This is a genomic window from Hominisplanchenecus murintestinalis (assembly GCF_943193015.1).
In the GTDB taxonomy this organism is placed as follows: domain Bacteria; phylum Bacillota; class Clostridia; order Lachnospirales; family Lachnospiraceae; genus Hominisplanchenecus_A; species Hominisplanchenecus_A murintestinalis.
This window is the reverse complement of record NZ_CALPCM010000014.1, coordinates 1-57,671: the sequence shown is the minus strand read 5'-3', so window position 1 is coordinate 57,671 and position 57,671 is coordinate 1. Positions and strand designations below refer to the sequence as shown.

Sequence of the window (57,671 nt, the reverse complement as noted above, 5' to 3'; positions counted from 1 at the left end):
TCTCTGGTTCTTTTACCTGCCGTCCCAATTTATGATTTCACGGCAAACGGCGGGGAATCCCCCGCCGCTCTGATTGTTCTTGCCCTTTATTTATTTCTTAATAACCGCTTTTTTCGGTACTCCGGCTTTCTTCAAAAGCTTCTTGTATTTCTTAAGTTTCTTCGCCGGAACCGTAATCTTAGCCTTCGCCTGAATCTTGGTAAACGCTTTCTTGCCAATAGAAGTAATGCCGGAAGCCTTCTTCATATTGATAGTCTTTAATCTCGTGCACTGTGCAAACGCTTCCTTACCAATCTTCTTCACATTATTTCCGATTGTCACTTTTGTCAGCTTCTTGCAGCCTTTAAAAGCTTTATCGTTAATCTGAACTACCTTGTAAGTTACTCCGCTCTTCGCCTCTTTTGCCGTATTGATTGTGACAGATTTCACTTTCTTTGTCTGTACGCCCACTGCAGCAACTGTCTTAGCAGAAGCATTCAGGACTTTATACTTCACATTTTTGTATGTAAAGTCTTTGACCGGTGTTGGTATCGGATTTGGCCCTGGGCCCGGGTTAGGGTTAGGGTTAGGATTCGGATTCGGAACCGAAGGTTTTTTGTTATCCAAAAATACATTCAATTCTTGCTGCTTCTTTGCAGCTATCTCCGCATAGTTTGCTTTCTCTTGTTTCTTTTTAGCTTCAGCTGCCTTCTGAACCTTATATTCTGCCTGCTCATTTTTCACAACATCATCCTGCTGCTGTGCTTTTGTCTCCAGTTCAGCCTTTTCCTCTGCCGTTCCGGCAGTCCGCGTGCTCATTCGCAGCTTTTCTGCCTGGAGTCTTGCTACTTCTGCTGCCTTTTCTGCCGCAATTGCTTTCTTTGCAGCTAAATCTGCCGCTTTTTCCGCCTGTTGCACGTACAAATTCTGAAGTTCAACTTCTGCCCGAAGCTTAGCCTCTGCATCCGATGCTGTTTCCACCTTAGTCTTTGCCGCTGCGATCTGAGCATCAATACCTTTCAACGCTGATTCTGCCGCTGCGATCTCTCTATCTGCTGCTTTAAAGCTCTCCTCAGCAGCGCTCAGCTTCGGTCCTAACTGTATAGAAATTTCATAGAGAACAGGTTTTATACCCTCCCATTCTATTTTTACAGCATAAACAGCTTCCAAATCTGTCGTATCAAAAGAAGAAAGGCTCTTATCCATCGTTCCCAATGGCTTCCATTCATTCTCTCCGATACGCACAGAGACTTTCGCATGGCTAATCTTATTTCCGCTTTGCAGCACATTAATCTGCCCCACCTCAACGGTATCTGATAAATGATAAATCAAATATCCGCTCTGATTATCCTCGCCCGCCGGACTAAAAGTTGTGGTCAGGTTTCCATCATTCAAACTGTAAATTTCAAACCCTTCCTCCTGTGTGGCGTCTGTCTCAAAGGTAGGATCAATAGCTGTCGGCATATACTCACCGTCATTAATCTCAATCTCATTCAGTTCTACCCAGCGTCCTGCATTTGCTGCCGTACAGTACAGACGCAGATATCTCGCTCTTACGGGTGTGGGCTCCTGTGTTGCCTGATAAGCATAGTTCACGCCTACAGCCCCGGTTCCGGCTGTCCAGCCATTCTGAGTTGGAGTTCTGTCAAAGGAAGAGTCTCTGTCGTCTGCTACGCCATCCCCTATCACAAGAATATCTTCCCACTCAGCCGCATCGCCATTTGTAAGCGATGCCTGAATCTTTGCATCGCGGGGATAATCTTTAGCTCCCGAACTAACCCATACCTTAAGGGATTTTATCGTAATTTCCTGTCCTAAATCATAAAGCACATAAGAGCCTGCACTTGGTGCCGCAGTATATTTTGCTGCCGTAGAGAGGTCTCCATCCAGCCAGTTTCCTGTTGTTTTCAAGCTTCTGGCATCCTGATTCGAATCCGTATTCCCTATATTCGAATCCAAAAAGCTAATCGGGAAAATCTCGTCTGATGTTACCACAAATGTATCCAAACTGAAAGTAACTGCCTGACTGCCTTTATTCATCAATCGAATATAACGAGCTGCACCTTCTTTATCTGCCTCTTTCCATTCCTGCCTGTTTATGGATTTCTCCAATATCAGGGATTCTGTTCCCGCTCCTGCGACATTGATTTCTTTCACGGCACGGATTCTGCTGAGTTTCAGTCCGATATACTCTCCCGGCTGCAAAGTGGCATTCTCCCTGGGGAATACTTTCGAAGATTCATATCCGTATTCCACTCTCCACTTTTCATCCTTTGTATTTGTATAATCCATGATATCGCCTTCTGGCTCTTCTTCCTCTTCTACATAATCATAGGCAGAAAAATCACAGAATTTTACCCATTTGTTCAAAGTCACATTATTTACTAATCTTAAATATCTCGCAGACGCCCCCCTAAGGCTTACCTGATAAGTATCCATACCTGACGTTACGCCCGTATATGCTGGTAAACTCGTCCAGTCTGTTCCATTTACAGAATGCTCCAGATGATACTCTGTCCATTTATCACCATCTCCGGCGCCGACTAGTACCCGTACGCGTCCTACCGGTTTCGCTTCTCCCAAGTCAAGTTGGATATAGTCTCCCGCAAGGGTGGTATCTTTTGTTCCGGTAGACGGGTTATACCATACGTAGCTGCTCTCATCATCATCCGTTATATTCGCTGCGGAAGAACCTCCTGTTACGGTCCATCCGGAAGTACATGAAAAAGCCGCCGTATATTTTTCTGCAGTTATTTGCTGCTGTTCCTTCACATTATATCCCACGTCCTTGATTCCAAGCCAACGGTTTTTACCGCCCAAATCTGTACATTTCCAGCGGAACCCTCTTATCGTCACAGCCTCCGGAAGCTCCATCTTCACTTCAGTTCCACTCTCTGGCTGCAACTCCTCTGTAAATTCTTTCCAGACTTTTCCATCTTCTGTATATTCCATTTTTCCGGCATAGAAATAATCCTCCAGATGCCCATCCACAGTAAGAGCAAGCTGAATATTCTTAACTTCCACCGGCATATTGAAAGCTATTCCGATATAATCCCCTACCTTCTGGTTTGTTTTTATCAAATAGGTAGTTGCCATACTGCCGTCCATAGCATTTGCCGGGCTTCCCTCCACTGAAGATGCCGTAGTGCTCCCTCCTACCTGAAAAATCAATTCCTTTTCAAACGGGATATTCTCAGGATCGACAATTTTCTTCATCTCATCAGAAAGATAACGCAGCGCTGTTTCTGTAAAAGGCTTGATATACTTTCTTCCGCCTAAAGCATATTCGTAATGATTAACATACCAAATGCTGTATGTCTGGGAACGTTCATTCAGAGTCATGGCCTGTGAATACTTATCATATGCAGTAGCATGATCCCCGGCAGAAATCGCCTCCAGGGCATCCAGCAGATTGATATCAGCCTGAAGAGTATCAGAAAAACTGTTCATAAATGGCTCCATCTGTCCTGCTATGCGCCTGTTCGTGCCTCTCTCTAAATACAGCTTTACGGCATCATCAATTTTTTTGAATTCTGCCCGCATCTCCGTGATATCCTCTGAAGTAAGTGTTCCTCCCTTCATCTTTTCCGTAAACTCTAAAATCTGATCCTTAATCTCTACCGACTCTTCAAACTGAACCTGTGACTGCGTCGGTTTCTGGTTAATCATATGCTTAGCCACTTCACGCAACGCGTTAGACTCTTCAGATTCCACCGGCGTCATATGATCAATATACTTAAAACTGTCATCCCATGCCTGATCGCCTTCCTCCGGCTCATCCCAAATTTTCCAACAGTAGTCCGATGCAGTAAAAATCCCCACTTTAGACGGTTCGGAATGCTGCATTGGATTCAGGATAACCCCACGGAATTTGTCCGGGTTTACCTGTGTGTGTAAGATTGTATTATGTCCGCCCATAATCAGGCTATTATGCGTATTATCATTACAAGGCCAGTTCACCCACAGATATGGATAACTTCCTCCTTTGCTCGTCTCTGCCATCCGGGCATAAAAATTATCAGAGAATGGCTCGTTTACCTCTCCCCATACTTTTCCTCCGGTCATTACAATTCGAACTTCATCCGGGCTATTTTCATAGATACTTTTTATTTTTTGAACATCCCCATCATTTGAGTTCGTCATAGAATTCTCATAAGCCATCCAGCCCGGGCAGAAAAGAAGATCCGTTTTTAAATCCGGATATGTATCTTTCATCTCCTTCAGCCAATTCTCTACATCTGTCAGAAGCCGTGACAACGTCGTTGCCGTCCATCTTCCATTTGCACTGGCGTCGTCCTCCAGAATCGCAACCTGCCTTACGCCTGCCTCAATAACCTGCGCAAGTTTGTTTTTAAGCACCTGCAAGTCTGCTGCATAATTCGCTTCTGTGAGCGGACTGTTCTGGAACGGATGCAATGCATATACAAAAAAGCATTTGCTTTCATTCCCCGCTTTTGCCAGCGCCTCAATATCTGTAATGTCACTGCCGTTAGGGTCTTCTTCCGTAGGATACAGCTCCCGCCACTGTGCATTATGATATGGATCATCTTTCGGCGCAAACACATACTGGTTCATCTTTATCTCACCGCCGAATTTCATCAAATCCATACGATCCTCATGTGACCAGGGATTTCCATAGTATCCTTCAATAAATCCTCGGAATTCAATCTCCGCATAATCTTTCAGCGTCAACTCTCTGACACTTTTACCATCCAGCTGCTCAAAAATTCTCTTCAGCGTAGTAACGCCATAATATGCCGCGTCTGTATTTTTTCCAAGAATAACGATATCCTTTCCCTGAATCCACAGGGTATATGCATCATACTTTTCATAAATCGACGCGTCTACATTATGAGAAGCACCATAAGCAGCCGCAGGATCTCCCGCCTGACCGTATACACCTACAATCAGATTCACATTTGCTGCTGCAGATGACGTACTCGCTTCAAGATCCAGTACCTCTAATGTATTTAAAACTCTTGTTTTTGTATATGCGTCAACCGTGTCGCCATATGTCACATTTATCTGATCTGTCAGAGCCACTGTGCCATCTCCATACACAACATTCTGAGGCGTAGGGTAAACTTCATATTCACCCTCTCCCTCCTGCACTCCGGCTGATACAGGCAGACAGAACGCCAGCATAAGCATAAACACACTTAAAACGTGGATTCCCCATCCCTTCTTTTTGTTACACTTCTTCATCTTTTTCCTCCTTTTTGAGAATTCTTGTCACTTCACATATACTACACTGTTTCATAAACAATGCCAGTTATATAAACTATAACAATTTTCCCTCCTTGCGTCAATGCTTTTTATGAAATATGCATATATGCCAAAGCTGCCATAAGATATAAGACCAACCGACAGTATATCTATCGGTGGAAGCGCCGTTATGACGGCTCTGTCGAGTCTTTGCGTGACCGTTCCCGCAGGCCTCATCACCATCCGAACCAGCATACGCCCCAGGAAATCAAACTCATTACCGATATGCGCAGGCGTAATCCTGATGCCGGACTGGTTGTTTTCTGGGTAAAACTCATGCAGGCGGCTATTCCCGTTCTATTCCGGGGTTATACCGCTTCCTTCGTAAGCAGGGGATCATGGCTGTGAAACCCGCCAATCCCAAGTATGCCGCAAAACCTTATGAGCAGATGCAGCATCCCGGCCAGCGCATACAGATTGATGTGAAATTTGTTCCCTCCGTATGCCTTGTAAACGGAGCAAAAGGACAGCGTTTCTATCAGTATACTGCAATTTGGGGCGAATACCGCCGGCAAATTTTTTCTCACGCAAAAATGCAACAATGTCTTGGGTTCTTCTTCTGTTTGAATCATTTGTAACATCACAAATAGAATAATCGGTTTCTTCATCAACGCCAACAATAATAAAGCCGTCTAATTTCAGAATCAAATGAAAACATATCCATTTTTATTTGCCTCAATTTTATCACACCATAGCAGGCTTGCGTGCTTCGATATACAAATCAATATCCTCAATGATATAGTTTGTACCTGTCGTATGCAGGGCTTCATAGCAAGAGTAAACATACTCCCATACACGGTAACGGCTGAAAAGCTCCGCAAGCTGCTTGCCCGTCAGGTGCTTTGCCAACTTGTATTGCTCAGCACAATAAATCATAAATTTTCCTTGACTGCTCATAATCAAGCCTCCTCCGGCAGTTCAAAACTGCCTGTCTTTTTTTCTTCGTCAAACATATTGAACAGGGTAAGAGGACTGAAATGCCACAGCTTCGTATCTTCCTGTTCCAATAGGGCGTAAACCTTTGAATTGTAAAACTCGTTTGAAGCAATCATTTCGTCATACGCATAGTTTTCAGTAATCAGGTGAACGATCTGCTCTACAAGCACGCCCATAACAGCACCAAATTTTTCTTCTCCCATTACAATTCCTCCTGCGGGACTATCCCGATAAATTTTAGATAGGAAAGTGCCTTTTCGCTTGATAAAACCAACTGATTATACAGCTTTTTGATTTTTAATGCCTCCAAAGTCTGTTCCTTTGTAAGTACGCCTGCGGAATAGAGCGTAAATGTGGTATAAACATCATCATTCGCAACGGGGCCGAAAATGAAATCATAGGCTTTTCCCGTATAATTGCCGGAACGATTTTCTGATACAAAGTCCAGCCAAGCCTCATTTGCACTGTCAAACCGCAGGACGGAACATTCACGAAAAGCGCGGGCTTCGTCAATTTCATAAACGCTGACGGCTTTGTCACCTTCTTTACGGCGCTTTGTCACCTTATCCGCAAAGCCTATTGCCTGCGTTTTATTTGTTGTCGTGTAAAATCCAAACCCAAAATCAAGAAACCTATTCTGCTCAATCAATTTCGGTTCGGAAACAAGCACATTGCTACCGTGATATAAAATCATACCGCACCCTCCAATACTTTATCCGCAATCGCTTTTTCCTCCTGCAAGGATTTCACCATTGTCTCAATGTGCCGCCGCTTTTCTACAAGAGCGCGCACATTTTCTATTTCTTTTTTACTGACATATTGCGAAACGACCTTTTTGCCGTCCCTGTATTTCAGATAGTAATAGGTCTTTTCGCCAACTGTCTTTTCCGAGATCGTACCCCTCGGCAAAGAGGACAATTCATTTTGATATTTCAGCAGCATATATTCAATTCTCTGCTTTTCCTGCGTAACCGTATGCAAAATCAAATTCAATTCCATCACCTGCCTATCTCTATTATACACAACAAGGCGAATAATATCAATAGGTTGTTGTTCAAATTCTAAGAAAAGTCAATTTCGGTATGTAAAAAGCGGTACAGGAAATTCCCATACCGCTTATGCTGAAATATTCAATTTACAATGCCATGACCTTTTTCAGATACGAAATACAGTCGGTATGTCCCCTGAAATAAATATGCTCCCGTTCCATACTTTCGAGCCGGAATTGCAATCGGAAAAACTTTGTCAAAACCTCGTCTTTAATTTGTCTCAAAAGATGATCTTCTGGAATCATAGAATCAATATCCAGAATTGCTATCTGAATTTGTCCGTTCTGTTTTCCCATCATAAAAATGACCTCCCTCAATTGATATCATAATCATACCATACTGAAAGCCATTTGGGGGTATTTTGTCAACAGGTCCCTTCTATTGCAGCCTCCCTTTAAACATGTAAATATCCTAATTGTCCGACATCCAGATAAGAGTTTTTACTATGACCATTACAGACCATTACAGACCATTACAAAAAGTTACTTTGACGCTGGTTCTTCTACTGTAACATAAATAAAATAATCCCTAAACTCCCCATAAAATGTAACCACTGCTTTTCCGGGCTTTTTTGCAACAATACTAATTAAGCTGGGATCCGTATAAGTAATGTCGCAGACACTTGTATCACTAATTGAATAAGATTTAAAATAATCCGTCATAGAAGGATGATAATAAAACCTCCTCTGCACAGTTTCATTGGTTTAGTTACTTTTTGCACATGCTTAATTCTTCTCCTCTCTCAATCAGACAATTGTGATAGTAATATTTTATTATATCTTTTTTATATTTTCAATACTATTTTTATTTATTAATTTATTCTTGCGGTAATTTTACCAGAGCAGTCTGATTTTTTTCAATATCAGCCCTGGATAGACATTCCTGCCTCTGTTACGCCTATACTGAAACTTTCATCATGCTCTGGTAAACAAAGCACATACCTACGCTTTTCTGGAAATCAATTCTATCTACCTCACCGCACCGATTAACTCCGTCACAGCCTCCACCTTATATTTCCTCATATATTCTTCTATACCCGCTGCAATCTCCAGCGTCGCCGCAGGCCGAAAGAAGTTCGCCGTTCCGACGGAAACTGCCGTGGCTCCCGCCAGGATAAATTCCAGGGCGTCCTCTGTCGTCGCAATACCTCCCATGCCAATCACCGGCAGTTTCACGGCATTTGCCACCTGATAGACCATGCGCACCGCCACAGGCTTTACTGCCGGGCCGGACAATCCTCCGGTCTTATTCGCCAGGGCAAAGGCACGGCGGTGGATATCTATCTTCATCCCTGTCAAAGTATTTATCAGGGAAACCGCATCCGCACCTCCCGCCTCGACGGCCTTCGCCATTTCCGCAATATCCGTCACATTTGGACTCAGTTTCATAATGACAGGCTGTTTCGCCACCCGCTTCACTGCTTTTGTGATAGCCTCCGCAGATGCCGGATTCTGCCCGAAAGCGATTCCGCCCTCCTTGACATTCGGACAGGAAATGTTGATTTCCAGCAAATCCACGTCCTCACTTCCGAGACGCTCCACTACCTCACAGTAGTCCTCTGTACTCCTGCCGCATACATTCACGATAATCTTTGTGTCATACTGCCTGAGAAACGGAATGTCCCGCTCCACAAACACATCGACACCCGGATTCTGAAGCCCGATGGCATTCAGCATACCGCCATATACTTCAGCCACCCGTGGCGTAGAATTCCCCGGCCACGGCACATTTGCCACACCCTTTGTTACCACTGCCCCCAGCTTGGACAAATCTACAAATTCACTATACTCTGCGCCGGAGCCAAATGTCCCGGACGCAGTCATCACAGGGTTTTTCAGCTCCACTCCGGCAATATTTACTCTCGTATCAATCATAACTCCACCTCCGACGCCAAAAATACCGGGCCTTCTTTACATACTCGTTTGTTATGTACATGAGAATGCCCGTCCACCTCTTTCGACTGACAGACACAGGCCAGGCACGCGCCAATTCCACACGCCATGCGCTCCTCCATGGAAATCCAGCACTCAATCCCTTTTTCCTGTGCGTAAGCTTTCAATGCGCGCAGCATCGGTGTAGGACCGCAGGCATAAATAATATCTGCCTGAATGTCATTTTCCCTGACAGCATCCAGAACATTTCCCTTCGTCCCGGCGCTTCCATCCTCTGTAGCGGTAAATACGCTGCCGTTCTTCCCCAGTTCTTCTGTAAGAAACAGCTCATCCCGGTATCCCACTACGATGCTTTTCCCACCTGGCAGCTGCTTTGACAGCTCTACCATCGGAGGAATCCCGATGCCGCCTGCAATAAGCATGGCATGATGTTTCTCTTCCATCCGTGAAAGTGGGAAACCGTTTCCCAACGGCCCCATGATTTCCAGGCTGCCGCCCGTTTCCAGCTTCGAAAATTCTTCTGTACCTTTTCCCGCCACCCGGTACACAATGCGCAGCTGCTTCATCTCCCTGTCAATCTCACAGATACTGATTGGCCTGGGCAGCAGACGGCTTCCATCCCGGCAGTACACGGAAATAAACTGTCCCGGCACTGCATGTCCGGCAATTTCCTCTGTCTGCAGCCACATGCTGTAAATCCCTTTTCCGATTTTTGTCTGTCCTACAATTTTTGCGGTTTCTTTCCATTTACCTGGCATACTTTTCTCTCCTGCTATGTATTTATTCCCGCGGGCAATGAACCCGGCAGCCGCACCTGTGCGGATATTTAGCGAATGCCGCGAGGGTCTAATACCTCACTGCTTACAGCGGGGCTGTTGACTATAACCGCCCGGCAAAACCGGACGGTTACTATAATTATCTGCTCTCCAGCGCCTGAGCAATATCAGCCGCCATATCTTCCACAGCTGCCCGGGAAGCCTCCCCAAAATGCTCCGCCCCGAATTTTGCATATTTTTCCTGTTTATAAGCGGCAATGATTCCTCTGGATGAATTTACGATTGCGCCCAGCCCGTCCTCATTGAAAAAATGTACCAAATCTTTGCCTTTGCCGCCCTGTGCGCCGTATCCCGGTACCAGAATAAAGGATTTTGGCATGATTTTACGGAGAACCTTTCCCATCTCCGGATAAGTAGCGCCTACCACTGCTCCTACATAGCTGTAAGTATCGCCCATGCACTCCTCACCCCATTTTGCCACATGCTCTCCAACCAGCTCATACAGCGGCTTTCCGTCAATAAGCTGATCCTGGAATTCGCCGCTGGAAGGGTTTGATGTCTTTACCAGAATGAAAATTCCCTTCTTCTCCTGCCTGCACACATCAAGAAACGGCTTGATTCCGTCCGTTCCCAGATATGGATTCACCGTAGCGAAATCTTCATCAAAAGCGGCATAAGTCCTGCTTCCTACCTGAACCTTCCCCAGATGCCCCACCGCATAAGCGGCAGATGTAGAACCGATATCTCCCCGCTTCACATCCCCGATAACTACCAGACCTTTTTCTTTACAGTAATCCACTGTTTTCTTATAGGCTTTTAAACCCTCTATGCCAAACTGCTCATACATAGCAATCTGCGGCTTTACTGCCGGAATCAAATCATACGTACAATCTACGATTTCTTTATTATACTGCCATACCGCCTCGGCCGCACCCTCCAGAGTCTCCCCGAATTCAGCGTACGCTTTTTTTTGGATATGCTCTGGAATATAGCTCAGCATTGGGTCAAGCCCCACCACAATGGGAGCATTTGTCTTTTGTATATTGCTGATTAATTTCTGTATCATTTCTTTGTGTCCTCCTCTAAGCTGCGTGCGTATGCTACCTCGCCTCCGCAGATAGTCGCCACAACTTGTCCTTTTACTTTCTTTCCGCCGAAAGGCGTATTTTTGCCTTTTGAAACAAAACACTCCGGCTCAATGATATACTCTGTCTCAGGGTCAATAATCGTTACATCCGCAGGTTTCCCTTCTGCCAGGGAGCCTCGGCCAAGTCCCAGGATTTTGGACGGATTATAGCTCATTCTTTCTGCCATCTGCATAGGGGTCAGGATGCCCGTATCCACCAGCTCCGTCAAAGTCAGCGCCACAGAAGTCTCCAGTCCCACGATTCCAAAAGGCGCTTCCTCTATCGGGCGGCTCTTTTCCTCTGCGCTGTGGGGCGCATGGTCTGTGGAAATCACATCCATGACACCTTCTTCCAACCCTTTCCGCAGGGCTTCCACATCCTTTTTCGTCCGAAGAGGCGGGTTCATCTTGTAATTAGCGTCAGCAGTTTTTATATCGTCTGTAGACAAAGTAAAATGATGAGGGCACACTTCCGCAGAGATAGATACCCCTTCTGCCCTGGCCTGCCGCACCATCTCCACGCTTCCCTCTGTAGAACAATGGCACAGATGCAGATGCACGCCTGTTTCCTTCGCCAGCATGATGTCACGTGCCACGATGATATCCTCCACCGCATTGCTGATGCCCTTTAGCCCCAGCGCTTCCATGTTCTTATCAGCATTTACCACGCCGCCCTGCACCAGATTAATATCCTCACAATGCGCCAGCACCGGGATTCCCAGCCGTTTCGCCTCTTTCATGGCTTCCCGATAGACCCCTGAATCCATTACAGACTTTCCATCCTCTGTGATGGCAGGCGCGCCTGCTTTCACCATACCTTCGATGTCTGCCGGCTCTTTTCCTTCCATCCCTTTCGTCACAGCTCCAGACTGAAGGACATGAATAGGCACCAGCATCTCCGCCTTGCGCATCACGTAGCCAACCCTGTCCCTGTCATCCGTAACAGGCTTTGTATTCGGCATGGCAATGATGGTGGTAAATCCCCCTTTTGCCGCTGCCCGAGCCCCGCTTTCCACGCTCTCCTTATACGTCAGCCCCGGGTCCCGCAGGTGTACATGCATGTCAATCAGCCCCGGCATCACATAGCAGCCTGACGCGTCAATCACACGCTCTGCCTTCTCCTTTATCTCTTTGGCAACCGACTTTATTTTTCCGTCCTCAAGCAAAATATCATATTTCCCATCCGTCTTTGTGTCCGGGTCGATGACCCTCCCGCCTTTAATTAATATGCCCATAATTCACGCCTCCTCCTTGCTTTAAATCTTTTCTCCGTGTGGCGCCGGATTGTAACACTTTATCCTTACTGTCTGTTACGCCGGATTTCACGCTTCGCCTGCTTATACTCCAGGCGGTTCAATTTATCAATCCGCTTCGCCTGCTTTGCCAGCACCTTTTTCATCTTCGGCGACTGCCCTTTCAGGCTGCTCCGCACCACCAGGATAATATACAAAACCCCCACTGCCGCCTGAACTGCCAAAATCAGCTTCTCCTTGTCCACACGTTCTGTCTCCACTGGCACCACCCCTTTCTGCATCGTACCATTAGTATAACATAAAATTGCCAAATTAAAACAGCCCTAATCTTATTGTTTTTCACAACGGACTTCTAAATATTACTATTCACTCCATTCACAGTAACTTTTATTTCGCCCATCCAAACGAGCACCGCACCGCCTTTTTCCATCCCTCCAGCAGCTCTTCCCTGTATTCCTGCGCCATATCGGGGCAAAATGTACGCTGCAGCGCCCAGTTCTCACACACATCCTCCTGGTTTTTCCAGACGCCCACGGAAAGCCCCGCCAAGTACGCCGCTCCCAGCGCTGTCGTCTCGATACACTCCGGCCTTGCCACCTGTACATTCAGGATATCTGCCTGGAACTGCATCAGGAAATCATTCGCACAGGCTCCGCCGTCCACTTTCAGAGTCTTTAAATGGATACCGGAATCCTTCTCCATCGCCTCAATCACATCCGACGCCTGATACGCCAGGGACTCCACGACAGCCCGCACCAAATGTTCCCTGCGCGTCCCTCTGGTCAGCCCCAGGATCGTGCCGCGGGCGTATGAGTCCCAGTATGGGGCGCCAAGCCCCGTAAACGCAGGCACTACATAAGTTCCATTGGTGTCCTTTACTGCCATACAATATTCCTCTGACTGCGCCGCCGTGTCGATGATGCGCAGCTCGTCACGCAGCCACTGGATCGCTGCTCCCGCCACGAACACACTGCCCTCCAGAGCATAGCGGATGTTTCCGTCCGCACTCGCAGCGATTGTCGTGAGCAGCCCGCTCTTCGACTCCACCGCCTTGCTTCCCGTGTTCATCAGCAGGAAACATCCCGTCCCATAAGTATTTTTCGCTTCCCCCGGCTCAAAACAGCACTGCCCGAACAGAGCCGCCTGCTGGTCTCCCGCTGCGCCCGCGATAGGGATTCCCCCGCCTAAGATACAATCCTCCGTATACCCATAGACCTCGCTGGAGGGACGCACCTCGGGCAGCATTTGCCGGGGAATCTCCAGTTTTTCCAGAATCTCATCATCCCACCGGAGCTTATGTATATCAAACAGCATCGTTCTTGATGCATTCGTGTAATCCGTCACATGCACTCTCCGGTTCGTCAGGTTCCAGATCAGCCAGGTGTCCACTGTCCCGAACAGCAGCTCGCCGCGCACGGCACGTTCCCGAGCCCCGCGCACATGGTCAAGAATCCATTTCAGCTTCGTCGCCGAAAAATACGCGTCCGGTATTAGTCCTGTCTTTTCCCGTATTATCCTGTCAAAGCCCTCTGATTTCAGCTCGTCCACCAGTTCTGCTGTCCTGCGGCACTGCCAGACGATGGCATTGCACACCGGCTTTCCCGTTTCTTTCTCCCACACAACCGTGGTTTCCCTCTGGTTCGTGATACCGATAGCCGCGATATTCTCCGCCCCGGCTCCAATCTTGCTCATCGCTTCTGCCGCAACGCTGATTTGAGAAGCCCAGATATCCATCGGGTCATGCTCCACCCAGCCCGGCTTCGGAAAAATCTGCCGGAACTCCTTCTGTGCCGTACTGCATGCCTTTCCCTGCTTATTAAACAGGATACACCGGGAACTGGTAGTCCCCTGATCCAGCGCCATAATATATTTCTCCATACCCTACCTCCAAAATTCAATAAAAAGTTGTGTTTACGCAAAGTCAAACAGCGACAGCTGGTTCGACTCAGGCAAATCCCCCAGCAGCCCCAAATCATCCATCAAATCTATCACCGTCTTGCTCACCTTTGTCCTGCTGCGGAAATCGTCTTTGGACAGGAACGGCCCGTCTTTTGCCGCTTCCTCCACAGCTTCTGCCGCCTTATCCCCCATACCCTCAATACTGCTTAAAGAGGGCATTAGCTTTCCGTCCACAATCTGGAAACGGCTCGCCTGCGCCGTATAAACATCAATCGGCGTGAACGCAAAGCCTCTGGCATACATTTCCTGGACAATTTTCATATCCTTTACCGTATCCTGCTCCTTATTCGTCAGTTCGCCCGCCCGCTGCTGGTACTGCTTCATGTAATGCTTCAGCTTTTCTTCCCCCTGGCACATCAGCTCATAGCTGAACGCCGAAGCGCGGATGCTGAAATATGCCGCATAGTAAGCCAGCGGATAAAATACTTTACAGTAGGCAATCCGGTACGCCATCATGACATATGCCGCCGCATGTGCTTTCGGAAACATATATTTAATCTTTTTACAGGACCAGATATACCAGTCCGGCACATCATGCTTCGTCATTTCTTCTTCCCATTCCGGCTTTAGCCCTTTTCCTTTCCGTACGCTCTCCATAATGGTAAAGCTCTCCTCACTGTCCAGCCCCATATGAATCAGGTAGGTCATGATATCGTCACGGGTACAGATTGCCGTGGAAATCGTCGCCTTCCCCTCCTGAATCAGCGTCTGGGCATTCCCCAGCCACACGTCCGTACCGTGGGACAGCCCTGAAATACGTACCAGATCCGAAAAGCTTTTCGGCTTCGTATCCACAAGCATCTGAATAACAAACTCTGTGCCAAATTCCGGGATTCCAAGCGCCCCGAGAGGGCATCCCCCTATCTGCTCCGGCGTAATCCCCAGCGCCTGCGTGCTGGTGAACAGTGACATGACCTCCGGGTCGTCCAGCGGAATCTGCTTCGCATCCAGCCCGGTCAAGTCCTCCAGCATACGAATCATCGTCGGATCATCGTGCCCCAGAATATCCAGCTTCAGCAGGTTATGGTCGATAGAATGGTAATCAAAATGGGTCGTAATAATATCTGTATTCTGGTCATTCGCCGGATGCTGCACCGGAGTAAAAGAATAGATTTCCTCCCCAATCGGAAGCACAATGATACCCCCAGGATGCTGTCCCGTGGTGCGCCTTACCCCCACGCATCCCTGGACAATCCGGTTAATCTCGCACACGCGCTTCCTCTGGCCTCTCTCTTCAAAATAATTCTTCACATATCCGAACGCAGTCTTATCTGCCAGCGTACCAATCGTCCCAGCCCGGAACGTCTGCCCTTTTCCGAAGATAACCTCCGTATAGCGGTGGGCATTTCCCTGATAATCACCGGAAAAATTCAAGTCAATATCTGGCTCTTTATTCCCTTTAAATCCCAGGAATGTCTCAAACGGGATATCAAACCCTTCTTTCATCAGCATCGCCCCACACTTCGGGCACACTTTATCCGGCATGTCACATCCCGCGCCTCCCGCATAAGGCTTTACATCTTCCGAATCAAACTCCGAATAATGGCATTCCTTACAATAATAATGAGGGCTCAACGGATTCACCTCTGTAATTCCCGCCATCGTCGCCACAAAGGACGAGCCTACAGAACCACGGGAGCCTACCAGATAGCCGTCGTCATTCGACTTCCACACCAGCTTCTGGGCAATGATATACATCACCGCAAACCCGTTGGAAATAATGGAATTTAATTCCCTCTCCAGCCGCTCCGTTACAATCTCCGGCAGCTCGTCTCCGTAGATTTCATGCGCCCTGTTGTAACAGATTCTTCTCAAGTCTTTATCAGAATCAGGAATCACAGGCGGGCATTTATCGGGCCGTACCGGAGAAATCTTCTCACACATATCCGCAATCTTATTCGGATTTGTAATGACGATTTCCTCTGCTTTTTCACTCCCCAGATACGCAAACTCCGCAAGCATCTCTTCCGTCGTCCGCAGATACAGCGGCGCCTGGTCGTCCGCGTCCGTGAACCCTTTTCCCGCCATAATAATCCGGCGGTACACTTCATCCTCCGGGTTCAGGAAATGGACGTCGCAGGTTCCCACCACCATTTTTCCGAACTGCTCTCCCAGCTTCACAATCTTCTTATTGATCTCAATCAAATCCTCCCTGGAAGTCACATTTTCAATCTTATCGCTGGCAATCATAAATTTATTATTCCCCAGCGGCTGTATCTCCAGATAATCATAAAAGTCGACCAGACGCGCAATCTCCTGGTCAGACCGTCCGTTCAGAATCGCCTGGTAAAGCTCCCCCGCTTCACAGGCCGACCCAATCAACAAGCCCTCCCTGTTCTCCAGAAATACGCTCTTTGGAATCAGCGGCCTCCTCTGGTAATACTCAATATGGCTTAAAGACACCAGGCGGTACAGGTTCACCCGCCCTGTATCATTCATGGCAAGGATAATTGCATGGTGGGAAGGCAGCTTCTTCACCTGTTCCTTAGAATTCCTCCCCAGCTTATTGACGTCATCCAGTTGAAACGCATCCCGCGCTTTCAGCATCTCAACGAATTTCACAAAAATCTCTGCCGTACACCCCGCATCGTCCACCGCACGGTGATGGTTATGCAGCGGCACATGCAGCGCCTTTGCCACTGTGTCCAGCTTAAAACGTCCAAGCTGAGGAAGCAGTACCCGGGCCAGCGCTACCGTGTCCACACTCGTAAATTCCCTCTCAATGCCAAGCCTTCTGCAGTTCTCCTCAATAAAACTCATGTCAAAAGAAGCATTGTGGGCGACCATCACGGCGTCCCCGCAGAACTCCAGAAATTCAGGAAGAACCTGAGCAATCTGCGGCGCGTCAAGTACCATATTGTCATTGATTCCCGTCAATTCCTCAATGCGGAACGGAATCGGTACATCCGGGTTGACAAATGTGCTGAATCGTTCCGTGATTTTCCCATTCTCCACTTTCACCGCACCGATTTCGATGATACGGTTCACACTGGGGCTGAACCCGGTAGTCTCCAGGTCAAATACTATATACGTATCATCCAAATTCTGGGCGTGGGAATTCACCACCATATCTTTCAAATCATCTACCAGATACGCTTCCACGCCATAGATCACCTTAAAATCACTGTCTTTTGGCACTGCATGGTTGGCCTCCGGAAAAGACTGCACCACGCCGTGGTCGGTAATCGCGATTGCCTTATGCCCCCACTCCATCGCGCGTTTCACGATATCCTTTACATCCGACACCCCGTCCATGTCGCTCATCTTCGTATGGCAGTGCAGTTCCACCCGCTTTTCTGGGCTGGTATCCTGCCTGCCCTTCCGAAAATCCGGGATTTTCTTAATACCCACCACTGAACCTATCGTGAGCTGCCCGTCAAAACGGTCAATCGTCGTCACTCCCTTCATTTTCAGGAATGCGCCCTTCTTCACATTTTCCAGAATCTCCGGCACCTGTTCATTTCTGGCAAACATCTTCACCACAATCGTATCTGTATAGTCCGTAATTTCAATGATAATAATCGTCTTTTCATTCCGGATTTCCCGGGTATCCAGCGCCTGAATCTGCCCGCGGACGACAACTTCTCCCATCTCACTCTGAATCTGCTCAATCGCAATGGCGTCCTCCTCAAAGTCGCGCCCATACACCACATCCGGGTTATCTGAACGCTTGACAGAGCTGTTTCTATAGCCGCCTTCCCTGGAAAATCCTCCCCGTTTCTCCTGAAATCCATTTCTTCCGGCAGTTTCTTTTCCTGAAACCGCTGTGTTCTTTCTCCCTGTTTCTTTTTTCTCTGTTTTCTTTTTCCCTTCCGGCTTTGCTTTTTCCGGCTCCGCATGTTCTTCTGGCATATTCTCCGCGCCGCCCGATGAAACCTGCTCCTGTATCGCCCGCACCTCCTGCTCTACGCGAAGCTCGCTGTTCCTGCGCGCCTTGCTCTCCTCCGGCTCCTTCAGGATCATATGGATTTTCAAGGACAGGCCGCACCGCTCGCAAAAAATCTTTTCCAGCACCCGCACCAGCTCGTCCGCTTTATCCTCCGCAACTACAGTACGCTCCACCGTCATATTCATACTGTCCCCGTCCACAAACTCACACACCGCCTGGCGGAACATATTATATTCAAAAATACTATAATCTTTCAGCTCCATCAGAATGCTGTCACGGTAAATCGGCATCAGCTTTTCCGCCGTATACTGACGGGAAAGGTGAAACTTCTCCAGCAGCTTCACCTCTATGTTCTCTCCTGAAAAGAACTGTTCCCGTATCGCCTGCTCTACCGCATAGACATACTGCTTGTGAATAAGCTTTTCACTGCTTATATACACCCGCATCCTGTCCCTGACAGAAGTAACGGTCACTTTCGTAACCGTCACCTGCGCAAAAAGACTATGCACCTGGGGATTCACCTCCAGATTTGGAAATACTTCAAAAAATGATTTTGCCATACGTTCTTCTTTCCGACGCACTTGCTGCGTCATTCTGGTGCATTTGTGAATTTACTTCCCTGCTTTATTCCTCCTCAAACTTCAAGATTTCCTCCCGCAGCGCACCCAGAAGCTCACCTTCCGGAACCTTACGGATAACCTCGCCTTTGCGGATTAATAATCCTTCGCCTTTCCCTCCGGCAATTCCAATATCTGCCTCTTTCGCCTCGCCGGGTCCGTTTACCACACATCCCATCACAGCCACTTTCAGAGTCTTGGGAATATCCTCTACCATATTTTCCACCCGGTTCGCCAATCCGATTAAATCTATCTGCGTCCGGCCGCAGGTCGGGCAGGATACCACCTCAATTCCTCCCTTTCGCAAGCCTAGCGTGCGCAGAATCAGCTTTGCAGACTTAATTTCCTCCAACGGGTCTCCTGTCAAAGATACCCGAATCGTATCCCCGATTCCCTGAGACAAGATAATCCCCAGCCCCACGGCAGACTTGATATTTCCGGAAAGAATCGTTCCCGACTCGGTAATCCCCACATGCAGAGGATAATTTGTCCTTTCGGCAATCTGCCCGTGAGCCTTCGCACACATCATCACATCGGAAGATTTAATGCTGATAACCAGATTGTCATATCCCATATCCTCAATCATATGCACCTTATCCAGCGCACTCTCTACGATCCCCTCTGCCGTCACACCATGATATTTCTCCACCAGCTCCTTCTCCAGAGAACCGCTGTTCACACCCACGCGGATCGGAATCCCTCTTTCCTTCGCCACATCCACAACAGCCTTCACCCTGTCCGCGCTTCCGATATTCCCAGGATTAATCCGAATCTTATCCGCCCCGTGCTCCATAGCCGCAACCGCCAGGCGGTAGTCAAAGTGAATATCCGCCACCAAAGGAATATGTATCCTCTTCTTAATCTCCCCCAGCGCTTTCGCCGCTTCCATCGTCGGCACAGCACAGCGGATAATATCACACCCTGCCGCCTCCAATTTCAAAATCTGTGCAGCCGTAGCTTCCACATCCTCAGTCTTTGTGTTCGTCATAGACTGCATTAAGATTGGATTTCCGCCGCCAATGCGTTTGTTGCCTATTTTAATTATTTTTGTATGTTCTCTATACATGAAATCCTCCTCTATTCTTTCAAATCCATAGAGCTTTCTTCCCTTTTTAAAATATTATAATTATGCCGCTGTATTTCCTGCATAAAATACAGCGGCATTCTTTCCATCATAAAATTATCCAAGCTCTACGCCTTTTCCATGCCTTACTCTATCACATGTATCCATCCTTCCGGCGCCTCAATACGCCCCATCTGGATACCGGTAAGGGTATCATACAGCTTCTGGGTAACAGGCCCCATCGCTTCCATCCCTGCCGGCAGGCAGATTTCTTTCCCGTGGTCTACGATTTTCCCTACCGGGGAAATCACGGCCGCCGTGCCGCACAGACCGCATTCTGCGAACTCTTTTACTTCTTCAAACGGAACTTCCCTCTCTTCTACTTCCAGCCCCAGATATTCCTTCGCAACATAGAGCAGTGAGCGCCGGGTAATGGACGGCAGAATACTTCCTGACTTCGGCGTTACGACTTTATTATCTTTCGTCACAAACAGGAAGTTCGCACCGCCTGTTTCCTCTACGTTCGTCCTGGTAGCCGCGTCCAGGTACATATTCTCATCAAACCCCTGGACATGAGCGTCTACAATCGCGTGCATACTCATGGCATAGTTCAGCCCTGCCTTAATATGTCCTGTCCCATGAGGAGCCGCGCGGTCGAAATCACTTACCCTGATCGTCAACGGACGGACACCTCCCTTAAAATATGGCCCTACCGGAGTCGTAAATACACGGAACTGATATTCATCCGCCGGCTTTACGCCGATAACCGGGTTTGTCCCAAACATATATGGGCGAATATATAAAGATGCCCCTGACCCATACGGCGGCACATAATCTGCATTCGCAGCCACGGTCTGGTGAACAGCATCCAGGAAACGCTCTTTCGGGAATACTGGCATTTCCAGCCTTTTGGCGGAATCCACCATACGGTCTGCATTCAAATCCGGGCGAAACGTAACGATACGCCCATCCTCTGTGGTGTAAGCTTTCAATCCCTCAAAAATCGTCTGTGCATACTGCAGAACGCCCGCGCACTCATTCAGCACGACATTCGCATCCTCTGTCAGCCTGCCTTCATCCCATTTTCCCTCTTTAAAGTCTGATACATACCTCATTGCAGTCATCTGATACTGAAACCCAAGATTTGCCCAGTCAATATTTTTCTTTGCCATGTTTATCCCTCCCATATTTTTATATTGTTTTCATTATAACGCACTTTTTCCATTGTGAACAAAAATTTTTATCTTTTCTTCTCATAGCGTACAAACGTATATTCCAAATCAAAATATGTCTGTTCTTCGCTCTCCCCGGTAATTTCCCATTCTCCCGTCTCATCCAGGTTCGGAAACCAGGAGTCCGCCGCATAAACGTGGTTTATCTTTGTCACATGCGCTACATCACAGTAAGGGAGCAGTTCCTGGTACACACTGTCCCCGCCAATCACATACACATCCTCGCTGCTATACTTATCCAGCTTTACCAGCAGTTCCGGCACTGAATGCACGACAATCGCATCTTTTACCTGGTAATCACGGTTTCTGGTAAGTACAATGTTTGTCCTGTTCTTTAGCGGCAGCCCGTTGGGAAAGCTTTCTAAAGTCTTTCTCCCCATTACCACCACCTTACCTGTCGTCGTTTCCCTGAAAAACTTCATATCTGACGGAATGCTCACCAGGAGCTTATTATCTTTTCCGATTGCCCAGTTTTCATCTACTGCTACAATTAAATTCATACGCACCTCCTACGCCTAAACCGCAACGGGTATATTTTTTATCTGCGGCCCCGTCACATAGTCTTTCACATACAAATCCTCCACGGTAAACTGATAAAAGTCCTGAATTTCCGGATTCAGCCATACCTTCGGCGCTGGATGGCTCTCTCTGGAAATCAGCTCTTCCACCATCGGCACATGCCTGTCATAAATATGGGCGTCCGCAATGACATGCAGAAGCTCCCCGGCCTCCATGCCGCACACCTGCGCCATCATCATCAGAAGCAGCGCGTACTGGCACACATTCCAATTATTTGCCGTCAGCACATCCTGGGAGCGCTGGTTCAGCACTGCGTTCAGAGTCAGCCGCTCTTTCCCTTTTTCCTGCGTCACATTAAATGTCATGCTGTAAGCACAGGGATAAAGGCTCATCTCATGCAAATCCGCATGGACATAAATATTTGTCATAATCCGGCGGCTGTAGGGATTATTTTTTAAATCAAACAGCGCCCTGTCCACCTGATCCATCATCCCTTCCCGGTAGGCATGCTTCACGCCCAGCTGGTAGCCGTAAGCCTTTCCGATGGAACCTTCTTCATCTGCCCAGGCATCCCAGATATGGCTGTTCAGCTCATGGACATTGTTGGATTTCTTCTGCCAAATCCACAAAATCTCGTCAAACGCGCTTTTCAGCGCCGTCTTTCTCAAAGTGAGGGCCGGAAACTCTCTCCTCAAATCGTAACGGTTCACCACGCCGAAACGCTTAATCGTATAGGCCGATTCCCCGGTATCCTTCCATATGGGGCGCACTTTTTCCCCCTCCGTGCTCACGCCGTTCTCAATAATATCATGGCACATGGCTGTAAATACCTGATCCGCATAGCTCATATGCTTTCCCTCCTTAATTCTTCAGTTTGGCTACGTTCGGGTCTTCTGCGAACCCCGAAGCATTATATAAAAACAGGATATCTGTATAATCCCTGCCCTCTCTATATTCCCTGAGGCTCTCATTAAAATACCTTAAATCCACAAAATCCACCTGGGAAAAATCCCGGAATGCAAACGGCAGAAAACTATTCGCATAGGAATCCTTGATAACAAGCAGCCTCCTGCCGCTTCCGTTTTTCACTGTCCCTTCTACTATGGGGTGGTTTCCTCCGAAAAACAGCGCGTACTTATCTTTCGTCTCCAATGCGCTCCACTCATAAATGTCTGTTTTCATCTCATTCCTGTTATATTCCACCAGATACGGAAACTCCTTCTTCGGCTTAAAAATTCCGATGGAGTCAAATCCCACGTCACCGCCGACTTTCGCCTCAATGGTTCCCTGAAACTCCTCTGTCACCGTCTGCACTTCATAGTCTGACAGCGAAGGCGGCTCAAATCCTTTCTCCTTTGCCCACGCAGCATACACATAGTATGCCGCCAGCGTTTTCCAGTGATGATCTGTCCTGTAATAAATCTCTTCGTCCGTGTGCTCCCTCAGCACCGCCGCACTGTCAAACCAGGTTCCTTCCGGCAGCGCCTCCTCTATTTTTTTCAGATAAACACTTTGATCATAAGGTGAAGCAAACGGGGGCAGTTTGTCTTTCAAAATCTCCACCGCATTTGGCACGATCATAGCCGTGGCCCGTCCTTCCCCATAGCGCGCTTTCATCTCCTTCATAAAACCAGCCAGATAAGAAATATTATCTTCCGCCCGCTTCTCCGTAAAACTTCCTGTGTGCTTCTCTATCAGATAGCCATCCGCAGCAAAATAAATATCATTGCTCTCCTGTTTGAGCATCGCCCGCTCCGCTCCCGTTTTCAGGCCAATCCAGCGATCCCTGCCCACGAACTGATCCGTAATATACGACTCATAATCCTTTGCAAACTCCCCGCTAAAATACGCTTCCAGTGAAAGCTGGGGCATCTGCGCCAGGCTCCGGTTCTCCCTGTCGGAAAATTCCTTCTTCGGCGCAAAAATACTTGCCAAAGCCATGCCAAATATCAGCACAAGAAATAGAAAAATAATAATCTGGTTTTGTCTTTTCTGTCCCATTCTTTCCTCCGTTAAAACCTAAAATACAAAAACGGGTTATACGTAGCATCTACCAGATACGCCACAGAAATCACAAAAATTCCTGCACAGAACGTACATCTGAGGACCATCTGTACAGCGCCGCCCTCCCGGAAACAGGTAAGCAGCCTCTCCCCCCACCGTTTCGGCAGGGTTGTGCATCCCAATACCAGAATCACCAGCAGTACTGCATAATTATATAGAAGATATATCGTTTCCGTATTGAACATTCCTGCCCCATAGCCTCCAAACATAGCCTTCAGATACGAACCGCAAAGCGTCAAGTCCTCACATTTAAAAATCACCCAGCCAAACACTACAATCAAAAGGGTATACAGGTTCTGAAAAATTCCCGGCAGTTTCTTCACCCATTTCCCAATCACAAACTTTTCCAATATCAAGAAGCATCCATAGTACAACCCCCACAGCACATAATTCCAGCTCGCGCCATGCCAGATTCCGGTAAGTATCCAAACCACGAAAATATTCCGCACCTGCTTCGCCATTCCCCTGCGGTTCCCGCCCAATGGAATATATACATACTCACGGAACCAGGAACTGAGAGAGATGTGCCAGCGCCGCCAAAACTCTGTGATACTTTTCGCCACATAAGGATGTTCAAAGTTCTCCAGGAAATGAAAACCAAACATCTTTCCCAGCCCGATTGCCATATCCGAATACCCGGAAAAGTCAAAATAAATCTGGAACGTGTACGCTGCCGCCCCCAGCCATGCCGTGGCCACCGGAACATTCTCCATAGGCATCGCCATGACCGTATCGCAGAGGACGCCGATATTGTTCGCCAACAGAACCTTCTTTCCCACACCCGCCATAAACCTCTGCACGCCATAAGCAAAATCATCCACACTCTCTCGGTTTTTCTGCATCATCTGCTCTGCAATGGTCTTATACTGCACAATAGGCCCCGCAATAAGCTGGGGAAACATAGAAACATAAGTGCCATAGTTAATCCAATTGCGCTGTACCTTCGTAGCTCCCCGGTATACATCCACCGTATAAGACATGGTCTGGAAGGTAAAAAAAGAAATACCTATGGGCAGCGGAACCCCAGGCATCGGCAGGCTTACTCCCAGCCCCCCATTGATAGAGCCTATGATAAAATCCGCATATTTAAAAAACGCAAGTATTCCTAAATTTACCGTTACGGAAAATGCCAGTGTAAATTTCGCTTTTTTCAGCTTTCCCTGTTCCTTAAACTTGCTAATCAGACGCCCCATTGTATAATCCATTGTGATGGAAAACAACATCAAAAATACATACCTCGGCTCGCCCCATGCATAAAAGAACAGGCTGAACACAAACAGAATCAGGTTCCTGACCTTCCTCGGAGCCGCAAAGTACAAAACCAGAACTACCGGAAGAAACCGGAACATAAAAAGCAGGCTGCTGAAAACCATATATTACCTCACATTTATCTTTTTCATTAATTTTCTTTAAGATTCGAAAAAACTATTTACAATTAACGGGTTTATTATATAATAGAGGGGAAGAAAAGACAAACGAATTTTTCATTAACTGTTACGGGAAGTGAACTTCCGATATATACTATAATGACGCAGCATGTGCGCCAGAAAGAGGAAAATATGCCACACCAGAAGAAACGAAAGCGGCAACAGCCAGGCCGTTTTCTTAGTTTGCTTATATTAATTTTTATCGCATTGCTTGTGTTCGAAGGAAACCTCCTGATTAATATTTTCAAGAAGGACAGCCTGACTACACAAGTAAATGCCCAGATTGACGAGCTGCTTGCCAGCACCGCCGGACGTACCAAAGATACAGAAACCGAGAGCGAGACAAAAGCTCCCGCCCCGGCTGTCACTACGGAACCGCCTGCCCAGGCCGAAACACTGCCGACAACGGTCAGCGATGCCCTTGTGCCGGAGCAGAATATACCGATAGACGATTCCTATTTCTCAGACGCTGTTTTTATCGGCGATTCCCGCATGGAAGGCTTCCGCAACCAGTCAGGAATCACCCAGGGAACATTCCTGACCGGCGTGGGCATGAATGTTACGGACATTTTCACCCAGAAATACATACATCTATATAATGAACAGATTACCGTGTATCAGGCGTTGTATAACACTGATTATAAAAAGGTATATGTCATGCTGGGCACAAACGATTTAGGCGAACCGGATTTCAATGATTTTAAGGAAAACTACAGAGTTTGCCTGGGAGAAATCAAGAAAATGCTTCCTGACGCCATTGTCTATGTCATCAGCATTGCATACGTAGAAGAAGCCAAAGTTGAAGATACATCCTACGTAAACAACAAAAACATCACTACGGCCAATGAAAAAATCCTGGAATTGTGCGAAGAACAGGGATATCATTATATAAATATCAACGAAGTGCTTTCCGACGGAAACGGAGCCCTCACCGAAGGAGCGACCAGCGACGGTGTCCACATGTATGACACCTACTGTAAAATCTGGCTGGAATACCTGAAAGACCATTATATTTTGGAAGAAACGCCGGCGGAATCCACAACTCCTGAAGCTGAGACGCAGACGGAAAGCCAGACAGAAAGTCCCGCACAGCCTCTGTAAACAGATTGTAACTGCCCAAAGCCAGGCCAAGCTATGCCGAAAGCCCCGGACAGTCACTATAAATTTTATATTATAACAAAAAAGGAGAATCTTAACATGAAAAAATATTTATCTTTAACTTTTGCAGCTATTATGCTTGTTCTTTCGCTGACTGCCTGCGGCGGCAGTTCATCAAAAGAGGTGACAGCCAGCGCTTCTGATTTGGCAAAACAGCTTTCTGAAACAGTCAGCGACGGCACCCTTTCCTCTGAACCGGTCATTGCAGATATTCTTGCTTCTACTTATTTCGTAGATATGGAACAGGTAGAGGATAGTTCCGCTTACCTGAGCACCGGAGCAACCGCTTGTGAAGTTGCCGTAGTAAAGTGTAAAGACAGCAGCTATACTTCGGAAGTGGCAGACCTCTTTAAATCACGCGTAACAAGCCAGTCTGAACTGTTTGCCAGCTACGCGCCGAAGGAAGTAGAAAAGCTTGACAGCGCTATCATCAAAACCTCCGGAAATTACGTAGTTCTCTGTGTGACAGATGACGCTTCCAAAGCAGAAAGCGTATTAAAAGACGCAGGTTTCTAAGCCTCTAAACTCTAGTGGGCGGCTGTTTTTTCACAGCCGCCCATCTTTAAACCGTTTCTATACTGCCCGCGCCAAATCCTATCAAACAGACTATCCGATGCCTTCCAGGCTTCTCTCTAAAATTCCATTCATATACGCAATCAATGTCCCATAATTCGTAATCGGAACCCCTGCATCACATGCACACCCCAGTCGATAACGCATCTCCCTTTCATTCAGCATACAGCCCCCACAATGTACAATCAGTTTATAAGACGACAGGTCTGCCGGGAATTCCATACCGCTGGTAAACGAAAATTCCGGCTCTTTTCCCGTATGTCTGCGAATCCACATCGGAAGCTTCACCGTACCGATATCATTACACTGCCGGCGATGCGTACATCCCTCAGAAATCAAGATTTTATCTTCGTCCTGAATACTCTCCAGCGCCTTGACCCCATCCACAAAAGGTTTCAGCTCTCCTTTATACCGGGCAAAAAGAATAGAAAATGAGGTCAGGGCAATATCCTCCGGGGTTTCTTCCGCCACCCTCTGGAACACCTGGCTATCAGTAATCACCAGTCTGGGCTTTTTGCCCAATGTCTCTAAAGTAGTTTTCAGCTCATTTTCCTTCACCACAATAGAAACCGCCCCTGCTTCCAAAGTATCACGGATTGTCTGCTGCTGTGGCAAAATCAGCCGCCCTTTGGGAGCCGCTTTATCAATCGGTACCACCAGCACCACAAAGTCCGAAGGTTCCAGCAAATCCGCTACAATCCTGCGCCCCTGGCTCCTGTCCGGTATCTGACACGCGACAAGGGTCTTTAGATCCTCTATATTTTCTCCTGTAGTACTGCTGACCGCAAGATAATTCTTTCCTTTCGGCAGCGCCCTTGAAGCCAAATCACTCTTATTAAACACTACAATCCAAGGTATCTCTTTTTCCCTGATTCTGTCAAGCAAACGCTCATCTTCCGTGCTCATCCCCTGTGTTCCGTCTACCACCAGCAACGCAATATCTGTCCTGTTCAGCACCTGATAGCTCTTCTGCACCCGCAGTTCCCCAAGCTCGCCTTCATCATCAATCCCCGGCGTGTCAATCATCACCACCGGTCCCAGCGGAAGCAGCTCCATCGCTTTAGACACCGGATCCGTGGTCGTCCCCTTCACATCCGACACGACGGCAAGGCTTTGCCCTGTCAGCGCATTCATAACACTTGATTTTCCTGCATTTCTCTTTCCGAAAATGCCAATGTGTATCCGTTCTGATGATGGCGTGCTGTTCATTTTCCTTACCTTCCTTTCTATAGTCAGAACCGGAAATCTCTTTTTCCCTCCGAAATTTCCTGCAGATGGCGCTTCGCGATTTCCCTCGTCTTTTCTCTGGGTACTTTTTCTATCTCACATGCAATCAGCTTTTCCCCTAATTTTTTCGTGTCTTCAGAAGCATAATCCTCCAGATATTCTTTCAAAGTCATCAGCGCGTTCGGATGACAACAGTTCTGAATCTGCCCGCTCTTACACAGGCTCATAAACCTGTCCCCGGTGCGCCCTTCCCGGTAGCACGCCGTACAGAAGCTCGGAATATACCCAAGCTGCATCAGCCAGTTTACCACCTCATCCAGAGAACGCGTATCACTTACGTCAAACTGCGCCGAGTTCTCTTCTTCCGCCTCCTTTTTTGCATAACCGCCTACACTTGTCCTGGAACCGCCGCTAATCTGAGACACGCCCAGATGCAGCAGTCTTTCTCTGCACTTTCTGCTCTCCCTGGTAGAAACAATCATTCCCGTATATGGTACTGCAATACGGATGCACGCCACCAGTTTTGCAAAAGTATCATCATCAATCCCATTATCAAAAGAATCCGCATCAATATCATCCGCATGGCGGATTCTCGGCACACTAATCGTATGCGGACCCACGCCATGAACCGCTTCCAAATGCTCTGCATGCATCAAAAGCCCAGCGAATTCATATCGGTAAAGCTCTAACCCGAACAACACGCCAATGCCCACATCATCAATACCGCCCTCCATCGCCCTGTCCATAGCTTCTGTATGATACGCGTAATCATGTTTCGGACCTGTAGGATGAAGTTTCTCATAGCTTTCCTTGTGATACGTTTCCTGAAACAGAATATATGTCCCGATTCCTGCTTCTTTCAATTTCCTATAGTTTTCCACTGTAGTGGCTGCTATATTCACATTTACCCTGCGGATAGCGCCATTTTTATGTTTCATGCTATAAATCGTCTGAATGCTTTCCAGCACATACTCAATCGGGCTATTCACCGGGTCTTCCCCCGTCTCCAATGCGAGCCGCTTATGTCCCATGTCCTGGAGCGCAGCCACCTCCCGGCGGATTTCCTCCTGCGTCAGCTTCTTTCTGGCAATGTGTTTATTCTTCGCATGATAAGGACAGTAAACACATCCATTTACACAATAATTAGAAAGATAAAGCGGAGCAAACATAACAATCCTGTTTCCGTAAAAATCTTTCTTAATCTGCTCTGCCAAAGCATAAATTTCCTGATTCTTTTCCTCAATCGCGCAGTCCAGCAGTACGGCTGCTTCCCTGTGGGAAAGTCCCTTCCTCTCCCTTGCCTTATCCAGTATCTGCTGAATCAGTTTCTCATTGTATTTGTTCTCCTCCGCATAAGACAACGTGTCTATAATCTCTTGATGGCTGATAAATTCCTCCGCTTTCATGGATTTTGTATCATACATTCCAATCCCCCCTGTATTTAAAAACTAAAATCCCATACTCTGTCAAATAGTATACATGAAGCCGGAGAAGATTACAACTTCCCCGGAGATAAATTGCCACAAAAAGACACGTAACAATTCAGTCCTCCGAAATGTTACGTGTCTCTTCTTTAACGGGAAATCTGCTTTATTCTGGCGTAAATACCTTCAGCATCCAAGCCGTATTTGTGAAGCAGTTCAAGCGCCGGGCCTGATTCACCGAATACATCATTAATTCCTATCTTTACTACTCTTGTGGGCGCTTTCTCGCTCAGGCAGTCGCACACTGCGCTCCCCAGCCCCCCGATTACGGAATGCTCCTCTACGGTAACGAGCAGCCCTGTTTCTTTTGCTGCCTGCACAATCAGTTCTTCATCTAAAGGCTTAATTGTATGGATATTGATGACCTTCGCGTGTATGCCTTCAGCCTCCAGCATTTCGGCTGCTTCCAGGGAAACTGCTACCGTCAGCCCTGTAGCGACAATCGTCATATCCTTTCCTTCGCGAAGTACGATACCCTTTCCAAGTTCAAATTTATAGTCCGGCCTGTCATTAATGACCGGAACCGCCAGACGGCCGAACCGCAGATACACCGGACCGTCATATGCCGCCGCCGCTTTCGTAGCCATCTCTGCCTCTATAACATCTGCAGGATTGATAATCATCATTCCGGGAATCGCCCGCATCAGGGCGATATCTTCATTGCACTGGTGAGTAGGACCATCCTCACCGACAGAAATGCCTGCGTGGCTGGCTCCGATTTTCACATTCAGATGTGGATATCCGATGGAATTCCTCACCTGTTCAAATGCGCGTCCTGCTGCGAACATCGCAAAAGAGCTTGCAAAAGGAATCTTTCCCGCCGCAGCCAGTCCTGCCGCAATACCCATCATATTCGCCTCCGCAATCCCGCAGTTGATATGACGCTCCGGAAAGACTTTCTGAAACATTCCTGTCTTAGTTGCTGCTGCAAGGTCTGAGTCCAAAACCACGATTCTTTCGTCCTCTTTTCCCAGTTCAATCAACGCCTTGCCGTAGCCCTCTCTTGTTGCACTCCTCTTTATTTCTGACATAATGCTTCACCTGCTTTCTCCAATTCTGCCATTGCCTCTTCATACTGTTCATCATTAGGCGCCACACCATGCCAGGAAACCTGGTTTTCCATAAAGGACACGCCTTTTCCCTTAACAGTCTTTAAAATAATGACTGCCGGCATTCCTTTGACACTGCGCGCCTCATCAAACGCCGCTTTTAACTGCTCCATATCATTCCCATTTTCTACACAAATGGTATGGCAGTTAAATGCTTCAAACTTCTTATCTATCGGATACGGTGAACACACATCTGCCACGTCCCCATCAATCTGAAGTCCATTATTGTCCACAATCATTACAAGATTATCCAGGTTCCGCGCACCTGCAAACATAGCTGCCTCCCAGACCTGTCCCTCCTGGATTTCTCCGTCGCCCAGCAGTGTATACACACGATAAGTATCCCCGCTCATCTTCGCCGCAAGCGCCATGCCTACAGCCGTAGATACGCCCTGCCCTAAAGAACCGCTGGACATATCTACACCCGGAATTCCTTTCATATCGGGATGTCCCTGCAGGTAGGAACCCACATGACGCAGGGAAATCATATCTTCTACCGGGAAAAACCCTCTGTGCGCCAGCGCTGCATAAAGTCCCGGAGCCGCATGCCCTTTCGAAAGCACGAAACGGTCTCTGTCCGGCTTGTCCGGATTCTCCGGATCTATGTTCATCTCTTCAAAATACAAATAAGTAAATACATCTGCCGCCGACAGCGACCCACCCGGATGTCCCGCCCGGGCGCTGTGCACGGAAGCTACAATATCTTTACGTATTTTATTGGCCATTATCTGAAGCTCAAGTTTGTTCATGCAAATTTCTCCTTTACTCATTCAGCATCTGCAGCTATCCGGGATAATCGACACACTCCGACTCCCCTGCCAAAGTGATTATACTCTATTTCCCCGTTTTTGAAAATAGGAAAACAAAAGTTTTTCTAAAGAGCCTGCCAAAATAAATTTCAGGGTTGAATAAATCAAGGCAATGTATTATAACTATAGAAAAAAGTTTTTCAATTCCCAGCGAAAGAAAAGAGGACAAGCCATGAGCACAATGAACCTGACACTGTTAACTGATTTATATGAACTTACCATGATGCAAGGCTATTTCAAAAGCCATGCTGCAGAAACGGTGGTTTTCGATGCTTTTTATAGAAAAAATCCCAATGACGGCGGTTTTGCGATTGCCGCAGGACTGGAGCAGGTAATTGATTATATCAAAAACCTGCGTTTCTCAGATGATGACATTTCCTATCTCCGCAGCCTGCACATCTTTGAAGAAGATTTTCTTGAATACCTGAGTAATTTCCGTTTTTCAGGCGACATTTACGCCATACCGGAAGGAACGGTTGTATTCCCCAGAGAGCCTTTGATTAAAGTAGTTGCCCCGATTATGGAAGCACAGCTGGTAGAAACTGCTATCTTGACTATTATCAACCACCAAAGCCTGATCGCCACGAAAGCCGCACGGGTTGTTTATGCCGCAAAGGGCGACTCCATCATGGAATTCGGCCTGCGCCGCGCCCAGGGTCCGGACGCCGGGGTATACGGCGCACGCGCTGCTATGATTGGAGGCTGTGTGGGAACTTCCAATGTACTTACCGGACAGCTTTTCGACGTCCCTGTTATGGGCACTCATGCCCACAGCTGGATTATGAGCTTTCCTGACGAATACACGGCTTTCCGTACGTATGCAGACCTCTACCCTGATTCTTGCTGCCTGCTCGTTGATACTTACGACACCTTAAAGTCCGGCGTACCAAATGCCATTCGCGTATTCCAGGAGATGCGGGATGCAGGAATCCCGCTGAAAAAATATGGCATCCGCCTGGATAGCGGTGATTTGGCATACATGTCCAAGCAGGCAAGAAAGCTTCTGGACGCCGCCGGTTTTAAAGACGCTTACATTGCCGCTTCCAGCGATTTGGATGAATACCTGATTCAAAGCCTGAAACTACAGGGCTGCAAGATTTCTTCCTGGGGCGTAGGCACTAACCTCATCACTTCCAAGGACTGCCCTGCTTTCGGCGGCGTGTATAAACTTGCTGCTATCAAAGATGAAAGCACCGGAAAATTCATTCCGAAAATCAAGCTTTCCGAAAACACGGAAAAAATTACAAATCCCGGTGATAAGACAATCTACCGAATTTATGACAAAAACCACGGAAAAATCAAAGCAGACCTGATTGCCCTGGCACACGAAACTTTTGATGAGGCCAAAGACATGATTATCTTTGACCCCCTTGCTACCTGGAAAAAGACAAAGATTAAAGCAAATACCTACAAACTTCGTGAACTCCTCGTCCCAGTGTTCAAAAACGGCGACTGTGTCTATACTTCCCCAAGCGTCATGGAAATCCGTGACATCTGCCTGAAGGAACAGGATACGCTCTGGGATGAAACAAAGCGATTCGTAAATCCTCAGACCGTATATGTAGACCTTTCGGATGAGCTTTTCCGCACCAAATCCGAACTTCTGGAACAGATGAGTAAGGATTCGCTGGAAAAGAAATAAAGGACAGCTATTTTAGCCCAAAATTGCATTCCATATGCATAAATTTTTCCCCTCTTTCATAAACATAAGGTACAGAAAAACCGCCGTTATGCGGCTTTTTGTCCATAACTCTTATGAAAGGGGGGTCTTTATGTTCCGATATTCCTATGAAATACTGGTAAATAAACAAAACCGGCTGGACAAAGCCTTTGTGCCCCGTCCTCTCGTCCGCCCTGCTATCCCATTTGACGCATCCGCAGACGACCCAAAGCGCCTGCTGGAAGCAGACGCAGCACAGGCAGCTGAAGAACTATTTGCCTATGCCAAAGCTGCCGGGCTTTCCCTTTGGGGCATCTCAGGCTACCGCCCATACAGCCGGCAGGCAGAAATCTATCGCAATGCCGCCGATATCCGCTATGTAGCCCCACCCGGCGCCAGCGAACACCAGACCGGGCTCGCGCTGGATGTATCCTGTCCAAGAAATTCCCTTGAGCTTACCGAATCCTTCGCAGGTACCCCGGAAGGGCAATGGCTTTCCAAAAATGCCCATCTTCACGGCTTTATCCTGCGCTATCCCAGGGAAAAAGAAAAAATCACCGGGTATGCCTGGGAACCCTGGCATATCCGGTATGTCACAAAATCACTTTCCCTTTATCTCGCTCTTACAGGCCTGGCTCTGGAAGAATGGGTCACACTCCATTCTCCTATCAGAACAAGAACCTCTCCATAAGCAAACGGCTGGCTACTGCTCCATCTGCCGACCCATAAATCCTGCGGCACAGCGCGCCAGCACCTGCTCTGTCTCCCCAAGCCTGTGTCCTGGTTCTTTCCCCAGCAGAACCACAGAACCTATCGCATCGCCCTCACACAGAATCGGGCATATCACCTGCGGAATCCCTTCTTCCGTATCATCTCCCGTAACTTTCACAAATTTCTGGTCATCCCCGGCTGAAAGTACCTGCTCTCTTTCATGGATGACATGTTCCAGTTCCCGGCTGATAGGCTTCCCTACACTCTCTTTTTTCACTCCGCCGGCCGCAGCGATGACTTGATCTCTGTCCGTGATACAGATTCCATGACCGCTGGCCTGCGCCAAAGCCTCGGCATATTCTTTGGAAAAACTCCCCAGTTCCCCAATCGGGGAATATTTTTTCAGGATAATTTCTCCTTCCCGATCCGTAAAAATTTCAAGGGGAGCGCCCTCTTTAATCCTCAACGTGCGCCGGATTTCTTTCGGAATCACTACACGGCCAAGATCATCTATACGTCTTACAATTCCTGTCGCTTTCATAATATCTGTTCCTCCATCTCTACCATTTTTCTATCATACGATGCGGCAGAATCTCCCGAATGAGATTAACTTCCTGTGATGATAGTATTTGTAAATAGATGAAATTTATACAATATTAAAAAGCTTTACACGAAGTTCCCTCCAAAATGTACCACTTAAAACATGAAAAGGAAACGATACGCGGCATAAACCTTGTATCATCCCCTTTTCATTATTCTTTCATATTTTTCTGCTTTTAATAAGGATAGAAATTCCCGGCCGCATCTGTTACGCCGTCATCTCCAAACGTGTATTTCGCACCTGAGCTGTCTACCCAGTTCCCATTGCTGTCCTTTGTCACAGTAATATAATTTCCTTTATCATCATAAAATCCTGTAGCTTCACTGCTGTCCTTATACGGATAATAGTTGCCCGCATTATCCGTCACACCGCCGTCGCCAAAGTAATAGACCGTACCATACGCGTCTACCCAGTTCCCGTTTTTATCCTTTGTCACCGGAATATAGTTTCCGCTCTGGTCATAGAAACCGCTGGAATCCGTCCCTGTCGAAGGCTGCGGAGTGGTTCCTGAAGCGCCGCTATTTCCATCATTTGTATCGTTGTTATTATTGTTATTATTGTTATTATTGTTATTATTATTACTATCATTATTATTGTTACTGTTATCTGTACTATTTCCACCGGAAGAAGACGCATAGGTATACCAGTAGCCGTCGCTTCCCATAACGCCGTACTCCTGCATTTCGTAAGTCTTTCCATTGCTGTCAGACCATACGCCACCGGCATTCTTCGTAACCGTAATGGGATTCCCATTAGAATCATAGATCACCATAGATGTTCCTGTCTGGGTCGTACTTCCCTGCTCGGAGCCTGTCTGGCCTGTTGATGTGGTGTCTTTCTTTGGCCTTGAAGATTTCTTCAGAACTTTAAAGCTCTCAACTGCCGTCTTAACTGCTTCCAGAACCTCCTCATCTTCACTCTTTATCTGGCCCGTAACAGAATAGATATCTGTCGTAGTCACAATGTCATATCCTACAGAGTATTTATACTCTTCCTCTGCATCCAAGCATTTAATCGTTGTGCGATACTGTTCCATAGTTCCGGCACTTGATTTCCTGAATTCCGTAACCTCATAATTATCCGCATTTTTTCCCGACGCTGTAAGATTATCCAGTACCTCTTCCTTTGTAGCCGGCAGCTTCACCGAACCAACCTCGCTCCCCGATATATGGCTTACGGTAATAATCCCTTCCGGCGCTTCAAATACAAGCGTACCGTCTTTATCCTTCATATTTTTCCACGTATCATCCGGCAGGTTGATAGAAACTGACTTATCTTTAGACGTATACGTTTCTGTCTGTGAAACAGCCGTCCCCGTCTTCTCTTCTACCTCTGTATCTTCTTCCGTCACAGTCTCTGTAATCTGAACCGCAGCAGACTCTGACTCGGTCTCCTTCGCCTTCTTCTTACACCCAGACAAAAGCGCCGCCATCGACATGCCAAGCATCAGATAAACTGCATATTTTCTGAATTTTTTCATGTTCTTATCCCCTCCTAAACTACTTTATAGTTGCTGTACAGACACAAACTACTTCTCGATTATAGCATACTCAACACGCGATATCTACTCAAAGATGAAAACTTAAGTGAATCATAAGCAAATCAACGATTCTATGCGAGTTTCCAGGGGTTTTGGCTGCTAACCACTCACATTTATCAGGCTGTTTTATGACCTGTCCGAAGTTATAAAACAGCCTTTACCCGGTATTTTCCTTTTACCACGGCAGGCAGCCAGCCGCTTTTAATCTGCACCCATATACTACCATCCCAAGCAGTAACAGCTTTCTTAATCTCCACCACGCCGCCTTTTTTCAACTTAGCTTTATTCCCGGACAGGCGGCGGCACTTCTTCTTTGCCGATGCGGAAAGCTGCGTATACTTCACGTATCCCGCCTGCTGGGGCTTGGTGGAAACGCTGTCCCGGAGGGCAATGTCCTGTGTCAGTTTTACTTTCATGCCGGGTTTCAGCTCCCGTTTCTGTTCTGCGCTAAAGTACTCTTCTGCCCTCTGTTTAAACGTTGTCCACGTCCAGATTGTCTTATACCCATTGTTATGCACATATGGAGCCAGACAGGTCTTATTTACGATATCGTAATGGCGCAGTACATTTGTGGATGGGATGCCCTGTTCATGGCGGAGCTTCGCCACCGGCCACGCACACGCCTCCTGTGTCTCTTTCGTAAAGTACCATCTCTTATCTTCCGCGCTGGCTACATTCCTGTCGCACTTGCAGCACATTTCTATACTTATAGTATTGCTGTTCCGGGCTTCCAGGTGCTTCTGAGTGTAATATCCTGCAGTACCTACCGCCCAAGGCACGGCATCCAGGCTGCACCGCTGGTAAATAGTCCCGTCCCAGTAAATGTAGAAGTGCGCCCCGCATCCGTCCGATGCCAGGTCATGGGCCTGTCCCACTACCCCCAGGTAATGGACGGCAATATATTTTTTCTGGTTGCCCCAGCATGGGACGTTCCTGGAACTAATAGCGTTAATGATTTTATGTGTCATATGGTTCTCCTTTCCTGCTGCATTTTTCAGCATAAAAACACCGCCCATTTCTGAGCGGTAACTGTTTTAATTCTTGACATTTCTACAAGAGTCAGTTATGATAGTGGCAGCTAAGGAATGTGACGAAATTCCATAGGGTAAACGACCCCCCTCAGAGTGCCAGCTCTGAGGGGGGTCTTGCTCGTTACGGTGAGCCACTCCGTTTAGGCTGCCGCTGTCGGTCAGTCTCTACTCAGCCATTTGCATATGTAGTAGCTAACTACATTTGCTACAGTGGAGACAAGGAGTGTGACGAAAATTTCTTCCATGGGGTTCACCTCCCTTCTGCTGGAGGTTCAACAGCTTCTACAGCATATCATATTTTGTCATTTTCTGCCACTCTTTTATATTGCTACTCCTTCAGCTCCGACAACCCTGCCACTGATGTAAGCATCGACACTACGCCGCCAGTATAGAAGCAGATACCACATATACCCAGTCGACCTGCCCCATGGCCGCCGTCCCAATTCCTGCAACCGCCGCCTGAGCCACGGTCTTAACTGCCCTTATGCCTGCTGCCTGTACCCATCTTTCAAATTCTTTATTCTTCATAATTGCTCTCCTTTCTTGTCTGCCAGGTGCAAATCCTGGATTTCTTTATAAACAGCCCCCAGCGGACATCTGCTTTATAGTTATTCTAAAAATCCCTCCATACCAGGTAACCATTTCACTTACCTGGTATGGAGGAATCTTCCACGTTTCAATCTCTATTTCCATATAGTAATCGTTCCAAATATAACCAGCCCAAAGTTTCCAGCACAAAACAGTATTGTTTCGGAGCTTCCCCATAAATTTCTCCCAACCCGGATATTTCTTTGAAAAAAGGCTTGCTTTCACACCAAAAATGCGTAAGCTGTCACTCACAAGGCAAGCAGCCAATACAAAAAAATATCAAAATGAGAAAGGCGGACAACATTATGAAAACAGGTAGAATCACAGCAAAATTGAGGGACGCGGTTCCGGTATGCCTCATGGCAGAGGGCAAGGAAGTAAAACGGTACAAGAACATTGAACTGCCAGACAGTATCAAAGAAGTTGAACTCCTCGACTTCCATTTCAACGTACCTGCGGACGGCAAAATCACTTTTGAAATCCATTACGCATCCGGCATATGTGTTTACTGCTGTACCTTTATTGTATCCACAATAGACAGTTGCCCGATTCTTTTAATTGGCCGCTGGATTGCCAACGCCGCAGAGCCGAAACATAACATGACGATCAGAAGCAGAGGGACAACCGGAAGCTGCCAGGTCGTTCCCCATTTATCTGCAATCAGGAACTGGAACATCATCTTATTCAACGGCAACCCCAGTACACATCCGGTGACACATCCTAATACTGCATAGGTGGCCGCCTCTGCTGCAATCATCTTGTAGAGCTGCCCGGCTCCCATCCCAATGGAGCGCATTATGATGTTTTTGCAAAATAGCTAATCAGTACCACCGGCTAAGCCAGTGGTTTGTTTTTCGCCCTATAAGGGCTCGTTTCCGGCGCTGGAGTCTAAAGACTCACCGAAAAGTTCGCCAGCCGCAACGTCAGTTACCTGCTTAGCCCCTTGGGCTTATTTTTTCTTGCTTTTGTTTACCGGCTCACCCGTAAACGGGTCGATATACTCTTTCAATGACATCTGGTCATATTCCAAATCTTCCTTAAGTTGATTCCTGATATACTCTTCTATCTTTTTTGCATTTTTTCCTACCGTATCCACGTAGTATCCTCTGCACCAAAAGTGTCTATTGCCATACTTATATTTGAGGTTCGCATGTCTCTCAAATATCATCAGGGTACTTTTTCCCTTTAAGTACCCCACAAAATCTGATACACTCATCTTCGGCGGTATTTCTACCAGCATATGGACGTGATCTGGACAGATTTCTGCCTCGACTATATGCACTTCTTTGCGCTTGCATAACATGCTTAAAGTATTTGCTATGTCCTGTTTTAGTTCTCCATATATTATTTTCCTTCTATATTTCGGTGCAAAAACGATATGGTACTTACAATTCCACGTTGTGTGTGATAAACTATTATTGTCCATTTGGACTTCCTCCTTTGTTTGATAAAACGGTTGGCGAACCTGTTTTTATTATATCAAGGGAGGTTTTTTACACAACGCTAAAGCTATTCCAACCACCCGCAGAACAGGTGGTTTATTTGTTCTCCAAAGTTCCGTTTTTCGGATCAACGAAAAACTCCTCAATGGAGAACAGGGCCATGCCCTAACAACAAGGAGCCTGCACCTTGATTATGAGGTGCAGGCTTGCAAGTTTCAATCCACCACTTCTCTAATTTCCCTTTAGATGGAAATTGCGAAATAACAGTTTATAAAGTTTGGAATGACAAGCTTACACCGTTTCAACTGAACCACTTACACTGTTAACGCGAAATAGGGGGCGTTGAAACGAACTATACAAGACTTTTTGCATTATGACAATTCACTCTCTTCAATCATTTCATCAAAAATAGCTTCTTGTATTACCTTAACACACTCCTCTGGATTTTTCTTGATATCCTTTCCCCTAAAACGTATAACTTTCCATCCAAGATACTGAAGCTCTTTTTCCACTTTGTCATCCCTAGCCATATTTCTCTCAATTTTCTTTATCCAATATTCTCCTTTATCAGAATGGCTTAACCGAGTTTTTAAAGCATCCCAGTCCTTACCATGAAAAAATTCGCTGTCACAAAATACTGCTATTTTGTACCGCACCAGCGCAATATCCGGCTTACCAGGAAGTTTTTTATAATTTCCCATATATCTGTATCCTTCGCGCCATAAAGCTTTCCTTAATGCCAGTTCAATTGAAGTGTCCTTTGATTTGATATTCTGCATATTTTTACGTCGTTGTTCTTTTGTCAAGACATCCATGTTACCACCATATTTCCTGTTCTTCATTTCATCATTCATAGCAATATATTTAACATGTCTGTTTTAAATACATTATCACATTTTCTATCAAAAAAATAGTACAATACCCTTGATTACACAAGTTTTCTTATTCTGGTAGATTTTCCAGATACGACACTCACAATAAATTATCCTCTACACATTACAAATAGATATGTGTTTATTTAGATTGAGCCGCTCCACCGACAAAGCATTCCGATTTGCCTCTGGGTCTCGTACTCATTAACAATTATATACTATATAACAATTCCATTTATTCATCGTTAAAAAGGTATGCGATTTCAATTCTATTCATCTACTCTCCACCCTATTATAACAAATTTTTTGAGTAACGTAAAAAGACTGCAATTGGCAGTCTCAGCTAAAATACCTTTATTTCTGCGGATTTTCTCCGTACTCACCCCGTTAAATTGTATCAATCACGCAACTGCCTCATCCAAGATGTTCCCCTGCGAGAATCCCAGACGGTCAAGTGCTTCATACATTACCTTGATAACGATGGGCGGCGTATAAAAAGCGGTCAGCGTGGATTCCATAGCGGCACGGTATTCCTCGTCGGAAAGTTCCGCTTTCAGCTCCTTGTATTCGTTTGCCCATGCCGCATTTTTTTCATCAAACGCCATAGACAGACCGCCCCACCCCACATACTTTGCAAGGGTTTCCTGTTCTTCGGGCGTGGCAAGGCGGTTTTCTATCTGAAGGTCGTGGAGAAGACGGATTGCTGCCATATTGTTTCGGAACTTCTCTTTTGCACCGCCAACGCCTAACGCATCGTTGGCAATGCGGTAGTTGCGGCGTTCAGCGGAGAGGGCAGGGGCGGACGGTTTCGCCGTAACGGATGTTTCCCTCGGTTTCCCATGCTCTGGCTCGTCAAAGCGTATCTTCTCCACTACAATGTCATAGGGAAGCCCGTTCTCCACGGCAGGGTACTCCGCCACGGTTTCCGTGGTCGGCTCTGCGGGGGATTCTGATTTTTCTTCGGGCTGTGGTTCTTTTTCTGCCTGCTCCAAGAGCCTGCGGACATAGCCGACTTTCTCCACACGGTTTATCGGGAAGCCTACGTTGTTCTGAAATGTGACGTCACGCATGGAAACGTCGCCGCTGATTTTCCCGACGCTTTCAATGAGATAGCGGCGGTTGTCAATCATAAGCTCCTTGCCAATAAGGTCGGAATTATCCTGCTTTTCATCTGTTCCAGACAGGACAGGCTTTAACCCCTGTTTCCCCTCACGTTCCGCATATGATCGGGACAGCAGAGGTCTTTCTTACTTCCTTACAGATATCAAAGCCTGTCCCGTCCGGCAGCGTGATATCCAGCAGCAGAAGGTCATACTAGCCTGCCCGGAAGAATTGATATGCTTCCATTACGGTACGGGCATTATCTACCAGAAAACCATTTTTCTCAAGCGTGTATTTCAGGCCTTCAATCAGGCTTAAATCATCTTCTACATATAATATCTTTTTTTCATTCATTTTTTATCCATCACTCCGGATGCCTCCCACTATACCTTGACGGACGGAGTCCGCCCATACGGGCCTGCATTCACGAGTGCCCTTTGGGTATAAAAAGCAAAATTGCAATCTCCACAGCCAGCAAAACCAATAGAACATACAACAGTACTGACCAGGCGCAGGCGGCTCCCGCAAGCAGCAGCATCACCACCGGAACCACATACTCCCAGGGATGATGCCACAGGTCGCTTTCAATCTTCCAGCCACGGATGGGGTGAAACCATTCCAACAGCACCGCACTCTGCAGGGCAAAGAAAACAGCCCCGGCAATCATCAGGACAGTGATACCGCCGTTTTGTATCTGCCAGCTACAGAGGAATATCACGTCCGCCGCCATATTACAGGAAAAGATAAATAGGCAGTATGGGATGCAAAAGCGTCGCTTCTGTCCAGGCAGGAAACGGACTGCCTGCTCCAGGTCACGGTCGCAGGACAGCAGGATACAGATGGGCGTATTCAGGGATAAAACTGCAAAGCCTGCCAGGACAACGAACATCCCGGCCATTTCTCTTAAAAAATACGGCATTACAATGGCTGCAACCAGCCAAATCAGACCAATAATCCCACGAATATAAATATGACGCATTTTTTCCCTCCTTCATTGTTTACGGTTCGTAATTTATATAGGGAATATATTTATCTATCAAATCATAATCCTCTTTTGAGATCGTATATACTCCGTTGTCCGTCTGCTCAATAAAATATTTTCCCCCATCTTCATATAGAAATAGTCTGCATATCACATTTTCTTTACTGATAAAATCTGCATTGATAATGTTTTCCACACGAACCGGAGTACCTATCCCGCCGCTCTCTGCAGTGGGTTCTGTCTCTTCTAAAATGCTCAGAATGTTTTCCACATCATCTTTGCTGCTTATTACAATTGGACTGTCAGAGTTTCTTTTGAGAGAGATATTTTCCACTGCCCCTGCGTCTGGCAATTCAAGTTTATATGTGTCTAATTCATTCGCCTTTATAAAATCCGGGATGGCTGGCCTCCCTTTTTCCTCAAATTTCACATTATAAAACTTGTCTGTTTTTTCATCGTAAAGCAATGCATAGCCAAAATTACAGATTGGCAGATCCTGTTCTTCTACTGTTAATGTCTCATCCATTTGGCAGGGCCGGACAGTATACGCATCGGCAGAAACTCCAAAAACCGTATATTCAGGCACATATGTCGTCACCAGCATTTGTACGTCCGAAACTTTCAGGGAATATGCCTTATCATCTTTTATGTTCATATCCGTATAATGGGATACTGCTTCGTTTAAGCGATCCGCAAGCATTTGCCCTGCAGGCTTATTTTTTGTCAAAAGCCAAATACATACAGTTCCAACCAATACGATACCGATTATAATTAAAAATAATTTCTTTTTCATAAGCAGTGCTCCTTAAATTTATTGACATCTCTTTGTTTCTCTATGTATCCTGAAGCTGTCTCCATACATTGGAATGAATCGCAGTACTTCCCACATGCCGGATATCAACAGCGGCATTTCCGAAAAGCTGCTTCAATTCCAAAATTACATTTTCAGCATTTTTATCCCATTCCTCCTGATGGGATGAAAGCTCTACGCTTCCTCTTTTTAATCCTATCATTCTTCTCCCCAAGCAGCTTACAGCTCTGCCATATCCGTTGTACCAGTACGGCTATTCTGATAGGGCGATTCTGTAAATATCCGCCTGTTCTCCATCAATTTCAAAGCTGCGCTCATAGACTCCGCCATTCCGGGTGATTGTTTTAACCGAAGGTTCATTCTTCCTTTCCACAGAAAGATACAGTTCGTTCATCCCGGTCTTTTTGGCAACCTCCAATAACTGCCGCAGCATTTCCGTAGCAAAGCCTTTTCTTCTTTCTGATGGACGGACGCTGTAACCACAATGGCCGAGGTCCTTCAGAAAGTCGTTCAGTTCATGCCTTAAATCAATGATTCCCACGATTCTGTCCTGATCATCAACACCAAAGAATGTGTCTGTTATAACCCAATTCGGATTCACCGTTTCTTCTTTCGTGTTTGCATCTATGGTTCTGCACCATTCTGTATAATCATCCGTTTTATCAAATAATTCACTTCCGTTAATGACGGATTCCCCATGATCAAAAAATTCCTGTCTGAATTCGATGGCCTTTTCCTTCATTGCTTCTGTTGGTCTGACTAATTGAATCATTTTTCATACCCCCTTATTCGCTAAAATTTTATCAAATTTCTTCTCCGACAGGATTTCATGGGTTACAAGCTGCCCGTCATAGAAAAGGGAAAATGTCGTAAAGGGCGAAGGGGCATTCTGCGCATCCTCTCTGTTCTGGATATGTACGGACCGAAACACTGCGTTCCTGGCCTTTGCCATCTCCTCCAGTATCGGTACATACTTTGCCGTAAAAGGGCATTGATTTGTGTAATACAGCACAAATCCCTCCGGCATATCTTCATGCCTGCCCACGCTGTCCCGGAAGCAGGGAAAAGGTGCGCCCTCTCCAAAGGGCAGGTACATCAGCTCAAAATAGGGCTCTGCCGTATCCGCTGTCTGAAAGCCCTTATAGCCTATATATTTCGGGTCGGAAAGGAATCCCATCTTTTTTCTGGAGGACAGGATTACAAGCCCCTTTTTTCCTTTCGCTTTACTGTCTTCGATACATGCATCCAGCAGGAGGTTCGAGTATCCATGCCCCTTGAACTGCCCGGATACCCACAGGCAGTCAATGTACATATACCCTTGCGCCTCGATGGGCGCCCATGCGTATTCCGCGGGGATATACTCAATGAAGCATTTTCCCCGGACATTGCCTTTCAAGAATACAAGCCCTTCGTCCAGCCTGTCTTTCAGCCAGTTCTTTTTGGACATGACCTGAATATCCTTGTTATTGGAGATCGCACAGCAGATGTGCTCCTGATCAATATTTTCGTGTGTCAGTTTTACAAGTTCCATATTCTATTGCCTCCTTATCCTTCGATTTGCATTTCGGTATAAAATGCAACGTTTAGCCTAACCCCCCCTCCTTTATCCTGCAACGGGAATTTCACGCTTCTTTTTTTAGCTCTATAAAACTGTATATTCCCAAAATTATATATACGGGTACAACAATATATAATGTCAAATCAGCATATCCGTTTATACTCGAGAAGCAATAAGGCAAAGCGCAGACTGGCTGACGATCAAAAGGCGATAATCCCACATAAAAAGCAAGAAAACCCACTGCCGCAACCAGCGCTCCAATGATTCCGTATTTTTTAAGTCCACTGTTCAAACCCTTTTTCCTAAATCCCAAATCCCATGCAGGACATAATGTTCTTAAAAACAAATAGGCTGCCGCTCCTATGAACAAGAAATTTACCATAAGCGTAAAATAAACAGGCTCTATGTCCGCAACTTGAATATGGACGAAAAACGCGCTTGGAATACCTGTCATATCCATAAACGCAATGATCAAAGTCAAAACTGCTATATAAATAAACTCTCGCTTTTTCAAAGCACTCCCTCCAAATTTTTATCTTTTTCCTTTCCTGTTCCTGCAATAATACCTTATCGAACATTAGTAGTTCGATAAGTATGAATTACCAACACAAAGGCAAAAGAAATTATCTGTGCAGCCATGATCCTGACAATTTGTAATTCGTCTGCACCCTTTAATGAAACGACATGCAGCATATTTGCAGCAACGGTATTATTGAATAAATGGTCGCCAAGCCCTACCCATATATTTCCTGTTATGCGGTAAAGAAGCCCCCATTTGATTCCCATAATTCCGGCAAGGATTATATAACCGATACCCATAAGGACCATTGCCGCAAATGGCATTTCGCCATTCACATAGCTTCTGATCGGCATTACAATGTGCCAGATACCAAATAAAAATGCTGCAATAAAATTCGCCTGCATAAATGGCTTTGCTTCAGAGAACGTTTTAATAAACAGACCGCGAAAAACGCCTTCCTCCATCCAGACATTGATAATGTTAAACAGTACGCATAACAGAAAGAAAACAAAATCCGTATTTTTTATCTGCGAGCCAGTCAAAGAAAAGCTGCTGATGTATATTTCTAAATGTGCAGGATTGCCCTGCAGAATAAAAATTGCTAATTCCAACCCATATGAAATAGCAAAGCAGACGCTTCCCAATAACAAGCCTTTCAAAATACTGCCTGCAAAACTGTTTCGTTGAAATCCAATATCACTCCATGTAAAATTTGAGCCTTTTAATATCACGGCTAATATAATAATCCCAACAACTTTGTGGAACACATTTTCTCCAATAGCTGTTTTGTCTGTTTCAATTAGAAAGTATTCCACAAACCTTACAGACAAGCAAAGCATGAAGATTATTATGCATAAATTAGTTGGTTTGCATTTTATGTTTCTTTCCATATACAGCCACCTCAATCCACATCTAATTGAAATCAAAACAGGCCGCGCAGTATAAGAAGCAACCCTGCAAAAATCAGGATGAATTTTTCAACAGCTTCGGTCATTTCTTTTCCCCTTTCTGCCCTCTCTTTTTCTTAAAAACATAAAAGACAGTATTGATGATGCATAACAACACAAAAAGGCTCGTAAAATTAATCCAAATATCCCTATACGCTGTTTTCGCCAAAGGTTCCCGCAGTCCGCAGAACCAGACATAGGCGAACGCCAACAGCTGAGAGGGAATATATGCAATCAAATATCTGAGAGCCAAAGGCTTAACAGGCAGATTTGTACATAGCTCAAATGCAGCTATCCCAATCAGGAGGATCATAGCCCTGTCTAATTCATGCCAGTTACCGCTTGGGTCTTCATAAATACCATTACGAAGGTACAAAACGCTGTTCAACAATGTTATTACTGTATATATAATCGAGTAAATCGATACGATACGAATCCACTTTTTCTTATTCATTTTCTTCTCCAGGCTAAACAGTCCAAACGACCGAAGCTATTCCAACCACTTATCTCCATCTAATATTAATATCATTGGTGACTGTGTTTTCTTAATGTCACTGTTCCTCGCCGCAAATATGTCCCCATTTTACTGGTAATCAGGCACCCCGGCAGCTTTGCTGCCAGGGATTATCTTTTATAATTCAAAACCACCCGATGGCAACATCTATACCGAAACAGAAAGATTCGTGCCAGATTCCGATTTCAATGCTTCCCCGGTTTTCGTATAGATTACAGGTTCCATCTTAACAGCATCCGCTGTTTCTTCTACAGAGATGCCGTTGTCTGCACCAGTCTGAACCGAATCGGTCTTCCCGTCCAATGCAGCCTTTCCACTTTCGCTGACGCTTACGGTATCCGTATCCCCATTCCGGCTTTCCGCTATCCTCTTTTCCTGCTCCTCGCGCTCCTCCTTGCGCTTCCTGATGGCGTTTTCCTGCTCCGTCTTCGCTTTTTCCCTTGCCTCCTTTGCGTCTTCCTTCATTCCTTTTTCTGCCTTCTTTTGATAGTCCTCCGCTTTATCTGCAAATTCGCCGGCATATCCCATTGCCCGCTCCATAACGGCTGTATCACCTCTCCGTTCTGCATCTTTATAGACGCTGAAGGGCGTATTCAACAGCTTCATATTCATACTTGCCCCTGCAAGACCTTCCATTGTTTTCGTATGCATAATTGTCCCTCCTGGCATTTTTTCTGATATAATCCTTTTAAGAAACTCAAATGATGCCGCCATTCCAAAAATACCGGAAAACAGTGCGCATTTGCCACTATCTCCCGGTAATGATACCACACTAAAAATCTGAATCCCTTTTATTCTGATACAGAAGCATTCTGCCGCCTGTATGTATCATTGTCTTTCTGTCTTAACTCGTTTTCTACCTGCGCCAGCTTTTTCTCCAACTCCCGGATTTTGTTTTCCTTATTATCGCCGGAAGCCGACTGGATCTGCTGTTCCAGCTGCTGCTTTTTCTCTTTCAGCTTCTTGATTTCCCTGTCAACCTTATCCGTATTTGTGACACATTTCTCCACCGGCTTTCCCTGGCTGTCTCCGCCTACCTTATCGGACGGCAGTCCGCCCGCCCCGTCAGGGGCCTGCATTGCGGGATGCCCGGATGGGTATACCTTCGGTGCTTTGCCATCTTCGCTTTCCTCGGAACGGTCATCCTTTCCATTTGCATGGCCAGCTTTCGGATCGTCAAAAAAGATTTTCCGGTTGCCGTTCTCGTCCTGGCCTACCCGGTACAGTCCCATAGGCTTTCGCCCCGATTTTTCACTGCTGATATATTCATCCCGTGGTTCGGATAACTTACCAGCATTTTTTCCCTCAGCAGCTTTCTCTGCTTCCTTTGCCTTTTCATCCCTCTCAGGAGCCTGTTTTTCCTTTACCCTCTCTGCGTAATCGGCACCGGAATGATCATAGCTTCCATGAATCTGCATTGTCATAAGCATGTTCCTCCTTCAAATTGATATTGTCAGGAAACTTCTTTGCAGCTGCTTGCCGCCGCAGACAGCTTCCTTTTTCTTTTTTCGGTTATAGAAGGTAACATTTTAATCCATTTGCTGTGTGCTGCTTTCTGGATGCTGTGGAATGATCAGCAGCACATGGAGGACAAATACATTCTCCTGTGTCTCTATACTCATGGCGCCGCCATATTTTTCAGCCACTTTTTTTACATTCGACAGACCTGTCCCTTTTTTGAACGCTCCTTTTCCATGGAAGCTGTTTTGGGTTTCTATCATAAGGAAATCCCCTTGGATCCGCCCGGACACACGGATATACTTTTCCATACCGGCATCCAGACTTTTTACTGCATGGATTGCATTATCCAGCGCATTTGACAGGACAATACAGATATCAATATCTCTAATGCCACACGGATATGGCAGAAGCAGGGAACAGTCCACATCGCTCCCCATGCTTTTTGCAATCCCCAGTTTGTTCCCCACCAGAATATCCACGACCGGGTTGCTAGTACTGCAGGGAAATGACATTTTTTCCGCCATATCGTCCAGATCCTCGATATAAGTTACGGCTTCCTCCAGTTTTCCATTCTGCAGGAGCTTTTTTACCACTGCGATGTGGTTCCTGATGTCATGGCGAAAGGACTTTGTTTCATCGTAACGGGTTTTCGCTTCCTCCACATACTGGTTCAGGGAATGTTCCTGCTGCTCCAGCAGTGATAATTCCGTGCCTAGACGAAAACTCTGCTGCAGCTTCTTATAGAAAAACAGGATGCAGAACAGGCTGGCAAGTCCCAGAAAATACATGGCCAGCATCTGCCCATGACTGAAAAAGTGTCCCGCAGGCCCTTTGTCCACCAGAATCTCAAACTGGAAGTCATATTCAATCGCATTGATATAGTTACTCATAATAAATATCATCAGAATCGGAACAAAAATTAGAAACATCCGCTGCATTCCCATTGTGATATCAGGAGCATCCGCAGGACACAGGGCATCCATGGAAAAATAGCGGTATACGATATAATAGCAAAACCCGCTCAGCAAAAAGGATGCCGCCTCGCAGATCAGCATGGCCGCAATATTGCCTGTCTCATGGAAAAAAGCAGGCAGCCACGGGTATGGAAGGCTCATCAGTGAGTTCACGATTCCGCTACAGAGCAACATGATTTCCGTTGTCAAAGTCGCATACAGAAAGGAAGCCTTAAAATTCGCATGGCAGGCAAAACCCATGCATATCGAAATCAATAAGACAAACACCACAAAACTAACAATCGTGCCGCCCGGAATAAACTCGCCCGCAATCACTGCACCTACTGCAAACAGGAAATAAAAAGGAGGCCACATTTTCTTTTTCAAAATTTTTGCCAAAAAATAAATCTGGAAAGACGTTTCAATCACGCCCATAATGTATATATTGAAAAAATCTAAATACTCAGCCATGTTACCTGCCCCCATATGTAAAAGCACTGTAACTGTTCCGTAGCTACACAGTTACAGGCAAAAATCCATTTTAAATTGCCTCCGGCAATGGGATTTTTGCACTCCTGAATCACCTTCTTACGGTCTGCGCAGTAAATGCGCAGACCTGCCAGATAACCGCAAAGTTCTTATATGTTCTTCATATACTGCAAAACTACACCGGAAAACTCCCTACTCCGCAGCCGTGATACGGGAACCTCTTTGCCGTTATCCAGATAGGCAGTCCCGTTTTTATATCCTTTTAAATGCTTCAGGTTGATGAGATAGCTCCTGTGGCATCGAAAAAAATGGCTGCCCAGCTTCGTTTCCAGATTTTCGATCCGCTCATAATAATCAACAACCTCGCCGGAAGCCAGGCTCAGATATATTTTTCGGTCTATGACCTCGCAAAAAGCAATCTCATCCTTTGGGATGATGCGCCCTTCATATCCCTTTTGAACCAGCAGGCTGTCCTCGCTGGCGTTTTGCATAGAAGCAAAGAGGCGCTCCATGGTCTTCTCAAATTGTTTTTCTTCCACCGGCTTGACCAGATAATCGTAGGCCTGCACCTCGAAAGACTGGAATACCATCTCTTTCAGTACTGTGATAAAAAGCAGGAATCCCCGGAACTTAGAAGCCCTCAGCTTCCTTGCCGTTTCCATGCCGTCCATACCCTTCATCTGGATATCCAGAAACAGGATGTCAATCTGCCCGTCGTAGCTTAGCAGCTCTTCACCACTTGAAAATGTCCGAAAATAAATCTCCCTGTTCTTTTTACGGAAAAAATCGGAGGCCATTGCCCTTATATGATCGGACATACGTTTTTCATCATCACAAATTGCAATATGAATCAATGCGCCACCTCCTCGTCATTATATCATGAATCTGCGATTCATGATTGCCATTCGCCGCTCGCTGAATGAACAAGCTCATTCTTCTCGCTAACGCTTATTATATCGTCAGCGGCAAAAATTTATATTTTGCCGCTGTCATAAACAGACATTTTATTATAGCCTGCTAAAAACAGCAAAACAATTTAATTGCTGTGAAATGTTTATCTGTTGCCGCGAAATGCTGTATAAAAATTTGCCGAAACATCGGCCAACCAAAGAGATTCCCCTTCGTATTTTTGAACTTGAAGCACTGCCTGTTTTGATAATTCCTCTTCACGTTCCTGTTCCATAAATAATTCTTTTAGGTTTTCTGAATCTAAAGCTACTTTCAAAACCTGTATTGCATATTCAGAAATATTATCCCACCCACTATACAAATTTCTTACCACACAATCAATCTGCTGGTAACTTAAAGGCTCTCCCATTCTTTCTTATTCACTCAAGATACCAATAATATCAGACAAATCCTTCTTGCAGTGTCTCCCGGACATTAATTTCATGGCCGATGATGATGTTATGACTGCATCGATATCGTAGGTCATTTCACAGAACCCATAATTGGCAAGAATTGCCGCACCTCCAACTAACACAATCTCAGCAGGCGTATTTTTTCCATTTCTCTTCCGAAACTCTTTTGCCAGTTCCTTCAAATAATAGTCCAGATTTTCTTTGGTAAAATCTTTCTCCACAGACATTCCTTATCTCACCTAAAACATTCTGTCAAAAGTTCTTCCATTGTCACATGGAGCGTCCTCGCTAATTTATATATTGTTTCTGCCGTACATTTTTCAATCCTGGTTTTTCCTTTCACAATAACAAGGGTTCTCATTCCTAAAAATTCGCCGCAAAGTTCACCACAATATATTTGCTGTTTTTGCAATTCATACCACAATATATTGTATTAGATTATCGCATAAAAGGACTTTTTCAGTGCCCTCTATTTTACTGGCTTTCCAGTAATTTTTAACTGCCCTATATCTACGTCTTTTCAACTGCATCCCCCAAATTTTATTTTGGGGTAAATTCATTTTGCTTTTTAAAATTTCTTGTTGCATATTTTTCAAATTTGGGGGATATTGGGGGATAAAATTCTTCCCCCAAAAATTTCTAAGCTTTTTTCTTACGATTTCTTTGCACAACCGCACTCTTAAACGCCTTCATCATCGCTGGCGACAATTCCCCACAATCTTCATCAAAGTTAATTGGGCTTTTTTTCGCCTCTTCAACCTCTTTTAATTGTTCTTCCGTAGGTTTTTGTCCACTTTCAATAATTAATGTTCTGGTCATAATAAAGCTCCTTTTCTGCACTCGTTGCAAGTCTAGCTGAAATTAATCGAATCGTTTCCTTTCGTTCTGTAAATACTACAAACAGTACATCGCCGACTTTCCCTATTGCAATATATCTATCCTCATCAACACTATGCTCAAAATCAAACATTTCAATGTAATAAGGATCATCAAAAACATATGCTGCCGTTTCAAAAGAAATTTTATGTTTTTCCTTATTAATAATGTTTTTTTCTTCGTCCCACTCAAATTTCATTTCTGACCGTTCCTCTTAGATTATTCTATGTTAACAGTATACCATTAAATAGCCAATCTATCAATTACGTTATCCCTAATCTCTTTCTAAGTCTTAATACAGGAAATACCAAAAACCCTTGTAAATGGCATTTCCACACCACTTACAAGGACTCTTTCTAAAACACTAGTATAATTGAATGTTAAAAAATAATCCTCTGTATCTTGTATAAAACATGTCTTTCGCGGATATGCCTTATTTAAGCGGATTTGTTTTGCCCATTTCCATACATAATGATTCAGCTTTTCAATAAAAGCTTTTATGGAAAAAGTTCCAAATCATCTAACTTACATCTGATGCACCAACAACCAATGCAAAATATCTTCATATTGTTTCCTGTCCGCTGCTACATCTAATATTAAATCTGATAATTCTTCCTGCGTGTATTCCATCTCATAACCGTTTAATGCCAAAAAGACTAACATGGCATGGCACCCCAGCCTTTTATTACCATCTATCATTGCATGATTTTTAACCAGTCCTTAAGTTTACTCACGGTTTTATGCGGGTTTTCAGGGATTTTTGTTGCTAACGTGTTGCTAACCGTTCACATTTATCCGACTGCTTTATGGCTTATCCGAAGTTATAAAGCAGTCTTTTCATTTTAGCCATTGACCTGAATCCCGCTGCTCCCGGTATTATTACAGCAGCATATTTCCTTAAATAACCCATCAAAAAAGAGCGGTGGCAAGCCCGCCCTCTTCTATTCCTTATTCAGTTTTTTCTTTTTTAGGAGTGTCCGAAAGTTCGTTTACTTTTTTCTTCGCTTCATCCAAATCTTTACAGCCATCCAGAATCATTGAAATCATCTTTATAATTTTGTCAAATTGTTTGTCTGTCATAACCTCTACCATATCCTTTCCTCCATTCTTCACCAGATTCGCTTGCCCTTATCTGATAATACTATTGTAGCATATTTAAACTATCCCGTCAAGCATTTTTAAACTATTCTTTTGATATTTTTTCATCAACACACATTTCTATAAATGCAGACAAGGACATTCCAGCCGCCTTTGCCGCCGCTTGATACTCTGCTTTCTTCCCCTTTCCTGCCATAACAGTAATTCTATCATATTTCTCTTTCTGATATTCATTCACATAAGCAAACGCCGCTTTTTTATCCGCAAATGCCACTCCATCACCTCCTGCCTGATTCCATATTACCATTCAAAAGAAAAAATTTCAAGCATTTTTAAACTTTTTTATAAATATGTGTTGACAGCATATTTAAACTATGCTAATATAGACTTATCAAAGGAACGGAGGATATGAGAAATGAAAAGATATTACATGACTGCTGAAAGTGCAGATGATGAATTGTACGAACATCAGGGAAATATAAGAGGAGCAAGGTCAATCGCTCAAAGACTTGCAAACGACAGAAACGAAACAGTTTTTATAAACGATGTGGAAACAGAAGATATTGTTGATTGCGTGTGGTCAGATTAACCGCACCACCCACCCGGCGGGGTTGCTCCGGGAGAAAGAAGGAAAGATGTATTATACTGATTGCGAAATATTGTATTATAACAAGAGAAAGCCTCCTAAGCAGAGGACTTTTCATAAAAATATTAATGATTTATTCAAGGAAGAAGGACGGATTGAATATATCGGCAAGAAAATCATCCCATCATGGTTGGGAATTAAAAATGTAACTATAACCAAAGAAAAATAAATCCCGTCCCTGACGGGCAATGCAGGGAGAAAGTGAGAAGGATATGTTAGAAAGCAGAAATTCTTATGGATATGGATATATCGGAAGTAACGAAAAAGGGTTCGAGTGGTTGCTGATTTATGGCGAACAATTTCATCAGAGGATCAAAAGCGGATATGTTTACAGGACAGAACAGCAGGCATTGAGAGAGGGAAACAAATTCGTTGAAGAAACTGTAAAAAAGAAATGGCCGAAAGATTACTACGATGAAACAAAGTTGAACTTAAGCGCAGTATCCTCTACACCATTACATTTTGGATATTGAAGAACAGGCGGCAGGATAACACCTACCGCCATTTTTCATCTATGCTGCCTGAACCCGGTACTTCCCTTTCACCACAACAGGCAGCCAGCCTGATTTAATCTGAATCCAGATACTCCCATTCCAGGCGGTAGTGGCTTTCTTAACCTTCACCACATTGCCCTTTTTCAGTTTGGCTTTATTCCCGGACAGGCGGCGGCACTTTTTCTTTGCGGATGCGGAGAGCTGTGTATACTTCACATACCCCGCCTGCTGGGACTTGGTGGAAACCCCGTCCCGGATGGCGATATCCTGTGTCAGTTTCACTTTCATCCCGGCTTTCAGCTTCGGCGGCTTTTCTACATCCGTACCGTACTGAATCCAAACATAGCCGTCTATGCTGGAGTAATTCCGGGTATAGGATTTCTCTGCCACACATCCCCCATTGGCTTCTACGCTGTTTATTGCACCTGATGAAGTATTCCCTTCGTTCGTGTAAATCATGGTATCTGTTACTTTCATGACCCTGCCAATATGTGCGCCGTTACGGAAAATCACTAGGGCGCCTTTCTTTGGCGTTGTGTGCCATGTCCCCTTTGCTTTGGAATGGTTCTTCACGCTATTGCAGTTATAGAACCCGCTCCCCATAATCTCCAGAGCCTTTGCCAGACCGAATATCTTGACATTAATCCAGAACTGATATACTGCACACCAAGGCTGTCCCTGGCATCCCATCAGCCCCCAGCCGTTGACATCACGGGCGTACTTGGTGTAGTTGTTATATCCAGCGTTTCCTGCCTTACTGTCCAGGTTTGCATTACTGGCTTTCTCAAGGTAACCGATTTGGTCACTCATCAATTTTTCTATCTTTTCCCACGCACCCATAGTTTCTTCCTCCTCCATGACTTTTCCTGTCTTAACATAAGTGTCGTAAAATTTCTGTCCCCTAGACGCTCTGGATGCCCGCATTGACTCGCCAGTATCAGCAGGACATTCAAACTTTGTCAGGACAATATCTGATGCTTCCCGGATGCTCCTGGTGGTTTTCAATACCTTCAAAACGTCAGGGTAATTGTCTGCCAGCTCCGACAGCAGGTATTCTGTCTGCATATCCTCATCCGCAACAGACACGCCTTTTCTTTTCGCAAGGTTCCAAAGTCCCGCTTTCCGCGCGGGGCTTGTCCACTGAGCCAGACCATAGCCGTATTGTTTTCCCGGAAGCGGATGCAGAAACTGCTCACAGCTCAGTTTTCCAGTATCAATAGCTTCAGTATACGATTCATCACTATATGTCTTTCCATTTTCCTTCAGCCGCCGCAGGCACAGATATTCCACACGGTTTGCATAGAAACCGTCTGATTCTGCTTCCAGATTTGCGATTAAGCCACACGCTCCATACGGTGTCATACCTACGGCAGTGAATTTTCTGTATGCCTGCTTTTCTGCCTTAATATTTATTGCCATATGCTTTTTCCTTTCTGCTACATTTTGCAACGCAAAAACACCGCCTATTTCTAGACGGTGTAATTATTTTTTTGTTATAGTTATCCAACACTTTTGTATGACCTGCAAATAATTTCAACTTCATCACATGTCACTATTTCTGTTCGCAAATTCATTAGCGTTTTTCTTGAGCAATAGCCATTATCTTTTGCAGGGGAAAGCGAAACTTCCCTTGCTTTTTATTTCATTTTCTCAAAATCTTTAAAAGAATACCGCTTCTCTTCATATCATGATTCTCTTAAAATCTTACAACTTCTCTCGTTTTCCACTTGACTTCCACGTTATAACGTGGTATAATTTAAACATAGAAAGGAGGTGACAGGAAATGGAGAACAAAATAAACGAGCTGAAAAAAGTGATTACCGCACTCATCCAGCTCGCACTCGAAATTGGAACTCTCTTAGCCGTAATCAAAATGATTATTGAGAGTCTCCAATAAGAGATGGGGAGGGAAGCCTCCCCAAATAGAATATAGCACATCTCCATTATCCATGCAACATGAAAAAAACTGCAAAAAGCCTGATTGCCCTTATAATTTCAATTATCTGGCTAATTATTATCGTTGTTGGTTTGGTATTGCTATTCACATAAGGAGGATGACATGAATTTAAAACAAATACGCAATCAACAAAGTTTATCCATCCGGGCACTCTCCGAACTGTCCGCCGTTCCAGTCCGCACGATTGAGGACATTGAACGGTTCAACCGATGCAAAGTCGATACTGCTATTAAACTAGCCGATGCGCTCAATGTTACACTTGATGAACTTTGCAGAGATAGGGTGGCTGAATAGCCATCCTATCTCTTGCTTTTTACTCTTGGAAAACGCCTTTTACATACTGTATTTCCGCAATACGAAAAAGACATCTATCTCTGCATAGATGTCAAAATCTTAAACTTTAATCCCCATTTTCCTTTTTTGCAAATAAGTATCCACTGAGCGTAAATAAAAGCGTCTTTATAATCTCTATAACATTATTAGCCACTCCATCCGCTCCTACACCAGCTTTAAAATTCAGATAAGTCTCTACAAGATAAATCAATACTAGTATTCCCAAGCAGACCTGAATTAAATTAAAAGCTGTAAAATATCTCTTCTCTTTTCTGTCCTTATCCTTCTCAGCAACTTCCAGCTTTCGTTCTTCTAATTTATCCTGCACCTCCTGCGACTGTCTAGATGAAGAATCTAACGGCTGGTCTTCCTCTGTCTCTGCCTGACCAAACAGATAATCCTGGTCGTTTTCATTCATTGAACGAAAGCCTCCTCATTCTTTATATCTTCGTCAGTTAAAAAGGCCTGCCCAGCTTTTGCCGCTTTGTACCATGCTGTATCCTGCTTATGGGTCATTTCAGAAAGCCTTATGCCATCATACCCTCCATACTTTCTCCAGGTATAATCCATGACATCCTTAAATATTGCTGACGAATCTTCGTTCACAACATATATATTTCCATCCGCTTCTTTTGCAAGATTTCTAATAACATTTGCCCCATAATTTTTATAAGTGTCGTACACGTCACGTAGAACCGGACCATACCGCCATACTTCAAATCGCTCAGGGAACAGAGAGCGTCCGGTGCGTTTGTAATACTCCTTGTATACAATATATATAAGTTTTTGGAGCTTCATAGGTGTGATATCAATGCCATCCGACATCGCTCTTTTCAAAATCGTGTTTCCTACACTCAACGCAGATACCATGAAATCGCCTCCTATCCATTCTCTTTAGTTCTAATTATTTTCATAATACCAGATTTTATTCTTTCTGTCAACATTATTGTAGAACTTATGTTTGTACAATATGAAACAGCTAGGCAAAGCCAATCAAATATAGGCGTTCCCGCCCCTACTTCTCTAACTCTGGCAACCCTGCCACTGATGTAAGCATCGACACTACACCTGCCAGTATAGAAGCAGATACCACATATACCCAGTCAACCTGCCCCATCACTGCTGCCGTTCCGATTCCCGCTACCGCTGCCTGAGCCACGGTCTTAACTGCCCTTATGCCTGCTGCCTGTACCCATTTTTCAAAGTTTTTATTCTTCATAATTGTTCCCCTTTCTGCGCCAGGTGTAAATCCTGGATTTCCTTATACATCTTTGTTACCATCCCATTGCCGCCCAGTTCATGGTATGCCTCATACATTTCCACGAAGTTCTCATACGCGTAGGAAGGGATGCTCCCCAGCTTCATGTACTTGTCGTGGTAGTCGATGAGCTGCACGCGCAACAGGAGCATCGTGCCCGTGCTGTTTGCATCCCTGTCGCGCTTCTGTCGTTTCAGAATCCATACGATGTAGCCCAGTATAACAGGCAGAGCAACGGTATATGTCTGTAATAAAACTGCTCCCACTTTTTCTCCTTTCCCCGGCGCTGTGCCGGAATAAAAAACAGCACCCAGAAAATGAGTGACGTGATACGTTTTTATTAGTTTTGATAACGTTTTTATTGATTTCGTTCCGTTTTCAGTACAGATAAAACACTTCTCTGTCCTTACGGTTTATCCCTGATTCGCACGTCACACCCTCCCTGTCAATCAACTAAACAC

65 protein-coding genes and 1 pseudogene (1 of these 66 running past the window's edge) are annotated in these 57,671 nt (G+C 45.6%); 9 read left to right on the top strand and 57 right to left on the bottom strand.

What is annotated here, in order from left to right:
• Positions 1–73: the final stretch of a lysoplasmalogenase family protein gene (locus NFR99_RS15550; RefSeq protein WP_120484188.1), read on the top strand. The gene continues 485 nt to the left of window position 1, outside the view; 73 of the gene's 558 nt are visible here — the last part of the coding sequence; the start codon falls outside the window, past its left edge; the stop codon is at positions 71–73.
• A gap of 17 nt (positions 74–90) precedes the next feature.
• Here the strand turns inward: NFR99_RS15550 and NFR99_RS07225 are convergent, their stop codons facing one another.
• Positions 91–5,184 (bottom strand): beta-N-acetylglucosaminidase domain-containing protein, encoded by a 5,094-nt coding sequence (locus NFR99_RS07225; protein ID WP_251353302.1) that lies wholly within the window; start codon positions 5,182–5,184, stop codon positions 91–93.
• A gap of 78 nt (positions 5,185–5,262) precedes the next feature.
• Here NFR99_RS07225 and NFR99_RS07220 point away from each other — a divergent pair, with 78 nt between their 5' ends.
• Positions 5,263–5,592, top strand: coding sequence for a helix-turn-helix domain-containing protein (locus NFR99_RS07220; protein ID WP_330642164.1), 330 nt, complete (start codon positions 5,263–5,265; stop codon positions 5,590–5,592).
• On the opposite strand, the gene NFR99_RS07215 is transcribed toward NFR99_RS07220, so the two are convergent.
• From NFR99_RS07215 to NFR99_RS07125, 19 genes are all read right to left on the bottom strand, one after another.
• On the bottom strand, positions 5,581–5,892 hold the full coding sequence (locus tag NFR99_RS07215; protein WP_251353301.1) for a hypothetical protein: 312 nt from the start codon (positions 5,890–5,892) through the stop codon (positions 5,581–5,583). The genes NFR99_RS07220 and NFR99_RS07215 overlap by 12 nt on opposite strands.
• 36 nt (positions 5,893–5,928) lie before the next feature.
• Positions 5,929–6,141 (bottom strand): DUF3791 domain-containing protein, encoded by a 213-nt coding sequence (locus NFR99_RS07210; protein ID WP_251353300.1) that lies wholly within the window; start codon positions 6,139–6,141, stop codon positions 5,929–5,931.
• A gap of 2 nt (positions 6,142–6,143) precedes the next feature.
• Entirely contained in the window at positions 6,144–6,383 is a 240-nt protein-coding gene (locus tag NFR99_RS07205; RefSeq protein WP_135976174.1) for a hypothetical protein, read from the bottom strand.
• Complete coding sequence (locus NFR99_RS07200; RefSeq protein ID WP_251353299.1) at positions 6,383–6,874, bottom strand: DUF3990 domain-containing protein; 492 nt, start codon at positions 6,872–6,874, stop codon at positions 6,383–6,385. The genes NFR99_RS07205 and NFR99_RS07200 overlap by 1 nt, the downstream gene beginning before the upstream one ends.
• Positions 6,871–7,173: a DUF6788 family protein gene (locus NFR99_RS07195; protein WP_135976172.1), complete on the bottom strand. Its 303-nt coding sequence runs from the start codon at positions 7,171–7,173 to the stop codon at positions 6,871–6,873. Before NFR99_RS07195 ends, NFR99_RS07200 begins: the two co-directional genes overlap by 4 nt.
• Positions 7,174–7,315: 142 nt before the next feature.
• The gene (locus NFR99_RS07190) at positions 7,316–7,528 is read right to left on the bottom strand and encodes a hypothetical protein (protein WP_135976171.1); all 213 of its coding nucleotides are present in this window, start codon (positions 7,526–7,528) and stop codon (positions 7,316–7,318) included.
• A gap of 669 nt (positions 7,529–8,197) precedes the next feature.
• On the bottom strand, positions 8,198–9,103 hold the full coding sequence (locus NFR99_RS07185) for a dihydroorotate dehydrogenase (protein ID WP_330642161.1): 906 nt from the start codon (positions 9,101–9,103) through the stop codon (positions 8,198–8,200).
• Entirely contained in the window at positions 9,100–9,879 is a 780-nt protein-coding gene (locus NFR99_RS07180; protein WP_251353298.1) for a dihydroorotate dehydrogenase electron transfer subunit, read from the bottom strand. The genes NFR99_RS07185 and NFR99_RS07180 overlap by 4 nt, the downstream gene beginning before the upstream one ends.
• A 157-nt stretch (positions 9,880–10,036) precedes the next feature.
• Entirely contained in the window at positions 10,037–10,963 is a 927-nt protein-coding gene (gene pyrF, locus NFR99_RS07175; RefSeq protein WP_251353297.1) for an orotidine-5'-phosphate decarboxylase, read from the bottom strand.
• Positions 10,960–12,258, bottom strand: coding sequence for a dihydroorotase (locus NFR99_RS07170; protein ID WP_251353296.1), 1,299 nt, complete (start codon positions 12,256–12,258; stop codon positions 10,960–10,962). The genes pyrF and NFR99_RS07170 overlap by 4 nt, the downstream gene beginning before the upstream one ends.
• Positions 12,259–12,323: 65 nt before the next feature.
• Complete coding sequence (locus NFR99_RS07165) at positions 12,324–12,587, bottom strand: hypothetical protein (RefSeq protein WP_251353295.1); 264 nt, start codon at positions 12,585–12,587, stop codon at positions 12,324–12,326.
• 76 nt (positions 12,588–12,663) lie between these two features.
• On the bottom strand, positions 12,664–14,154 hold the full coding sequence (glpK, locus tag NFR99_RS07160) for a glycerol kinase GlpK (RefSeq protein ID WP_251353294.1): 1,491 nt from the start codon (positions 14,152–14,154) through the stop codon (positions 12,664–12,666).
• Between the two features lie 33 nt (positions 14,155–14,187).
• The gene (locus tag NFR99_RS07155; protein WP_251353293.1) at positions 14,188–18,684 is read right to left on the bottom strand and encodes a PolC-type DNA polymerase III; all 4,497 of its coding nucleotides are present in this window, start codon (positions 18,682–18,684) and stop codon (positions 14,188–14,190) included.
• Between the two features lie 64 nt (positions 18,685–18,748).
• Positions 18,749–19,807: a flavodoxin-dependent (E)-4-hydroxy-3-methylbut-2-enyl-diphosphate synthase gene (gene ispG, locus NFR99_RS07150; RefSeq protein ID WP_251353292.1), complete on the bottom strand. Its 1,059-nt coding sequence runs from the start codon at positions 19,805–19,807 to the stop codon at positions 18,749–18,751.
• A 143-nt stretch (positions 19,808–19,950) separates the two neighbouring features.
• A complete protein-coding gene (locus NFR99_RS07145; RefSeq protein WP_251353291.1) occupies positions 19,951–20,976 on the bottom strand; it encodes a branched-chain amino acid aminotransferase in 1,026 nt (341 codons plus the stop codon).
• 68 nt (positions 20,977–21,044) lie between these two features.
• Entirely contained in the window at positions 21,045–21,536 is a 492-nt protein-coding gene (locus tag NFR99_RS07140) for a dihydrofolate reductase (RefSeq protein WP_135976160.1), read from the bottom strand.
• A 15-nt stretch (positions 21,537–21,551) separates the two neighbouring features.
• Positions 21,552–22,403 (bottom strand): thymidylate synthase, encoded by an 852-nt coding sequence (gene thyA, locus NFR99_RS07135; RefSeq protein WP_251353290.1) that lies wholly within the window; start codon positions 22,401–22,403, stop codon positions 21,552–21,554.
• A gap of 13 nt (positions 22,404–22,416) precedes the next feature.
• Positions 22,417–23,556, bottom strand: a complete 1,140-nt coding sequence (locus tag NFR99_RS07130) for a DHHW family protein (RefSeq protein WP_120484174.1) — start codon at positions 23,554–23,556, stop codon at positions 22,417–22,419.
• An 11-nt stretch (positions 23,557–23,567) separates the two neighbouring features.
• Positions 23,568–24,992, bottom strand: a complete 1,425-nt coding sequence (locus NFR99_RS07125; RefSeq protein ID WP_251353289.1) for an MBOAT family O-acyltransferase — start codon at positions 24,990–24,992, stop codon at positions 23,568–23,570.
• 237 nt (positions 24,993–25,229) lie between these two features.
• Between NFR99_RS07125 and NFR99_RS07120 the strand changes: the two genes are divergently transcribed.
• Both NFR99_RS07120 and NFR99_RS07115 read left to right on the top strand, forming a co-directional pair.
• Positions 25,230–26,147 carry a GDSL-type esterase/lipase family protein gene (locus NFR99_RS07120; RefSeq protein ID WP_158604880.1) on the top strand — a complete coding sequence of 306 codons (918 nt, stop codon included), beginning with the start codon at positions 25,230–25,232 and terminating at the stop codon, positions 26,145–26,147.
• 96 nt (positions 26,148–26,243) lie between these two features.
• Entirely contained in the window at positions 26,244–26,720 is a 477-nt protein-coding gene (locus NFR99_RS07115) for a DUF4358 domain-containing protein (RefSeq protein WP_158604879.1), read from the top strand.
• 90 nt (positions 26,721–26,810) lie between these two features.
• On the opposite strand, the gene hydF is transcribed toward NFR99_RS07115, so the two are convergent.
• The 4 genes from hydF to NFR99_RS07095 form a co-directional block, all read right to left on the bottom strand.
• Positions 26,811–27,986, bottom strand: coding sequence for a [FeFe] hydrogenase H-cluster maturation GTPase HydF (hydF, locus tag NFR99_RS07110; RefSeq protein WP_251353288.1), 1,176 nt, complete (start codon positions 27,984–27,986; stop codon positions 26,811–26,813).
• Positions 27,987–28,009: 23 nt separating this feature from the next.
• Positions 28,010–29,428 carry a [FeFe] hydrogenase H-cluster radical SAM maturase HydG gene (gene hydG / locus NFR99_RS07105; protein ID WP_120484169.1) on the bottom strand — a complete coding sequence of 473 codons (1,419 nt, stop codon included), beginning with the start codon at positions 29,426–29,428 and terminating at the stop codon, positions 28,010–28,012.
• A gap of 149 nt (positions 29,429–29,577) precedes the next feature.
• Positions 29,578–30,519, bottom strand: a complete 942-nt coding sequence (locus NFR99_RS07100; RefSeq protein ID WP_251353287.1) for a transketolase family protein — start codon at positions 30,517–30,519, stop codon at positions 29,578–29,580.
• Positions 30,507–31,346 carry a transketolase gene (locus NFR99_RS07095; protein WP_120484167.1) on the bottom strand — a complete coding sequence of 280 codons (840 nt, stop codon included), beginning with the start codon at positions 31,344–31,346 and terminating at the stop codon, positions 30,507–30,509. Before NFR99_RS07095 ends, NFR99_RS07100 begins: the two co-directional genes overlap by 13 nt.
• A gap of 232 nt (positions 31,347–31,578) precedes the next feature.
• On the opposite strand from NFR99_RS07095, the gene NFR99_RS07090 reads away from it, so the two are divergent.
• Both NFR99_RS07090 and NFR99_RS07085 read left to right on the top strand, forming a co-directional pair.
• Entirely contained in the window at positions 31,579–33,048 is a 1,470-nt protein-coding gene (locus tag NFR99_RS07090) for a nicotinate phosphoribosyltransferase (RefSeq protein WP_135976158.1), read from the top strand.
• Positions 33,049–33,178: 130 nt separating this feature from the next.
• Positions 33,179–33,757 carry a M15 family metallopeptidase gene (locus tag NFR99_RS07085; protein ID WP_120484165.1) on the top strand — a complete coding sequence of 193 codons (579 nt, stop codon included), beginning with the start codon at positions 33,179–33,181 and terminating at the stop codon, positions 33,755–33,757.
• Between the two features lie 12 nt (positions 33,758–33,769).
• Here NFR99_RS07085 and spoVT read toward each other — a convergent pair whose 3' ends face one another.
• From spoVT to NFR99_RS06945, 28 genes and pseudogenes are all read right to left on the bottom strand, one after another.
• Positions 33,770–34,318: a stage V sporulation protein T gene (gene spoVT, locus NFR99_RS07080; RefSeq protein ID WP_120484164.1), complete on the bottom strand. Its 549-nt coding sequence runs from the start codon at positions 34,316–34,318 to the stop codon at positions 33,770–33,772.
• Positions 34,319–34,553: 235 nt separating this feature from the next.
• Positions 34,554–35,858: a hypothetical protein gene (locus tag NFR99_RS07075; protein WP_135976157.1), complete on the bottom strand. Its 1,305-nt coding sequence runs from the start codon at positions 35,856–35,858 to the stop codon at positions 34,554–34,556.
• Positions 35,859–36,061: 203 nt separating this feature from the next.
• Positions 36,062–36,886, bottom strand: a complete 825-nt coding sequence (locus tag NFR99_RS07070) for an N-acetylmuramoyl-L-alanine amidase (RefSeq protein WP_168354800.1) — start codon at positions 36,884–36,886, stop codon at positions 36,062–36,064.
• A 438-nt stretch (positions 36,887–37,324) separates the two neighbouring features.
• Complete coding sequence (locus tag NFR99_RS07065; RefSeq protein ID WP_330571628.1) at positions 37,325–37,477, bottom strand: holin; 153 nt, start codon at positions 37,475–37,477, stop codon at positions 37,325–37,327.
• Positions 37,478–38,042: 565 nt separating this feature from the next.
• A complete protein-coding gene (locus NFR99_RS15475) occupies positions 38,043–38,294 on the bottom strand; it encodes an FtsX-like permease family protein (protein WP_243126673.1) in 252 nt (83 codons plus the stop codon).
• Between the two features lie 192 nt (positions 38,295–38,486).
• Complete coding sequence (gene tnpA / locus NFR99_RS07055; protein ID WP_120484146.1) at positions 38,487–38,963, bottom strand: IS200/IS605 family transposase; 477 nt, start codon at positions 38,961–38,963, stop codon at positions 38,487–38,489.
• A 387-nt stretch (positions 38,964–39,350) separates the two neighbouring features.
• Entirely contained in the window at positions 39,351–39,794 is a 444-nt protein-coding gene (locus NFR99_RS07050) for a very short patch repair endonuclease (RefSeq protein WP_120484145.1), read from the bottom strand.
• Positions 39,795–40,267: 473 nt separating this feature from the next.
• Positions 40,268–41,002 (bottom strand): annotated as a pseudogene (locus NFR99_RS07045) (LPD25 domain-containing protein); the annotation flags it as partial.
• Positions 41,003–41,165: 163 nt separating this feature from the next.
• Complete coding sequence (locus NFR99_RS15385) at positions 41,166–41,306, bottom strand: response regulator transcription factor (protein ID WP_330571644.1); 141 nt, start codon at positions 41,304–41,306, stop codon at positions 41,166–41,168.
• A gap of 70 nt (positions 41,307–41,376) precedes the next feature.
• Entirely contained in the window at positions 41,377–41,931 is a 555-nt protein-coding gene (locus NFR99_RS07035) for a hypothetical protein (protein ID WP_199735693.1), read from the bottom strand.
• 19 nt (positions 41,932–41,950) lie between these two features.
• Positions 41,951–42,727: a DUF5301 domain-containing protein gene (locus NFR99_RS07030; RefSeq protein WP_120484144.1), complete on the bottom strand. Its 777-nt coding sequence runs from the start codon at positions 42,725–42,727 to the stop codon at positions 41,951–41,953.
• 40 nt (positions 42,728–42,767) lie between these two features.
• A complete protein-coding gene (locus NFR99_RS07025; protein ID WP_243126668.1) occupies positions 42,768–42,947 on the bottom strand; it encodes a GrpB family protein in 180 nt (59 codons plus the stop codon).
• Between the two features lie 51 nt (positions 42,948–42,998).
• Positions 42,999–43,517: a GNAT family N-acetyltransferase gene (locus NFR99_RS07020; protein ID WP_120484143.1), complete on the bottom strand. Its 519-nt coding sequence runs from the start codon at positions 43,515–43,517 to the stop codon at positions 42,999–43,001.
• Positions 43,518–43,520: 3 nt separating this feature from the next.
• Positions 43,521–44,276, bottom strand: a complete 756-nt coding sequence (locus tag NFR99_RS07015; RefSeq protein WP_120484142.1) for an N-acetyltransferase — start codon at positions 44,274–44,276, stop codon at positions 43,521–43,523.
• 91 nt (positions 44,277–44,367) lie between these two features.
• Complete coding sequence (locus NFR99_RS07010; RefSeq protein WP_120484141.1) at positions 44,368–44,817, bottom strand: hypothetical protein; 450 nt, start codon at positions 44,815–44,817, stop codon at positions 44,368–44,370.
• 53 nt (positions 44,818–44,870) lie between these two features.
• Complete coding sequence (locus NFR99_RS07005) at positions 44,871–45,713, bottom strand: CPBP family intramembrane glutamic endopeptidase (protein ID WP_135976512.1); 843 nt, start codon at positions 45,711–45,713, stop codon at positions 44,871–44,873.
• Positions 45,714–45,813: 100 nt separating this feature from the next.
• A complete protein-coding gene (locus NFR99_RS07000; RefSeq protein ID WP_120484139.1) occupies positions 45,814–46,224 on the bottom strand; it encodes a DUF6608 family protein in 411 nt (136 codons plus the stop codon).
• Between the two features lie 207 nt (positions 46,225–46,431).
• Entirely contained in the window at positions 46,432–46,935 is a 504-nt protein-coding gene (locus NFR99_RS06995) for a hypothetical protein (RefSeq protein WP_120484138.1), read from the bottom strand.
• A 140-nt stretch (positions 46,936–47,075) separates the two neighbouring features.
• Positions 47,076–47,708: a hypothetical protein gene (locus tag NFR99_RS06990; protein WP_120484137.1), complete on the bottom strand. Its 633-nt coding sequence runs from the start codon at positions 47,706–47,708 to the stop codon at positions 47,076–47,078.
• Positions 47,709–47,813: 105 nt separating this feature from the next.
• Positions 47,814–49,169 (bottom strand): sensor histidine kinase, encoded by a 1,356-nt coding sequence (locus tag NFR99_RS06985; RefSeq protein ID WP_120484136.1) that lies wholly within the window; start codon positions 49,167–49,169, stop codon positions 47,814–47,816.
• A gap of 167 nt (positions 49,170–49,336) precedes the next feature.
• A complete protein-coding gene (locus tag NFR99_RS06980) occupies positions 49,337–50,041 on the bottom strand; it encodes a LytR/AlgR family response regulator transcription factor (RefSeq protein WP_120484135.1) in 705 nt (234 codons plus the stop codon).
• Positions 50,042–50,241: 200 nt separating this feature from the next.
• Positions 50,242–50,469, bottom strand: a complete 228-nt coding sequence (locus tag NFR99_RS06975) for a hypothetical protein (RefSeq protein ID WP_251353286.1) — start codon at positions 50,467–50,469, stop codon at positions 50,242–50,244.
• A gap of 42 nt (positions 50,470–50,511) precedes the next feature.
• Complete coding sequence (locus NFR99_RS06970) at positions 50,512–50,775, bottom strand: DUF6036 family nucleotidyltransferase (protein ID WP_251353285.1); 264 nt, start codon at positions 50,773–50,775, stop codon at positions 50,512–50,514.
• Between the two features lie 412 nt (positions 50,776–51,187).
• Complete coding sequence (locus NFR99_RS06965; RefSeq protein ID WP_120418853.1) at positions 51,188–51,367, bottom strand: hypothetical protein; 180 nt, start codon at positions 51,365–51,367, stop codon at positions 51,188–51,190.
• The gene (locus tag NFR99_RS06960) at positions 51,345–51,623 is read right to left on the bottom strand and encodes a BrnT family toxin (RefSeq protein WP_120484134.1); all 279 of its coding nucleotides are present in this window, start codon (positions 51,621–51,623) and stop codon (positions 51,345–51,347) included. Before NFR99_RS06960 ends, NFR99_RS06965 begins: the two co-directional genes overlap by 23 nt.
• A 326-nt stretch (positions 51,624–51,949) precedes the next feature.
• Complete coding sequence (locus tag NFR99_RS06955; protein ID WP_256374358.1) at positions 51,950–52,141, bottom strand: type II toxin-antitoxin system death-on-curing family toxin; 192 nt, start codon at positions 52,139–52,141, stop codon at positions 51,950–51,952.
• Between the two features lie 231 nt (positions 52,142–52,372).
• Positions 52,373–52,516: a hypothetical protein gene (locus NFR99_RS06950; RefSeq protein WP_158604876.1), complete on the bottom strand. Its 144-nt coding sequence runs from the start codon at positions 52,514–52,516 to the stop codon at positions 52,373–52,375.
• 91 nt (positions 52,517–52,607) lie between these two features.
• Positions 52,608–52,796 carry a hypothetical protein gene (locus tag NFR99_RS06945; RefSeq protein ID WP_120484132.1) on the bottom strand — a complete coding sequence of 63 codons (189 nt, stop codon included), beginning with the start codon at positions 52,794–52,796 and terminating at the stop codon, positions 52,608–52,610.
• Between the two features lie 141 nt (positions 52,797–52,937).
• Here NFR99_RS06945 and NFR99_RS06940 point away from each other — a divergent pair, with 141 nt between their 5' ends.
• Both NFR99_RS06940 and NFR99_RS06935 read left to right on the top strand, forming a co-directional pair.
• Positions 52,938–53,111 carry a hypothetical protein gene (locus tag NFR99_RS06940; RefSeq protein WP_168354862.1) on the top strand — a complete coding sequence of 58 codons (174 nt, stop codon included), beginning with the start codon at positions 52,938–52,940 and terminating at the stop codon, positions 53,109–53,111.
• Between the two features lie 269 nt (positions 53,112–53,380).
• Complete coding sequence (locus NFR99_RS06935; RefSeq protein WP_251353284.1) at positions 53,381–53,641, top strand: hypothetical protein; 261 nt, start codon at positions 53,381–53,383, stop codon at positions 53,639–53,641.
• 39 nt (positions 53,642–53,680) lie between these two features.
• Here the strand turns inward: NFR99_RS06935 and NFR99_RS06930 are convergent, their stop codons facing one another.
• Complete coding sequence (locus NFR99_RS06930) at positions 53,681–55,081, bottom strand: phage tail tip lysozyme (protein ID WP_251353283.1); 1,401 nt, start codon at positions 55,079–55,081, stop codon at positions 53,681–53,683.
• A 640-nt stretch (positions 55,082–55,721) separates the two neighbouring features.
• On the opposite strand from NFR99_RS06930, the gene NFR99_RS06925 reads away from it, so the two are divergent.
• A complete protein-coding gene (locus NFR99_RS06925) occupies positions 55,722–55,913 on the top strand; it encodes a helix-turn-helix domain-containing protein (protein ID WP_251353282.1) in 192 nt (63 codons plus the stop codon).
• Between the two features lie 106 nt (positions 55,914–56,019).
• On the opposite strand, the gene NFR99_RS06920 is transcribed toward NFR99_RS06925, so the two are convergent.
• The 4 genes from NFR99_RS06920 to NFR99_RS06905 form a co-directional block, all read right to left on the bottom strand.
• The gene (locus NFR99_RS06920; RefSeq protein WP_251353281.1) at positions 56,020–56,370 is read right to left on the bottom strand and encodes a hypothetical protein; all 351 of its coding nucleotides are present in this window, start codon (positions 56,368–56,370) and stop codon (positions 56,020–56,022) included.
• Complete coding sequence (locus NFR99_RS06915; RefSeq protein WP_251353280.1) at positions 56,367–56,822, bottom strand: Panacea domain-containing protein; 456 nt, start codon at positions 56,820–56,822, stop codon at positions 56,367–56,369. The genes NFR99_RS06920 and NFR99_RS06915 overlap by 4 nt, the downstream gene beginning before the upstream one ends.
• Before the next feature lie 145 nt (positions 56,823–56,967).
• Positions 56,968–57,171, bottom strand: coding sequence for a holin (locus NFR99_RS06910; RefSeq protein ID WP_251353279.1), 204 nt, complete (start codon positions 57,169–57,171; stop codon positions 56,968–56,970).
• Entirely contained in the window at positions 57,168–57,476 is a 309-nt protein-coding gene (locus NFR99_RS06905) for a hypothetical protein (protein WP_251353278.1), read from the bottom strand. Before NFR99_RS06905 ends, NFR99_RS06910 begins: the two co-directional genes overlap by 4 nt.
• Positions 57,477–57,671 lie beyond the last annotated feature (195 nt).

Coding starts and splice junctions, on each gene's coding strand:
- NFR99_RS07225 (WP_251353302.1), bottom strand. CDS start 5,184: ATGAAGAAGTGTAACAAAAAGAAGGGATGGGGAATCCACGTTTTAAGT.
- NFR99_RS07210 (WP_251353300.1), bottom strand. CDS start 6,141: ATGAGCAGTCAAGGAAAATTTATGATTTATTGTGCTGAGCAATACAAG.
- NFR99_RS07205 (WP_135976174.1), bottom strand. CDS start 6,383: ATGGGAGAAGAAAAATTTGGTGCTGTTATGGGCGTGCTTGTAGAGCAG.
- NFR99_RS07200 (WP_251353299.1), bottom strand. CDS start 6,874: ATGATTTTATATCACGGTAGCAATGTGCTTGTTTCCGAACCGAAATTG.
- NFR99_RS07190 (WP_135976171.1), bottom strand. CDS start 7,528: ATGATGGGAAAACAGAACGGACAAATTCAGATAGCAATTCTGGATATT.
- NFR99_RS07185 (WP_330642161.1), bottom strand. CDS start 9,103: ATGATTGATACGAGAGTAAATATTGCCGGAGTGGAGCTGAAAAACCCT.
- NFR99_RS07180 (WP_251353298.1), bottom strand. CDS start 9,879: ATGCCAGGTAAATGGAAAGAAACCGCAAAAATTGTAGGACAGACAAAA.
- pyrF (WP_251353297.1), bottom strand. CDS start 10,963: ATGATACAGAAATTAATCAGCAATATACAAAAGACAAATGCTCCCATT.
- NFR99_RS07170 (WP_251353296.1), bottom strand. CDS start 12,258: ATGGGCATATTAATTAAAGGCGGGAGGGTCATCGACCCGGACACAAAG.
- glpK (WP_251353294.1), bottom strand. CDS start 14,154: ATGGAGAAATATATTATGGCGCTGGATCAGGGGACTACCAGTTCCCGG.
- NFR99_RS07155 (WP_251353293.1), bottom strand. CDS start 18,684: ATGGCAAAATCATTTTTTGAAGTATTTCCAAATCTGGAGGTGAATCCC.
- ispG (WP_251353292.1), bottom strand. CDS start 19,807: ATGTATAGAGAACATACAAAAATAATTAAAATAGGCAACAAACGCATT.
- NFR99_RS07145 (WP_251353291.1), bottom strand. CDS start 20,976: ATGGCAAAGAAAAATATTGACTGGGCAAATCTTGGGTTTCAGTATCAG.
- NFR99_RS07140 (WP_135976160.1), bottom strand. CDS start 21,536: ATGAATTTAATTGTAGCAGTAGATGAAAACTGGGCAATCGGAAAAGAT.
- thyA (WP_251353290.1), bottom strand. CDS start 22,403: ATGAGCTATGCGGATCAGGTATTTACAGCCATGTGCCATGATATTATT.
- NFR99_RS07130 (WP_120484174.1), bottom strand. CDS start 23,556: ATGGGACAGAAAAGACAAAACCAGATTATTATTTTTCTATTTCTTGTG.
- NFR99_RS07125 (WP_251353289.1), bottom strand. CDS start 24,992: ATGGTTTTCAGCAGCCTGCTTTTTATGTTCCGGTTTCTTCCGGTAGTT.
- NFR99_RS07115 (WP_158604879.1), top strand. CDS start 26,244: ATGAAAAAATATTTATCTTTAACTTTTGCAGCTATTATGCTTGTTCTT.
- hydF (WP_251353288.1), bottom strand. CDS start 27,986: ATGAACAGCACGCCATCATCAGAACGGATACACATTGGCATTTTCGGA.
- hydG (WP_120484169.1), bottom strand. CDS start 29,428: ATGTATGATACAAAATCCATGAAAGCGGAGGAATTTATCAGCCATCAA.
- NFR99_RS07100 (WP_251353287.1), bottom strand. CDS start 30,519: ATGTCAGAAATAAAGAGGAGTGCAACAAGAGAGGGCTACGGCAAGGCG.
- NFR99_RS07095 (WP_120484167.1), bottom strand. CDS start 31,346: ATGAACAAACTTGAGCTTCAGATAATGGCCAATAAAATACGTAAAGAT.
- NFR99_RS07090 (WP_135976158.1), top strand. CDS start 31,579: ATGAGCACAATGAACCTGACACTGTTAACTGATTTATATGAACTTACC.
- NFR99_RS07085 (WP_120484165.1), top strand. CDS start 33,179: ATGTTCCGATATTCCTATGAAATACTGGTAAATAAACAAAACCGGCTG.
- spoVT (WP_120484164.1), bottom strand. CDS start 34,318: ATGAAAGCGACAGGAATTGTAAGACGTATAGATGATCTTGGCCGTGTA.
- NFR99_RS07075 (WP_135976157.1), bottom strand. CDS start 35,858: ATGAAAAAATTCAGAAAATATGCAGTTTATCTGATGCTTGGCATGTCG.
- NFR99_RS07070 (WP_168354800.1), bottom strand. CDS start 36,886: ATGACACATAAAATCATTAACGCTATTAGTTCCAGGAACGTCCCATGC.
- NFR99_RS07065 (WP_330571628.1), bottom strand. CDS start 37,477: ATGAAGAATAAAGAATTTGAAAGATGGGTACAGGCAGCAGGCATAAGG.
- NFR99_RS15475 (WP_243126673.1), bottom strand. CDS start 38,294: ATGATTGCAGCAGAGGCGGCCACCTATGCAGTATTAGGATGTGTCACC.
- tnpA (WP_120484146.1), bottom strand. CDS start 38,963: ATGGACAATAATAGTTTATCACACACAACGTGGAATTGTAAGTACCAT.
- NFR99_RS07050 (WP_120484145.1), bottom strand. CDS start 39,794: ATGGATGTCTTGACAAAAGAACAACGACGTAAAAATATGCAGAATATC.
- NFR99_RS15385 (WP_330571644.1), bottom strand. CDS start 41,306: ATGAATGAAAAAAAGATATTATATGTAGAAGATGATTTAAGCCTGATT.
- NFR99_RS07035 (WP_199735693.1), bottom strand. CDS start 41,931: ATGCGTCATATTTATATTCGTGGGATTATTGGTCTGATTTGGCTGGTT.
- NFR99_RS07030 (WP_120484144.1), bottom strand. CDS start 42,727: ATGAAAAAGAAATTATTTTTAATTATAATCGGTATCGTATTGGTTGGA.
- NFR99_RS07025 (WP_243126668.1), bottom strand. CDS start 42,947: ATGATAGGATTAAAAAGAGGAAGCGTAGAGCTTTCATCCCATCAGGAG.
- NFR99_RS07020 (WP_120484143.1), bottom strand. CDS start 43,517: ATGATTCAATTAGTCAGACCAACAGAAGCAATGAAGGAAAAGGCCATC.
- NFR99_RS07015 (WP_120484142.1), bottom strand. CDS start 44,276: ATGGAACTTGTAAAACTGACACACGAAAATATTGATCAGGAGCACATC.
- NFR99_RS07005 (WP_135976512.1), bottom strand. CDS start 45,713: ATGGAAAGAAACATAAAATGCAAACCAACTAATTTATGCATAATAATC.
- NFR99_RS07000 (WP_120484139.1), bottom strand. CDS start 46,224: ATGAATAAGAAAAAGTGGATTCGTATCGTATCGATTTACTCGATTATA.
- NFR99_RS06995 (WP_120484138.1), bottom strand. CDS start 46,935: ATGCATACGAAAACAATGGAAGGTCTTGCAGGGGCAAGTATGAATATG.
- NFR99_RS06990 (WP_120484137.1), bottom strand. CDS start 47,708: ATGACAATGCAGATTCATGGAAGCTATGATCATTCCGGTGCCGATTAC.
- NFR99_RS06985 (WP_120484136.1), bottom strand. CDS start 49,169: ATGGCTGAGTATTTAGATTTTTTCAATATATACATTATGGGCGTGATT.
- NFR99_RS06970 (WP_251353285.1), bottom strand. CDS start 50,775: ATGTCTGTGGAGAAAGATTTTACCAAAGAAAATCTGGACTATTATTTG.
- NFR99_RS06965 (WP_120418853.1), bottom strand. CDS start 51,367: ATGACCAGAACATTAATTATTGAAAGTGGACAAAAACCTACGGAAGAA.
- NFR99_RS06960 (WP_120484134.1), bottom strand. CDS start 51,623: ATGAAATTTGAGTGGGACGAAGAAAAAAACATTATTAATAAGGAAAAA.
- NFR99_RS06950 (WP_158604876.1), bottom strand. CDS start 52,516: ATGGTAGAGGTTATGACAGACAAACAATTTGACAAAATTATAAAGATG.
- NFR99_RS06940 (WP_168354862.1), top strand. CDS start 52,938: ATGAAAAGATATTACATGACTGCTGAAAGTGCAGATGATGAATTGTAC.
- NFR99_RS06935 (WP_251353284.1), top strand. CDS start 53,381: ATGTTAGAAAGCAGAAATTCTTATGGATATGGATATATCGGAAGTAAC.
- NFR99_RS06930 (WP_251353283.1), bottom strand. CDS start 55,081: ATGGCAATAAATATTAAGGCAGAAAAGCAGGCATACAGAAAATTCACT.
- NFR99_RS06925 (WP_251353282.1), top strand. CDS start 55,722: ATGAATTTAAAACAAATACGCAATCAACAAAGTTTATCCATCCGGGCA.
- NFR99_RS06920 (WP_251353281.1), bottom strand. CDS start 56,370: ATGAATGAAAACGACCAGGATTATCTGTTTGGTCAGGCAGAGACAGAG.
- NFR99_RS06915 (WP_251353280.1), bottom strand. CDS start 56,822: ATGGTATCTGCGTTGAGTGTAGGAAACACGATTTTGAAAAGAGCGATG.
- NFR99_RS06910 (WP_251353279.1), bottom strand. CDS start 57,171: ATGAAGAATAAAAACTTTGAAAAATGGGTACAGGCAGCAGGCATAAGG.